Consider the following 57,671-nt stretch of genomic DNA (forward strand, 5'->3'; position numbering starts at 1 on the left):
GTTTCTTTTCAAACTCTACTTGCTGACTCTCTGATTCTAGCTGTTTATTTTTATAGAACAGCACGAATACTACAGCTAATAATAATAAAATCACACCTATTAGCACATAATCCATATTTTTACTCCTTCATTTCATTTTCATTTATTTTTATAAACATCCATTATATTATACTATGCTTTCAATATACACTTTGTAAAAATTACATATTTTTAATGAAGCGAGACTGTAATAAGCGATTTTTTCCATGCCCTATTGGATTGTTTCAGGTTGCTCGCAAATAGCTGAATAAAAGGCATCTCAGGCGAGATACCTTTTACGTGCATTTTATTGTACACCATACTGAATATAACTTGGATCATAGTATATCCAACCATTTCCACCTAAACCAAGCCATCCATCTTGCTTACACCATACTCTATAAGCCTCACCATGATGTAACTGTCTTATAACATTTCCATTTATTGATGGAGCATCCCGCAGATTCACATTATCACCAGTAATAGTCGCCACATAATGTTTATACTGAATGTAACTTGGATCATAGTATATCCACTCATTTCCACCTAATGCAAGCCAGCTACCTTGTTCGTTCAAAACTTCATACGATTCTCCTCTATTTAGCTGGCGGATTACACTAGATTGTAAAGATGGTCCACTCCGTAAGTTTACATTATCGCCATTAATTACGGCAACACCGTAGACTGCAGTAGCAGTACTAGGAGGGGAAACATTTCCACCACCATTTGTTCCGTTCCCTTGCAAAGCTTCTAATGAAACCGCTGCTGATACGTCACAATTTCCTACTACACCTGAAATTTTACCAGAATCTGTGTATTGCCATGCTGTCCACTCTGTCCATCCACCAGCATCAGCAGGCGGCGTACTAGAGTATTTAGAAATCCAAAGTGGAATATCACTTAATCCGTTAATTCCAAACTCATTAATATACCAAACTCCTGTATATAACATGACATCTTTTCCGGTAGCCTGTTTCACATAATTTATGAAACTTCTTGCCCAATTAGATATAGCAGTACCAGTTAAATTACTATTACTCGGATCTATCGGTGATTCTAAATCTAGAACTGGCATTAAGTCCGTCTGATTGCTTTGTAATATGCTCACAAAATGTTTCGCTTCTGAAATCGCATCATTTAGTTCTGGATGTGCAAAATGGTATGCACCGATTAATACATTCGCATTCCGCGCTGCTTGTACATTTTGAACCAAAGTAGGATCAAGAATATTCACACCTTCTGTCGCTTTTGCATACGCCGCCGAAATACCGGATCCTTTCACTGCATTCCAATCAATATTCCCTTCCCAATGAGACACATCAATAAACGTAATATTTGAACTAGATCTATCTTGCATATAAAAGCTCCTATCAATTTTTTTCATCTCGTATACATACAATATGTACAACTTTATTAAAGGGTCACGACGTTTATACTATAGACATAAAGAGCAAACATATTTTATAAACAAAATAAAAAAGCCTTGTAATTACAAGGCCTTTTGTAAACTTCCTTTATTTTGGAGTAAATACATATTATAATACAATCCTTGTTCACTCAGTAATTCTTGATGTGTACCTCTTTCTACTATTTCTCCATCATGCATAACAAAGATTTGATCCGCATCTTGAATTGTAGATAATCTGTGCGCAATGGCTATCGTCGTTCTTCCTTTTCTCATTTGCTGTAATGCTGTTTGAATCGCATCTTCTGTTTCTGTATCAATATTTGCTGTTGCTTCATCTAGTACTAATACTTTCGGATTCGTTGCTATCGTTCTAGCAAAAGCAATTAATTGGCGTTGACCACTAGAAAATGCAGCACCTCTTTCTACTACTTCTGTTTCATACTGCTCTGGTAATTTTTCAATAAACGTATTGGCTTGCACAAATTGTGCCGCTTCTTTTACTTCTTCATCTGTAATTTCTTCATTGTACATACGAATATTTTGTTTTACATTTCCCGCAAATAAAAATGCATCTTGCAATACGAGTCCTATTTTCTTTCTAATCTCTCGTTCTTCAAATCCCTCTAAATCCACACCATCTATTACAATATTTCCGGACTTAATATTATAAAATCGCATTAACAAATTCATAATGGTACTTTTTCCGCTACCAGTGTGCCCAACGAAAGCAACCGTTTGCCCTTGTTTCACGTGAAAAGATACATTTTTTAAAACATCACGTTTTCCATCATACGAAAAAGTAACATTTTTAAATTCAATTTCTCCATTAACGACTTGAGGATTTTCATCCCCTTTTTGAACTGGCGCTAAATCTTTTTCATCCATTAAATGAAATACACGTGATGATGAAACAAGTGCCTGTTGGAAAAATGATAATTTCATCATCATCTCATTTACAGGCTGGAAGAAACGATGTATATAGTTAACAAACGCGTATAGAACTCCTACTTCAACAGGACTCTTCAGCGCATCAATTCCAAATAAACCAAGTACTAACGCAATTGCTATAATATGAACTAAATCCGTTGCTGGGCGTAAAAGTAATGCGTCTAACTTTAACGTCCGTCGCCCTGCACTATAATGTTTATTATTCACTTCTTCAAACTCTTTTCTCATACGCTTTTCTTGTCTGAACACTTGAACAATATTCATTCCTTGAATAGACTCATTTAACTTTGCATTTAACACGCTCAATTGATTACGTACTTCTAAATAAAAAGCTGCACTTTTTCGGCGATATAGCACCATAATTGCAAACATGATCGGAATTAATATGAGAGAAAATAGAGCTAGTTTTACATTTAATAAAAACATTGCTACTAAAATACCTATTAAAAAGACTACATTTTTGACAAATGTGGATAATACACTGACATAAAAGTCTTTAATTGCTTCCGTATCATTCGTTATGCGCGATACGAGCGTACCAATCGGCGTACGATCAAAGAAACTTAATGACAACTTTTGAACATGATCATATACTTCAACACGCATATCTTGAACAATTTTAAAAGCGATATTTTGAAAATACAATAAGTCTAAATAAGTAAATAATACTTTTAATAAGTGAGCAATGAGATATACAACAAATAGAGTCACAAGTGCCGATTGATCAAAGTTTCGTGGTACTAAATGTTCATCAAGAAATTGTTTAATTAAAAAAGGACCCATCATTTCAGTTACTGTTGCACCAACTAAAAAGATAAATGCTAAAGATAGCAACCCCTTATATGGCTTCATATAAGAAAGCAATCTACTTAAATCACTCTGCTTCTTCTCAGTCATCATACGCCTCCTTTCTCAACTAATGCTTCTAACTGCTGGCTCTCATACATCTCTTTATACCAACCGTTTTCTTCCATTAATTGCTCATGTGTACCTCGTTGCACAATTCTACCTTCATCCACAACAAGTATAAGATTAGCATGTTGAATTGCACTTAAACGATGAGCAGTAATAATCGTCGTTTTCCCTGCTCTTTCCCTCTTTAATGCATTTAAAATCGTTTCTTCTGTTTTTGCATCTACTGCTGATAAACAATCATCTAAAATTAAAATTTCTGCATTTGTTAATAAAGCACGCGCAATAGAAATCCTCTGTTTTTGGCCTCCAGATAACGAAACACCTCTTTCTCCTACTACTGTTTCATACCCTTCTGAAAATTGGAGGATATCATCATGAATACAAGCGATCTCTGCAGCTCGGGTAATTTCATTATATGTAGCATCCGCCTTTCCGAAGGCAATATTCTCCCCAATACTCGCTGAAAATAAAAAGTGATCTTGCGGCACGTATGAAATGGCAGAACGGACACCGTAAAGTGTTACATCGCGAATATCCCGCTCCCCAACTTTTAATCCACCATTAAAATGATCATACTCCCGAATTAGACATTTTAATAAAGTCGTTTTCCCTGCACCTGTACGTCCGACAACTCCTAATGTTTCACCCTTTTTTAAATCAAAATGAACATCTACTAGCTGTAACAGTTCATTTTTCTTATAGGAAAATGAATCAACCGCAAATGTAACATCACCGCTCGCTATTGTATGCGCAGCATCTTCTCTATTTACTACATCTGATTTTTGAGAAAGAATTTTTTCTACACGGTCATACGAAGCACGCCCACGCTCCATAATATTAAACAACCATCCAAAGGCTAACATTGGCCAAACGAGGGTACCTAAATACGTTGTAAATGTAACGAGATCCCCTACAGTTAGTTCCCCTCTTACAACTAATACTGACCCGTAACATACTGCAATTAAAAAAGAAAATCCAACGATAAGTGAGATTGTCGGATCGAACAACGAATCAATACGTGCAACTAACATATTTTTATGTACAACATCTTCTGACTTTTTTCGGAATGCTTGTAAATCTTCTTTCTCTTGTCCAAGTGATCGAATTACCTTCATCCCACTCATACTCTCTTGCACTTTATCATTGATTTCCGAAAACGATTGCTGCGCTTTATGAAACCTTTTATGTAATAACGTTCCATAATAATTTGTCGAAATCGCTACAATCGGCATTGGAATTAAGCTTAACAATGTTAACTTCCAACTAATTGTAAAACCCATCGCTACGAGTACACATCCCCCAACCGCTAATGAGTCAACCAGTGTTAAAACGCCCGATCCAGCAGTTTGTTGAATCGCCTGAATATCATTGGTCGCATGCGCCATCAAATCACCCGTACGACGTGATTGATAAAAAGATGGGCTCATCTTTGTAAAATGTTCATATAAATTCTTTCGTAATTGACGAGCTAGTTTTAACGAAGATCCAAAAATCATAATACGCCATAAATAACGTAATATGTACATAGTAATCCCTACAACTACTAATAAAACAACCCACTTCAACAACTTCTCAGATGTTAATGTTCCATTATTAATTTCATCTACTACAATACCTAGTACTTTTGGGGCTACAAGTTCAAGAAGCGCGACACCAAATAACATAATAATTCCGATTATGTACGCTCGTTTTTCTTGTTTAAAAAACCAAGCTAAATTAATAAATACCTTCATTTTTATCCTCCTCCCTTAAAATGAGCGATGTTTTCAGTTTACCAAAAATGCAGAATTTTTAAAAGTTTTAAACACTTTAAAAATCCAATAAGAAAGGGCACTCTTATCGAGTGCCCTTTAGCGCTTATTTCGTTTGTTGCTTGCTCATCGCGCTCATCATTTGATTGATTTTCTTTTGGGAAGGTTTTTGTCCCATTTGCATCATCATCATTTTTAACATTTGTTCATTAATTGGTGGATTTTTTTCTAAGTAGTTCATCATGTATTTGCGGGCAATGAAAAATCCTAACGCCACGCCTGCTACTAGTGCTACTACGCCCACTAGAATACCTAACCAAATTGGCATATATTTTCCTCCTTCATGTTGTCTACCTTACAGTGTACTAAAACCTTTTCAATAAGACAAGATACAATTCGACATTTTTTACACATATGTTCGTACTTGTTTTAGAGGATTCAGCCATCCGTACTTTGTATTTTCATAATCCATAGCTAAAAATGTTAATTCACACTTTCTCAACACCTCAAAGAAAGTCGTTTCCATAGAAACATTTCCAGAGGTATTCATCCGAATATAGTGCGGTTTCACCATTATTTCGCCGTATTCCGCCCCTGTATAAAGTGTATGTGTATGGAGTGTTCGATCATATTTACCAAGAACACGCAAAGCTTGTTCTAATTTATGATGAATTTTCATTACTTGTAATGGCCTCGTTATATACATCATTTGTTTATATAACACTTTTTTCTCCGAAAGGGACCCAGATTCTGAAAATCGAGCAAATAAATCAAAAAACAAATATTCACGACCAAAGTAAGCTTTCGCAATATCCTCTTGAATTAAATACAATTCATACGTTTTCATCTTTTGCCTCCCAATCTGGACAACCTTTTCCCTTCATTATATAGAAGAAATTTTGCAATGATTGTCTGACTGCGGAGAGATAAAAAACTTTTTCTGTCGAAAAAACTCATTTACATAGAAAAACCTCTCCATGCCGGAGAGATTTTTCTAAAATCATTAAAGCATTTCTTTTACTTTACGAACAACGTTCTCTACAGTAAATCCATACTCTTCCATAATCTTCTCACCAGGAGCAGAAGCACCGAATGTATCGATACCTAACACATCTCCGTCAAGACCTACGTAACGGTGCCATCCGAATGTAGCACCCATTTCGATTGCGAAACGTTTTGTTACTGCTTTTGGTAATACAGATTCTTTGTACTCAGCAGTCTGAGCTTCAAAGCGATCCATAGATGGCATGCTGACAACAGCTGCATCAACGCCGTCTACTGCTAGAGCTTTTTGTGCTTCAACAGCTAGACTTACTTCAGATCCAGTTGCAAGTAAAATTACATCAGCTGTTTCTTTCTTGCTTGCAGAAACTACATATGCACCTTTTGCTACTTTTTCATACGTATCGTCTTTTGCACCTTCTAATGTTGGAAGGTCTTGACGAGTTAATACTAAAGCAGTTGGTTTGTTTGTAGATTCTAGAGCTAGTCTCCAAGCTGCAACAGATTCGTTACCATCAGCTGGACGAATAACAGATACATTTGGCATTGCACGTAGCGCTGCTAATTGCTCGACTGGTTCATGTGTTGGACCATCTTCACCAACAGCGATACTGTCGTGTGTGAATACATACGTTACTGGCAATTGCATTAATGCTGCAAGACGAATTGCTGGGCGTAAGTAGTCAGAGAATACGAAGAACGTACCACCGTAAGTTTTTAAACCGCCATGTAGTGCAATACCGTTCATTGCTGCACCCATTGCGAACTCACGTACACCGTACCAAATGTTTTTTCCGCTGTAATCATCTCTTGTAAAGTCTTTTTCGTTATTCATGTATGTTTTGTTAGAACCAGCAAGGTCAGCAGATCCACCGAAGAATGATGGTACAGACTCTGCAATTGCATTAATTACAGCACCTGAAGAATTACGAGTTGCTGCTTTTGATCCTAATTCATAAGTTGGTAAGTTTTGCTCCCAACCTTCTGGAAGAAGACCGTTCATTGCTGCTTGCAATTCGTTTGCTAATTCTGGGTATGCTTGTGCATACTCACCTAGCATAGTGTTCCACGCTGCTTGCGCAGTTTCACCAACATCTTGTACCGTTTTTCGGAAGTTGTCATATACTTCTTCTGCTACATGGAAGTCTTGCTCAGCAGTCCAAGCATATGCTTCTTTCGTTAATTTTGTTTCGTCTACACCAAGTGGAGAACCATGTGAAGCTGATTTTCCTGATTTGTTTGGAGAACCGAAACCAATTGTCGTTCTTACTTCAATTAGCGTTGGGCGTTTTTCGTCAGCTTTCGCTTCTTCAATTGCTTTCGCGATAGCTTCAATATCGTTTCCATCCTCAACACGGATTACTTGCCATCCGTATGCTTTGTAACGATCTTCTACACTTTCAGAGAATGAACGATTTAAATCGCCATCTAATGAAATATCATTTGAATCGTAAAGCACAACAAGACGACCTAATTGTAAATGAGCAGCTAATGAAGATGCTTCAGCAGAAACGCCTTCCATTAAATCTCCATCACCACAAATAGCGTATGTATAATGATCTACTACATTATACGCATCACGGTTGTATTTAGCAGCTAAATGTCTTTCAGCCATTGCCATACCTACAGCAGTTGCAATACCTTGTCCAAGTGGACCAGTTGTTGCGTCTACACCTGCTGTATGACCGTACTCAGGATGTCCTGGAGTTTTGCTTCCCCATTGACGGAAGTTCTTTAAGTCATCCATTGTTACATCATAACCAGATAGGTGAAGTAGGCTGTATAATAACATTGAACCATGACCTGCAGATAATACGAAACGATCACGGTTAAACCACGTTGGGTTATTTGGATTGTGTTTCATAAATTGAGTCCATAATGTATAAGCCATTGGTGCTGCACCCATTGGCATTCCTGGGTGACCAGAGTTTGCTTTTTCAATCGCATCGATGGATAATGTGCGAATCGTGTTGATAGAAAGTTGTTCGATTGAATGTGACATGCTATTCTTCCCTTCGCTTATATTAGTAAACGTTTTATACATTTATATGATAGCTTCCCACGCAAGATTATACAACATGTATCGACAAATATGTTGATATTTTTTTGGTTTTTCATAAAAAAATCAAGGTTTTCAGGAATGTATGGGCATTCAATATGACATACTTTTTCATTGTTTTTATTTTAAAAAGAAAGGGAATTATCTGTATATTTATTCATCATTTTCAAATTCCATAATGCAAAATATATCCTTCCCCATTTTTCACTCTACGAAGCAAATAAATAAACGACTGTAAATCTTGGCATAATTTATCTCGATTAAATACGTATCTTTCATATTCTCCATCCGTATTTTTATCATTTTCCCATTGAAACTGTCCTGTCAATTCAATTGTTTCTGGCGCTAAAGAAAACATGCTAACTAGCGAACAAAATAACTGTTCTGCTATCACTGCCCCTTGCTGTTCTATTTTCGTAATACCATAATAGTGAATTCCAAATCCTTCTGCTCTTTTCGCTGGATAGTAGGTCGGAATCCAATGAGTAAAATCTAATAGATATACGATTAGCTCATCACTTAATACAACATACTCATCTATCGTTGCCTCTTCTTTATATAGAAAACAACGTTCAATCCAATCTATATCTATAAAATCCAATCCTTTTTTTTCATTCGAAACAAATACAAACTCATGCTGTAAAGCCAAATTATCCCCCCTATTGCTCACATTTATTATTCTTATTATATAAAAAAGCACCTTTTATAGGTGCTTAAAATAAATTATACAATTTTCTTCCGTATCGAACTTGAAATAAAATCAATGATAATTACCATTAAAATGATGCCTAATAAAATAATACCCACACGAGACCAATTACGTGAACTCAGTGCAAAAATTAGAGGCGTACCAATCCCACCTGCTCCAATAACACCTAAAATAGCAGCGGATCGTACATTAATTTCGAACCTGTATAACGTATACGATAGAAAATCCGGTAATACTTGTGGTAATACCGCATACCAAAGTATTTGGAAGCGATTTGCGCCTGTTGCTATTAACGCTTCCGTCGGTCCCTTATCTATATTTTCAATTCCTTCTGAATATAGTTTTCCTAACATCCCAATAGAGTGTAACCCTAAAGCTAGAACTCCAGCAAAAGAGCCTGGTCCAACAGCTTTTATAAATAAAAGCGCCATAACTAATTCCGGAAATGTACGAACAAAACTAAGTACAAACTTCCCAGTTCCTGAAGTTAATTTTCCACTGCTCATATTCGTTGCAGCCCAAAAAGCAAATGGAACAGATAAAAAGGCAGAAATAAATGTACCTAATATCGCAATTGCCAACGTATCAATTAAACCATGTAATAAATCTTCACCATCTGACAAAGATACATACGACCAATCTGGATTCAATACACCTGTCATAATTGCTTTTGTAATTTCTCCTGCCGTATCTTTGATTCCCTCTAGCGGTACGCCTGAAAAAGCCCATACATAAACAAATGCAAGTGCTATAAAAATAAACCAGCGATACATACTCGGTTTCTTCGGTTTTGGTACGATTAACGTCGTTTTACTCATTATAATTTCTCCCGCAACAATGTACTTACATAATCAATTAACAATACAACAACAAGGGTATAGATAATAATAGATGCAGTTTGTTGATATTGTAAAAACCCAAGTGTACGGTCATAATATAGTCCAATACCACCTGCCCCTACTAAACCTAAAACAGCTGCTGCACGTACGTTCACCTCAAATGTATAAAGAACATAGGAGACAAAATGTGCTTTCACTTGCGGCATTACCCCATACACAATCCATTGCACTTTATTTGCTCCTACTGCAGTCATCGCTTCTAATGGACCTGGATCAATCGATTCAATTGACTCATACAACAATTTCGCCACGAGCCCAATTGAGAAAAAAGTAAGAGCCAAAATACCTGGAAGTGGTCCTATTCCAAAAATAGCTACAAAAATCGCCGCTAATAATAAATCTGGTATCGTTCGGATAAAATTTAAAATCAATCGAGCTGGACCGTATAAAAATGTACTAGTAAACACATTACTTGCCGCAAATAGTGCCAGTGGAATAGCTAAAATCGCTCCTAAAGTCGTCCCAATAATCGCCATACGTATTGTATCTAACATCGCTGTTGTAATAACTTGAAAATAACTCCAATCAGGCGGCACCATCTCTTTTAACAAATCAATCATATTAGGAAAACCAACTACTAGTTTTGAAAATGATGCGTCGACCTGTACACTACTTCCCCACAACAGTAAAATGACTAGAATAGCCGTTAACATATGTTTCAACTTACTCGGCGGCTTCGGTATCGATTTCGAATATATAGTCACGTCATTCATTTAACTGCCACCTCTAATAATTCACTTTTCTGCGCTACGTCTCCATAAATTTCAGCAAATTTTTCATCCGTTGCTTCTTCTACTGATCCATCAAAAACAATTTCGCCTGCATGTAATCCAATAATGCGTGTCGCATATTGCCTAGCTAAATCAATAGAATGTAAGTTTACAATTGTTGTAATCCCAAAATCTTCATTAATTTTTTTCAAATCATCTAACACTTGCTTTGTTGTTAGCGGATCTAACGACGCAACAGGTTCATCTGCCAATATGATTTTCGCTTCTTGCGCCAACGCTCTAGCAATCGATACACGTTGCTGTTGTCCTCCTGATAATTCATCAGCTCGCGCATATGCTTTTTCTAAAATATTCACCCTTTTTAACGATTGAAAGGCAAGCTCCAAATCTTCTTTTGGAAATAGCCCTAACGTTGTACGCAGTGTCGAATGATACCCAACACGCCCCGCTAATACATTCTTCAATACCGTTGATCGCTTTACAAGATTAAAATTTTGAAAGATCATACCAATATCTCGGCGCATGCGGCGTAATCCTTTTCCTTTCGCTGCAGTAATAGACTCACCTTCAATCATAATTTCGCCTTCTGTAATCTCATGAAGGCGGTTTACCGATCTTAGAAGTGTAGACTTTCCAGCCCCAGACAGCCCTACCATTACAACAAACTCGCCTTTTTGAATGTTCAAGTTTATATTATTCAATCCTTTTGTACCATTCGGATACACCTTGGAAACATTTCGAAACTCTATCACAAATCTTACCTACCTTCTATGTATTCAAAACGGCAAACTAACTGAAAATAAATCCTTCCAGTTAGCCGCCATTTCCATATGTATTATTGCGTTTTTACTTTCTTTCCATATTCACGAACGATATCAAATTTACTATCATCAGATTTAACATAGCCTTCATGTGAATATACTTCTTTAATGATTTTGTGACCTTCCTCATTCTTTCCTATTTCAATGAAAGCATCCTGTAATTTCTTGCTCCACTCTTCATCTAAATCAGAGCGTACCGAAATCGTATCGTTCGGAATTTTCTCTGTAAATTTCACTATTTTCGTTTGATCAAATATATTCGGATAATCTTTTTTCACAATATTACGAGCATCTTGGAATACAACCGCTGCATCTACATCACCATTTAAAAGTGCAATAAGCGACTGATCGTGACCTTTTAATGTAACAGGTTTCACATCCTTTAACGGATCAACACCCTCTTTTAACAATACAGCCGCAGGCCATACGTATCCCGCTGATGACGTTACATCTTGATAACCAATTTTTTTACCTTTTAAATCTTTTACACTATTAATATTTGAATCTTTCTTAACTACAAACTCAGATTTATAAAAGTCTACTAAATCCTTTGTAGGAGCTCCGGTTTCATCAGCCACCCCAAAACGTTGTGCTTGTAAAATTACGTTTGCAGCCTTTTTCTCATGTGCTAGCACATATGCTGTTGGTGGTAAAAAGCCTACATCTACTTGCTTAGATGCCATCGCTTCTACAATTGTATTGTAATTCGTTGAAATACTAACTTTTACCGGGATATTTAATTTATCACTTAATAGCTTTTCCAATGGTTTCGCCTTCGCCTCTAACGTATCTGCATTTTGAGAAGGAACAAATTGTACATTTAACGTCTTCGGTACATAACCTTTTTTCGTATCTTCAGTTTTACTTGCACTAGATTCCTTCGTTCCACAGCCACTTAATAATCCCGCCGCCAGTACAACTGTCGTGCTCATTGCAAAAACTTTTTTCAACATATTAAAGCCTCCATTTTTGTTGTTATAAATTACCTTCCGTAAACATGAAGAAATATATCACACATTTTTATTAATAATTGTTTATTTACAGAATCTTTACACATTCTATACATTCTCATTAAAATTCTCTTCATATATTTGATATGCTTAACTAGTAGATAACAATAGAAAAGGTGAATGATATTGAATCAAAATCAAACTGTAACTTTAAACATCTTATTAACAAGTGATATACACGGTACTGTGTATCCAATTCACTACCAAGATAACTCCAAAGCTGAAATTGGTTTAGCTAAAATCTCTACTCTTATAAAAAAAGAACGTTCCGAAAACAGAAACGTTCTTTTAATTGATAACGGTGACTTCATACAAGGTACACCCTTTACTTATCATTACGCTACATATGCAAAAGATAAGAAAAATCCAATGTCCTTATTAGCGAACTATTTACGTTATGATGCTGCAGTTATCGGGAATCATGAATTTAATTATGGAATGGACGTATTAAACCACGCTATTTCTACTGCGAACTTCCCGTATCTATCAGCAAATATTTTAGATACAAACAGAAAAGAACCTTATTTCGGGAAACCATATATAATAAAACATATTGAATCAAATATAAAAATCGCTATTTTAGGAATGACAACGCATTACATTCCTAATTGGGAACAACCTCATCACATTCAAGATTTACAATTTGAAGATGCATTAGAAACAACAAAAAAATGGGTTTCTTACATTCGCGAACAAGAGCAACCAGATTTACTAGTCGTAGCGTATCATGGAGGATTTGAACGCGATTTACAAACCGGGGTACCGACTGAAGTTTTAACAGGTGAAAACCAAGGTTATGCAATGTGCCATGAAATTGAAGGCATAGATATTTTACTAACAGGCCACCAACACCGGGAAATCGCTCACACCGTAATAAATGGTGTAACAGTTTTACAGACTGGATGCAATGGGCACTCCGTCGGAAAAATAACAGTAACATTCGAGAAAACAGAACAAAAATGGGTAAAAAAAGAGAGTTATTCACAATTATTGCCCGTGCGAGGAATTACAGCGGACCAACATATGCTTTCCTTGGTTACCGATTATGAAGAGAAAACACAAAATTGGCTCGATCAACCTATTGGACTAATCTATGGGGATATGCAAATTTCAGACGCTATGCAAACTCGTTTGCAAGAACATCCTTTTATTGAATTCATAAATAAGATACAGATGGATATAGCTGATGTTTCTATTTCTTGTACAAGCTTATTCCATAATACATCTCCAGGTTTCCCTGATCATGTAACAATGCGTGACATCGTTTCTAATTATATTTATCCAAATACATTAAAAGTAATTAGAATAACTGGAGCAGATATAAAAAATGCCCTTGAACTCTCTGCTTCTTATTTCACATTACATGCAGATGGAACTATCATCGTAAACCCTACCTTCATAGAACCGAAGCCACAGCACTATAATTACGATATGTGGGAAGGGATTTCGTACGTATTAAACATTTCCAAACCTATTGGCGAGAGAGTAGAATCTTTACAGTATAAAGGCGCTCCTCTTAATATGGATGAAGAATATGACGTCGTTATGAATAATTATCGCGCAAGCGGCGGAGGAAACTTCTTTATGTTTCAAAATAAGCCCGTAATAAAAGACATACCAACAGATATGTCTGAACTTATCGCTAACTATATATTGAAGCACAAAAAGATAGAGGCAACAGTCAATAATAACTGGAAAGTTATTAAATAACGGATATAATAAATAAAAAAGATGGGCTTCGCCCATCTTTTAGTTTAATTTTGCATTATCTTGCTTTTTTAAAGCCTTTAATTTCGCCGGTGTAACATCAGTACCTTCTTCGTTAACAACTTTAATTCCTTTAAGTTCGTTTAACATATTTTGACGAAATCCTTTTAAATATTGTTCACGTAGCGATTGGCGCTCACGTTGTTCTTCTTGAGTTAAGCCTTCAGCTTTTGCTTTTTTCGCTAAGAAGTTAATGCGTTCAATGAGTTCGTGACTTTGCATCTCGAATCCCCCTTTTACTCAAAACTGATTATTATCATACAATAGTTAGTCCTCTTTATCAAGCAATTGCTTTGTATATTCTACATATCTACGATGTACAGTCGCTTTTGAAACATTATGACCAAAGCCGCGAAGCGTTGCCGCAATTTCTTCGAAAGTAAGTTCACTCTTGCGCAAACGTACAATTTCCTCAATCGGCACTTCTTTCTTCTCTCGTCCTACGCTTAAATGACGATTCTTCAAATTATTTTCTGGACGATAACCTTTTTCTACTGCACGTTGCATACCACGTTTAATTTTCAAGTTATGAATCTTTCTTTGATACTCTTCAACAATACCAATAATATCTAATACCATCGAATCAGAATCCGATAATTGTAATTCTCCATTATGCGTATGCGTGTATACTTTTATTCCCTCTTTATGTAAACAGTGCATTAATGCAATCTTTGCATTCCCCCTACCAAGGCGCGTTTCATCTTGTATGAGTAGCACATCAATTTGTTCGTCTCGAATGGTATCTAGCACTTCTAATATACCGTCACGTTCAATCGTATACCCGCTAGCCTGTTCTTCAATTACCTTAGCAACATTCATTTGATAGCGCTCAGCTAAATGCAATAATTCATCTTTTTGACGTAATAATGACGTTTCTTGCGCTTCTTTCGTTGTACTCACACGTGCATAAATAATTGCATTCATTATGAACCCCTCTTTCTCACTATTATTTCCCTCCAGTGTAACATAAATTCGCCTTTTGTTCGAACTTATGTTTGTAGAATGTTTTTTCGCATGTTATACTTATTAATAAGAAAAACGAAAGAAAACGAGGTGTTAGAAAACATGGAAAAGTTAACGAAACGCCAGCAAGACATTCTCGACTTTATTAAGCTAAAAGTACAAGAAAAAGGATATCCACCTTCCGTACGTGAAATTGGTCAAGCAGTCGGCCTCGCTTCTAGTTCTACAGTGCACGGACATTTATCACGACTAGAAGAAAAAGGATATATTCGACGCGATCCAACAAAACCACGAGCAATTGAAATTTTAGGTGACGATCGAATGGATGCAGAAACACAATCTGTTATTCAAGTTCCAATTATCGGAAAAGTCACTGCTGGATTACCGATTACAGCAGTTGAAAGTGTAGAAGATCACTTCCCACTTCCAGCTAGCATTGTTGCTGGAGCAGACCAAGTGTTTATGTTACGTATTTCTGGAGATAGTATGATTGAAGCTGGTATTTTCGATGGAGATTTAGTTGTTGTTCGCCAACAACAGTCTGCATACAACGGTGAAATTGTAGTCGCTTTAACAGAAGATAACGAAGCAACTGTTAAACGTTTCTATAAAGAAAAAGACCATTTCCGTCTACAACCGGAAAACTCTTCATTAGAACCTATCATTTTAAAACAAGTGTCAGTTATCGGAAAAGTAATTGGCGTATATCGTGATTTACATTAAGCATAATAAAAGAAGATAATTACCTTATTTACATACGGTAATTATCTTCTTTTTTTTATTTTGATAGATTTTCATATATTCTATTTCTTATGAACGAGTTTCAATCGTCACATCGCCAGCAGCTGTTTTACCGCTAATCTTTTTACTACCATTACCAATCGTTATATTTTTATTTTCTTCATTAAAAATCATCACTTCACCAGCAGCACTTTGCCCCGTTATAACTGCATCTTGTGGTTTTTCCAATAAAGTTATATCTACATCACCAGCAGTTGAACTTGCCTCTACATCATATTTAGGATCATGATCCATAATGTGCACTTCCCCACTAGCCGACTTCGCTGTTACTTTCCCTATTACTTTTTTAAAGTTCACCTCACCAGCTTTTGTAGATCCCTCCACACTCTTAGCTGTGACATGTTTCAAATCTACTTCCCCAGCCATTGTTCCAACACTTACATGATCACTTTTCACATCACTTATTTCTATTTGTCCAGCGGATGAATTTACTTTTATCTCTTGGTAAGAACGTTCAGGTACAAGGAGAGTTATTGTAGACGTTTGAAACCTAAAATCGTAAAAAGAAAAATCAAATGAACCACCTTTTTCTCTTTCCCCAATAATTTTTAATGTGTCACCATCTTCTGCAATACGAACCTCTTGTTTACGTGCATCTCCTGTGTGCTTTACATAAAAAGAAGAGTCGGGAGATTTTTGGACAACAATATCCCCAGCGTCTAACTTAACTTCTATATTTTTTAATGTTTCGTTTTTAATAACGTCTTCTTTGTTTCCTTTTTCTGCAGTTTGTACTGCTTTTTCATACGTTTGTGAAATCCCTATTACTCCAATAATGATACAAGCGATTGCTACTAACAATATTTTTTTCATCATCTACTCCCCTTTTATCATTTTGAAGTTCCATATTACATAACGTACGCATAACTTTTTAAACCACTTCGTACTATAATAAGCGATAATACATAACAACAAACCTACTCCAACAAACGTTATACTAACGAATACATCCAACCATATAAAAGTACCCATAAATACTTTTCCAATAACGAAAAATGGTGTCACTACACTAGCAATCCCACCGACCCAAAAAGAAAATATAAAAGCGATAATTGCCACTAACGGGCCTAACACAATAATGAAATTAAACAAACTAAGTCCAATCGCTGCCATGACAGCCCTTGTTATATTCGAAGTAGATGGATCCTTTTTCATTTCATCAAAACGATACAAAGCAAGTAAGTCTTTCGCAATTACTTTCGGAGAGCCAAGGCCTTTTATTATTTCCGATTCAGTTTTCCCCTCTTCTTTCCCAAACTGAAAATGCTCTTCATAATCAAATAAAATATCTTTCCTCTCTTCTTCTGGTAACTTTCTAAGATGACTTGATAATTCTTTAAGGAACTGCTCTTTACTCATCCCATTCCACCCCTTCAATAATTTCTTGTACGCCTTTTGCAAAATCACGCCACTCTGTTACTAACAAATTCAATTGCGTTTCCCCTTGCTCAGTTAGTTGATAATATTTACGAGGCGGCCCCTCCGTAGATTCTTTCAAATACGTTTGAAAATACCCTTCTTTCGTTAAGCGACGTAATAAAGGATACACTGACCCTTCCGATATTAAAAATTTATTTGAGATTTGCTGAACAAGTTCATAGCCGTAACAATCTTTACGTTTCACAAGTGCCAAAACACACAGTTCTAACACACCTTTTTTAAACTGAACGTTCAAGGTCAATCCCCCTTTCTCATTTCAGTACTGTTCAATACACGGTACTTGTTATATCCATAATATACCACTTAGTATTATTCATTGCAAGGTACTCATTTATATTCACTCCAAAAATGTAGAAAACGCACAAATAAAAGCCTGAATAATGTCCTGTTATAACTGGCCATCACTCAGGCTTTTATTCGATTCGAACTGTATGAATACAAAAATTCATTCACTCTTTCCCCTCTAAGAACCAACTTCTACTTGTTTACCTAATAAATTACGAAACACACCTTTTCTTTCTCGAGCTAGTTGGCTAAACTCCCCTTGTTGAACAACCTCTCCTTTATCTAATACAATTACTTGATCAGCATTACGTATTGTTGATAAACGATGGGCAATTACGATAATAGTCATTTGACCCTTTAACTCCTCTAATGCACTTTGAATTAACGCTTCGTTTTCTGCATCTAACGCACTTGTTGCCTCATCTAAAACTAAAATGGAAGGTTTTCTCAAAATTGCTCGTGCCAAAACTAATCGCTGTCTTTCCCCACCCGAAAGCTTAACTCCTCTATCTCCAATAAAAGTATCAAGTCTATTTGGAAGCGCTTGTACAAATTCAGCAGCGGCAGCAAAATTTAATGCAGCCCAAATCTGATCTTCACTTGCATTTGGTTCAATCATCAATAAATTTTCTCTTATGCTTGCATTAAATAGGAAGGGGTCCTGCTGAACATAGCTAATAGATTTCCTTAAAGCCAATAAATTATCACTTGCAATAGTCGCATCATCTATTAATACTTGTCCTTTTTCCGGTTGAATCAGTCCCATCAAAATATCAATTAATGTACTTTTTCCAGCACCCGATCGCCCAACAATTGCTGTCATACAATTCGATGGAATTTGCAAATTAATATTTTGAAGAGCATATATAGGTTCGTTTTGGTTGTAACGAAAACTAACATTATTACATTTGATTCCTTCTTGTATAAGTAACGGTTTTATATTTTTAGATGATTGTCTTACATCTCCCAATTCAATTACTTCGTTGCATTCTCTCTCCAATTCTAATAAAGACTTAAAAGCAGGAATATTTGCAGCTAATTGCTCCAAATTAGATTGAATCCCAGTAAACCTAGGCCATAGTCTAGAAAAAATAAGAACAATGACTATTAATTGTCCTGGCTGAGCCTGAAATAATTTTATTGATGTAAAAATAAGTAACACAATTAGAATAGCAGATGCAAACTTATAAAAAAATTGCGATTGATTTTTCAACTTAATATATGCTAGTTGTTCCTTTTCCATTTTTTCACACCAAGTACTGAGCCATGTATACCTAGACTCTTCTAACATGTTACTCTTTATATCTTTAATACCGTTAAAGTGATCTGTTATACCACTAAGATAATCTCTTGCTATTTCAGATGTTTGGTTTCCTAATACCCTTGACTTTTTTATATAATGTTTAGAAAAATATGCAAGTATTAAGCCTGTACATAACACAAAAATTGTTATTTTTATTGAAAACCATAGAGCAATTCCAATTTGTATTATAGTAAAAATAAATGATGTTAAAAGTTGAAGAAATAAATTGGTTCCAACCATAACTCGTCCTAGTTCCTCAGTCAGTGAACTAATCAAATCTGACTTTCTCTTTTTCACAAAGAAACTCCAATTAACTCGTAATAGGGCATGATAAATTTGTAACCTTAAATAGTTTGTAAAGCGCATTATAATTTTCATATTTCGAAGAGCAAGATGTTGTTGTAAAAGCGATTGGACCACCACTAATATAATATAAATGCTTAGGATAAGTAACAACCTTACCGTTTCAGGGATTTCATGTAAAACTTCAATTATCGCTATACCCGGTATTGAACCCATATTTATTTCGATAACGCCACTAATATTAATCATAGGAAGTAATAAAAGAAGCCCTATCCCTTCCAATAAACTAACTAATGCCATCCCAAATAAATTTACATAAAGTATTTTCCCAGAAAAAGCATATAATTTATTCACAAAATACAAGAGATGTTTCACTTTTATTGCCTCCTATGTTAGCTCATGCTTCCTCACCCTTCTCCAGGTGCATAGAAAAGGTCGTAAGGGAAAATACAAAAAATGAAGGTATTTAGGTAACGGTAAAGTCTTTGCATCTATCGGATAAGGATACAAATGACTCAATAGAAATAAAAATCTTTGACGTTTTGACATTAATGAATATAAATGACGGCTGTGATACTTTGATACTTCTTCCGGGATTGGTGGCGTGTGTAGGTTTATCATTTGTTTTAAATAAAACAGTACATCCTGCGCTAATCTCCTAGCATGCTTTTTGTTTGTCCATGTTTTCATTTCTTCAATAACTGTTGAGTTTAGCAATTGATGTGACAGAATCAACGCCTGCCCCACTATATGTCCAGATTGATATTTATTTAATAGCTGATTAATTTCTAACCAATTCTGCTCTTGTTCTATCATTTTATTTACATCTACTAACCAACGTAACCTTGACCATCCATGACGTGCTCCATGAGAACAAAGAAATACAAATAAATCCTCTTTCCCTAATACATATACAGGATTACTTACTAATGTACTTTTTCTTTTCCTCTTCCATAATTCCACAAATTTCATTTCCTTCCCAGGACCTGGATTTAGCCGCCAATGAATTTCCAGTTTAATTTGCTTTTCAGGGTGAAAAAATGTTGTATGATGATGCCTCCATTTCCAATCATTTAATACCGTTTGAATATATTCATCTTTTATATACCCTTGTTCTAAAAGAATTCTTTCGGCTTTCTCCAACTGGTTAATCGGGATAAGAATATCCAAATCACAAGATGTTCTCAAGGAGACATCACCATAAAGATCATGCGCAAGTGCTGGTCCTTTTAAAAAAAGAGTATTAATCTCATTTTCAATAAACCATTTACTTACTTGCTCCATTTCAGCACTTAAAAAGAGCATTCGAAACATATTCTCTTTAAAGTTTTGACGCAATATATTCATAACATGAGATGGAATTAATCCTTTAGTTACTCCGTTCACCTTTGGATAAATATATGGATGCACCCGATGATGCATTGCCAATTCAAGAAACTTATTCCAATCAATATCTACAAGCCACTCACTTTGATTTCCAAGTACGCTATCATCATTACGCAACTTCAAAATTTCCAATAATAATTTTAACTCTTTAGACAGACATTCTACATTAAGATGAAAATCATTACTCATTTTATTCTCCTTTAGTTGTTTTTCAATCTATTTTCTTTGCAAACGTTCCAACTACAGTGAATTTCTCCATCCCTTCCGATCCAGTGATGTAAAAAGGACCACTTCGTAGCCACGCATGAGCAACCATTTTCCCATCTTCATCCTTTGCAGTTCCTAAATAAAGTGTACTCTCAATTTGGCGTCTCTCTAGCATTTTCATCCCAGCTATCGCTTTCACAAGACATTGACTGTCCCAAAGAGTATGGCGACTCGTAATTTGAATAACTTCAGCTATATTTTTAAGCATCCTAATATTAGATTCAACATAATTTAAAGATGTTTCATCCATATAAATACCTAATGTAGGGGCAGACTTAGAGAATGACATAAATTTGAGAATACGAGCCCATCCTAAATATATATATGCCTCCATAAATAAAAATCTTGTCTTCATATCTAGTGATAAAAAAGCAGTTAACTTTTTTACTATATTCATTTATCTCCCTACTTTTTTAAAAAAATAGAATACTAGATCAAATTACTTACTTAACTTCAACCAGCCCTTCTTCTAATAACATTTCTAAAAAGGAAAGAACTTGTCCCTCACATTGTAATTGTTCTACTTCATACTCTGATATTAAAGTAGTAACTAACTCAGTAACTGGTATTGGTTTTTCAATACGTTCCCATATTACTCCTCCCATTTTCCCTAAATTATAATATTTACCATTTTTTATACTTAACATGACTTTTTCCCCATCCATATCACTTACTACATTCCCTTTAACTTGTGCAACACATTGATTTAATAATATTGCCTGATTTTTAATCATAAATTATTCTCCTTTATTTATAGTTGTTAATATTAGAGAAACTAATTGTGGAGCACTATATCCTCTCTCTGGTCTACATAATTCAAATAAATCAACCTTAGTTAAAATAGCAGCAGAGATCGTAAAATGCCATTCCATTAATCCTAAACCTTGGATAAGGAAATTGCGAAATGTATGACGATATAGGGTATAAAACCGCTCAAGTTTTTCTATATGTCGAATTCCCACCTTGCCATCCTCTGTTTTCACTAATTCTACTATCCCTTCTAGTGGGACTGATTCAGCAATATATTCGGAAAAAACTGGAACATTGTATTTGGTTTCCCTACCATATATCGATCGATAGTTGTTTGTACCCATTCCTAAATTATCCAAACTATCTTGCCATAATTTTTGTTGTGGATAAGATGGGATGACTACTGGAGAATTTGTATCACTTGAAAATGCTATCGCTATGACATCATCACTTAAAAATTGATAGCCTTCTTGTATAAATGCTGACGCAAGCGTAGACTTTCCAGCACCTGAATCTCCTACAAATGCATATGCTTTTCCATTAATAATTACCGCACTTCCATGTAATGGATATACTTTTCTTTGCATCAATATGGCACCCATGCAAGTTCCTAAAATCCAAAGTCGAATCATATCCTCTTCATACTCTTTCATAGGTGAAACAAATATTTTATTTCCATCTTGAATAGCAAATATTGCAATATCGGGAACCTGAAACATTACTAAATCTTTTTTAATTACAAATTCGTCTTGTTTATCAGCTAAATCCATCCATAATTCCGACAAATCTTTAATCCTTACCTCAATGTCTATTGAATCCATTTTATTTTGCACATTAGGTAATTCTGGTAATGAAATATCACTAATAATAAATAGGCCAAACGCTTTATATACTATATTGGTTTTAGCTATTAACATTTTTTCACCCCAATATAACGATAGTAATATTAAATCTCCTTATACATTTTCACGTACAAGGAGATTTAGCATGCAAACAATCCATATCAAATATATAAAATCCATTTAACTTTAAACATTTGAGCAAAATGAGTTAAATACTTTATTTCTATTATCTAACTAAAAGTTATATCACCCTTTGGAGTATGGTCAGGAAAAGCAGCATCAGTATACTCTCCTTCTTTCCCCAACATTGTCATCTTCACATCCAACACCTCTAAAATAGGTTTCTCCCATTCTTTTTTCATATGATCACCTCCCTTCAAATAAACGTTTTAATGTACCGATAAACAATTAAACTACGCATTAAAACTTTATAATCGAAATTAATCGCATTTTCAGGGCTCACATCTTCTCTAACCTTGTATAGAGCTTCTTTTATGACCTGACCGTTTAAATACTCTAAAGCTGTTTCATCTACACTTAGTTGCTCTATTTCATCTATAAATGTCTTCCAATATGGCATCATTCGATGGACCCAATCCACACCTTGGACACCTCTAGTTTTTTGATTCAATCTAATCTTATCTGGCAGCATTTTTTCTGTAGATCTTCGGATTAAAGCTCGATCTAATCCATTTTGCACATACTGTTCTTCTGGTACCGATAAACAAAAACGAATTACACGTATATCATTAGTTGGATCACGCTTCCATAATCCATAGCGTAAAGATAGCTTTGCTGCAAGTGTACTACCAGCATTCCAATGAAAAACATCTTCAAAATGTTTTCGGCGTTCCTCATATATATTTGACTCAGAATACCATCCTGTTTGTTCTAACCCATATTCTTTAAATTTCTCGAAAATCCTTGTATTTTTTGCAAATTTCGGATTGATTAACATTGGCTTTTTATTTACTTTATTTTGTGAAAAAATTCGATTCACAGCCGGAAATCCAATCCTAAATATATCTGGTATTCTCCGTAATCTATCTCCACCTGTATTTTTACTATATTGATTTAGTTCTTTATAAAGACGAATCCATTTTAATTTTTTTAGTAGGATAGCATAGTACTCTAAGGCATATCCCCACGAAATGGTGAAATTCCCTCTATCACCATTTAATAACACGCCAACGCCTTCCTCATGAGCTTTTTCAAACATCCCTTTTAACCAAAATGAGTTTTCAAAGAACTTATATGGCGTCTCTAGTATTTCTAAAAAGCTATCTATCTCTGAATATGAATTTTTCCCCTTAAAATCTAAGTAATGCTCCCTAACTCCTCCTACATATTCTATAGTTGATTTGATATACACACTCTCATTAGGCACTAGCTGTTTAGGTGTAAAATCCACAAAATCATGTGGCGGAATATAACTGAAAGTATGTAACCGTTTATTTTCTTTCCTCATTGTATTTACCGCAAAACTCACAACAGCCCCTGAATCTAATCCACCACTTAACTGAGCACCTACATTAAGGTTTGTACGTAATCTATCATCTACCGCTTTTTGAAAAACCTCTTGAAATGCTTCTATGTACTCTTCGTTTGACTTTAATTCCAACCTCTCGTTTACAGTTAGAGTACAATATCTCATAAGCTTTATTTTATTTTTATCTATCACAATACTATGTGCTGGAGGTACTTGTTCTATGTGTTTATACGGTGTGATTGAAGTATCTACCGCATCTATCATTCCAGATACCGCCAAATACTCAGCTAACCATAGTTCATTTAATTCCTTACGTACATACGGTAATGATAATAACGGACTTATTATCGTACAAAAAGCAAATCGTTGATGGTCACGAAAATAATAAAGAGTTCGACTTCCTGAAAAATCCCTTGCACCAAATAGTTTTTGGTTACGTTCATCCCAAATCATAAAAGCAAAGTCGCCAACTAAATACTTCGGGGACTCCTCTCCCCATTTTTGATAAGCACGTAAAATCAATTCACTGTCAGCAATCCCTTTTCTTTCAACATTATCCACTTGCAACCTATCAAACAATTCCGTTCTATTATCAATGATTGCATCAGCAGTAATAATTAATTTCGATTTAACATCATAATAAGGTAATTGTTCACCGATTGATTCTGGTGTGATCCATTGGGCATGGCAACCAAAGAATATATGTTCTTTATGCCATATTCGAATATCATCAGCAGGGTACTTACTTAAACACCCCATTAGTCCTCTTCCATGTTCAATCGATACAGGCTCGTTATTAAAGTGAATAATGCCAGCTATAGCACTCATTTTTCCCTCCTATTGTGTAATAAGTTGCTATAAATTCTTATATATATCTATTTAATGCTTACACTCTTCGTAATAAATTCTTTTTAAAGAACAAATCAACATATACTCCCGTGGTTAAGTAAATAATCCAATTACGCCAAGGTATAGATATGCTAAAAATAGCATTATATTTATCGTGAGTCAATCAAAAAAACAGTAAATTCAAATAATTACTTCAGGATAACCATCCTTTATAAAGAACGATAATTCAGATATATGATTCCAATATTCTTTGCCCTTTCTCCAACTATCAAGAAGTATCTATATATCAAAAACATTCACTTCTTATTTCTCTTCAACATATTCCATTTTATATTAATTTAATTATAGCCTGAATAACTCTCCGCTGATCCTCATCCGTCATATTGGACCCAGAAGGAAGGCAAATCCCATTTTTAAATAACTTTTTCGATACATCCTTATCTTTCTGATGAAAATAAAATTTATTTTTTTTAAACAGCGGCTGTATATGCAATGGCTTCCATGTAGGGCGTGCTTCAATGTTTTCCTCAGCTAAATCTGTCAATAATTTTTTAATAGTGATACCAGATTCCTTTTCATCAATCAGCATAGTTGTCAGCCAACGATTCGAACGAGTGTTTTCTAATTCCGGCATAAAACAAAATCCCGGTATGTGAGATAACCCTTCATAGTACCGATTAAATATAGATCTTCTAGCACGCACCCTATCTTCTAATACTTCTAATTGTCCTCTCCCAACACCAGCTAATATATTACTCATTCTATAATTGTAACCTATTTGACTATGCTGATAGTGAGGTGCTGGATCTCTTGCTTGAGTTGCTAAAAACTTTGCTTTGTCTATCGCTTCCGTATCATTAGAAACTAGCATTCCACCACCTGAAGTTGTAATGATTTTATTTCCATTAAATGAATAAATCCCAAACCTCCCGAATGTACCACTTGCTTTTCCTTTATATGTAGAACCTAGAGATTCTGCTGCATCCTCAATTATAGGAACATCATAATGATTACAAAGCGAAAGAATTTCATCTAACTTAGCACTCTGACCATATAAATGAACAAGAATAACAGCCTTAGGTAATTTCCCTACTTTATTAGCATCATGCAACGCAAGTGCTAGAGCTTGTGGTGACATATTCCATGTTTCCGGTTCTGAGTCAATAAATACCGGTTCAGCTCCTAAATAAACAATCGGATTCGCACTTGCTACAAAAGTGAAACTTGAACAAAATACTGTATCTCCCTTTTGAACGTTTAATAATCGCAAAGCTAGATGAATGGCAGCAGTCCCTGAACTAACCGCAGCTCCACCTTTAACTCCTACAAAAGAAGCAAGCTCTCTTTCAAATTCATCTACATTTGGACCAAGAGGCGCAATCCAATTTGAATCAAAAGCATCTTTTATATATTTCTGTTCATTTCCACTCATGTGTGGAGAGGAAAGATAAATTTTCTCCTTATTTTTTATCATCATTCTTCATCTCCTCTCAATTTACTACATTAATAACTTTGGCTGGAATACCAGCAGCAGTACAATTAGATGGAAAATCGTTTATAACTACAGAACCAGCTCCAACAATAGACCACTTACCAATTTGAACACCTGGAATTATAGTAGCTGATGCTCCTATATGTGCCCCCTCTTCTATAGTGACAGAACCTGTAAGTGTAGCATGTGGTGAAATATGAACAAAATCATCAATTATATTATCATGTTCTATTATTGAGCCCGTATTTATTATAGTATGGTTACCGATGAAAGTATCCGCATTAACAACCACATTTGGCATAATTACCGTTCCGTTTCCTATATAAGCATTTGAACTTATAATGGCTGTTTTATGAATTAAAGTAGCATATATGCTACTTGGTTGATTTAATATTTCTGAAATTTCTCTTCTTATTTTATTATTTCCTATAGCAATCACGAGCTTTACATTATTAAAATTATTGATAATTTCCCTTGCATCTGCAATTGCTCCAAAATAAAGATTGTCTACAATATTTATATCTGTGTACAAATCATCTAAATAACCGACTATTTCATATCCTTCATTTGATAAGATTATATCCCTCACAACCTTGCTATGCCCACCACATCCTATTATTAAAATTTTCATTTTCCCTCCCCCTTTATTTCTATTTTCCCTCCAGTAAATCTCTCCATTGTCACATGCCCTACATGATTTATTCCCTCTGTTTTAAATACTTTTAATATTGTAAGTACAATTATTTTCAAGTCTAGTAAAAAAGAGTGATTCTCCACATACCATACATCCAATTCAAATTTTTCTTCCCAGGTAATCAAATTCCTACCATTTATTTGTGCCCATCCCGTAATTCCTGGTTTTACATTATGCCTTTTAGCCTGTTTACTAGAATATAGAGGTAAGTATTCCATCAATAATGGCCTTGGACCTACTAAACTTAAATCACCCCATAGAACATTCATCAGTTGGGGTAACTCATCTAAACTATATTTTCTAAGAATTGCCCCAAAAGTAGTCAATCTATTTTGATCTGGAAGTAATTCCCCATCACTCCCTTTCTTATCTAGCATAGTTCGAAACTTATAAACATTAAACGGTTTTCCATGCAGTCCTGGACGCTGTTGTTTAAATAGCACAGGAGATCCTAATTTAAGCCTAACTAAAATCGCTACAACAAGAATAGGAAGCAAACATACAAATAATAACAATAAAGAAATACATACATCAAAAATTCTTTTCATGTACTATCCTCCTTACTTATTTACGTTTAATACCCCTAACACGAAGAACCATTTAAAACTTTATATGCAATTAAACAAAACAAAAGACAACTACAGTTAGTTGCCCCTTGTTTTGTTTAATTACGTCATCTTTCATTAATTCTATCTCATCAAATAGTTTAAACATAGCTAGCCTATGTGAATATTCCCATGGGGTAGCACTGCTTATTTACAAAGGACCTGTTACTCCATTAGTTTCTATAACTTTACATGTACGGATCAAAGACGCCATTAATATAATTATCCTTTTTTATATGTTCATCCCTTAATTTGATAATTACTGTGTCAACAATATTATCTTTAAAAATTAAAGTGATTGAGGATGAAATCTGATTTGCATTCACGCCTATCATACTTTTATTTGACCTAAATATATTATTTTCTATTAACATAAACTCACTCGTAAATGTTTCATTCCAAAAATTAATTATACTGTCTGTCGATTCCGAATTAAGGTATTCAAATGCATTATTATTAAATTCTATTCTCCCACCAATGTCCCATAAAAAAAATGCGGAGCCCGATCTTCCTCCTCTAAAATTACTATTTTTCACTTTTAGCATTGCTATCCTTTGAGAAGACTCAACAGTAAAAAGATTATAAGCATCCCAACTAAATGAACATCCATTAAATTCATATTCTGCTTGAGGAGTTTTTGTAACAAATGATATTGTACCGCTGTTCTCAAATTTACATCCCGTATATACTCCTGGCGGTAAATTCGTAATGATTCCTTGCGGGTGTTTCGTATCTATAAAAGAAATATTATTTAATCTCCATCCATTTTTCATACCAGGTGATACGCCTGTCAAACTTGTACCCTCTACAGCGCCTCCTTTAATAACACAATCTGATATAGTTTGCGGTTCTGCTGAAAAACCAATTATTGAACCTAACTGTGAAAAAGAATGAAATAAATCTCGATCACTAAAAAATTCACATTGGTTCACTTGAATACAATAAGCTTTATCTCTTCCCATTAACAATGCGCTATTATGGAAAATACAGTTACCAATAAGTGCTTCTTTATCCCCTTGATCTATCGTGACTCGAGTAGCATACATTTGATTATTCGTAAAAGTTACTTCTCCGCTTAAAACACAACTTACTTCCCTTAAGTGATTATTGCTTACAATCACTTTCTCTACATTTTCGCCTACTACTAATGAATTATTAACTAATTTATTTTGAATGATATTAATATATCTACCACCGACTACAACAACGTTATATCCCTGATTATCATATATGTTATTACGCTCAATGTTTATATATTGATTTAATCGATATCCATCTTCAATATCTATTGCTCCCTGAGGCGCTGTACCTTTCATTTTGTAAATTTCACAATCTCTAATATAAATTTGTTTCGCGCCAGATACGCTTATCCCAAGCCTTCTACAATCATGTATTTTACATTTCTCAATAAATACATTTCGGGAAAATTCCGGAATTCTAACAGTTATTTTACAACCGTTTTCTGCAGGTATTGTACCTTGGTGAAGTACTATTTTCGCATAATCTGCTTCTTTTGGAACACTCACTTCTTCAAAAAACTTTACTCTCTTCGCAGCCGTTACAAAAGTATTATCAGTCTTATAAAATAACACATCATATAATTCTGTATATATTTCTGAACCAGTTCCACCATAGCCATCTCCATACAAACCGAAATATCCCCATTTTATAATGCTACTATGATGTAAATCTATTTTTAAATTCGATCTAATTTTATTATCATCTACTATTAGGGAACCATTGACATCACTAATCCCTCCTATTTCAAATGTACCAGCAAAATCATATTCTCCAATTTGTCCCCATGTACTTTCCATCGCTATCCCATCGCCAGTACAATTTAAGATTTCCATATTATCTATTGAAATGTAATTCATATTACTCCCCTCAACAGGAGTCGTATTTCCTACTTCAATCCCATATCCCCATTCATGAGTATGAGGAATCGTTGTATAATCATGTGTATCTTTATCCCCTTCAATCCTTCCATTCGTAACTCGAGAAAATTTTTGATTTCTTTGATATCGTACGATTGCATATTTTACTAATCCATTACTTCTTATTTTTAAAGTAGATCCACCTAAATTTAAAGTCATAAAGCTTTGTGGCTCAATTGGTGTATTTTCGTCAATTAAATATGTCCCCATGGGTAAAACAACTTCTATAAATCCTTGTTGAGATGCCCACAATAATGCATTATTAATCCCTTTAGAAGTATTATCCGCGTCCGTTCCATCATTTTTAACATTCCATCTCTCTAACTCAAGAAAATACGTGCCCGAAACCACATTAGCAGATTCTGTTTCTCCAACCAGTGATTTTCTGGACTTAAAACCTCCAAATGTATTGCTTTTAAGTTTACTTACTAACCTCTCAAATGTATTCTCTGTTGATACTTTTACATTCCCTTTTTTCGTCCCAATAAATAACTCATTAGTATCTATACAAAAACAAAATTCTCCCTCGCTTAACACAGGAAGATTACTTTTCAAAACACATGTCACCTGAAATTTTGCCATGATTTATATATAACCTCCAACTAAGATAGAAGTTGAACTTTCACAGAAAATTCAAACTCACATCAGTAGATTGGGATAAATATTTTATATTCCGCTTACATACGTATCCCTTTAATAGAATACTATGCATTATATAAATACGATGTTAGGGCTAATGCTTCATGCTTTCTAATTAAAATCAAGTTTCGTTTCATACTAATAGGCTTCAACAATACTATACTTCCTTAATAATTCAAATCGGTATAATGCCTATACTTTTTATACTTAAATAACGTTTTGTTTCTTTTTAATTTGTAAAAACATCATACTAAAAATATTCCTTATATATTGAAATTCTGTGCTTTTATAAAAAGTTAATACGTATATTACATTTGGTACTAATAAGCAAATCACACCTTTTCCGACTAACGAAATAAAAGTACTACCTTCTATGAAATAATTACATATACTTGTAGTAATGAAACCTGTTACGACAGTTAAAAATATATAAAATACGTATGTTGTAAAATAACTCCAAACTGATTTCTTAAAAAGATTTTTATATACAATATAAGGCTGAATCCAAAGTACAGTAGCAATTGTACTAATCGCCGTTCCTATGAATATACCTACCAATCCAAACATTTTGGCTAATAGAATAGATAAACTTAAATTGATTATCGCTTCAACTAGCGGAATATACTTATCTTGTACAAATAATCCTGCTTTATTTTTAAAAATAGCTATCGCAGTTCGCATCCCTGTTAAATAAAAGTTTATGAGTATCACTACAAAAACTATGTTATTTAATAAATACTTCTTATCAAGCCACCATCCTATAAATGGCTCTAACAGATTAAATAAAAATATGGTACAAAAAGAAAAAATCCAAAAATTCACTAAATAAGTCACTTTAAATATTGCATAATTTTTGTCATTATTCTCAGTTGCGATTAGATTTCCTACACTAGCCTCAATACCATTTAATATAGGATTTACTACAGCTGCTAATTGATTTATTATCATTGTATAGTTTGAATATATCCCTACCATAGCAAGGCCTACAAAAGATGAAATCAGTATATTATCAGTTCCAAATACAATATATCCTCCAATATTATGCAAAAACATCGCCTTTACATTTATAATTAATTTTTCTTTCGTATCATTATCTATAGAATATTTCTTTTTTGTCTTTATATAAGGATAGTTCTTATTAACAATCCTACCGTTTACCACATTTTGAATTACATATATACTCAACTCTATAATTAAATACAATATATAATCTTTCGTGTGCATTAGTATAAATATTTTGAATATTGTAGTTAGCACTTGAAATAAGAGATCCATCCTAGCCAATATGTATCCTCTTTGATCTGCTTGTATTAAAGACCTCTTATGAGCATTTAAATAGGTAACTACATTTTTTACCACGAATATCGAATAGATTATCGCAACATTCGATATAGACGCCCCATCTTTCATTAAATAACTTAAAAAGGGATATATCATAACACTTATTACTAGAATAATGATTGCTAAAATCTGATAAATTTTTTTATATAATTGAACTAGAGCTATAATTTTATACTGATTATTTTCTGCCAATGGTTTATACAAATTGTATACTATACTTGCCCCTATACCAGCTTCAATTAACACCAACATGGATAAAACATTAATTAACAAGCCATCTATCCCTAAATACTCTATTCCTAAGCTATCTAAAAAAACTTTCCTAGATATAAACCCTAGAATAACAATAACCATTTGAGAAAATATACTTATTGATATATTCTTGATTGAATGCATCGTTCGCATGATTAATCCCCTTCATAAGTTAAACTAAACTATCGATAGGTGAATATTAAAATTGTATTATTTTGGATAATACTCACTCCTATTTTTTAAAATCCCAGTTGTAGCTGCCACTTCTTCATACCTATCACCTTTTTGCAAAATTATTAATTAAAAATTTATACAATAATGGATGTAACTTGGTCGCCAATAATAAAAACTTTACACTTTTCCCATACTCTTTTAAACGCATTGTTTTATAAAAATAACGATTCAATATACCAATAACCTTATAATATTTACTCTTATGCTCATTAAGTTTTCCACTCACTGATATTAAATTTAAAACTACCATCGAACAATTTCCTAGTTTTAATATAACTAAGTTATATAACTCCTTATAATATCGCCCCATAAATTTACACATTTCATCATAGATTAAGACTGAATCAATTTTAATTTCTTTTACAGCCTGGTCCATCATACTATTATCACGCTTTATATAATGATATTTAGGTTCTCCTATGAAACATACTTTTTTACACTTATGAATAACTTTATACGTAAACGCTGTATCTTCATATGACATACCTACTGGAAATTTAATCCCCTCTAATAATTGTCTTTTGAAAAGTTTAGTCCAAACAACTTCATCATACAAATCCCCTTCTAGCATCGCTTTCATCGCGCTATATCTATTATGAATAACAAACGGATGATTGCTTGAAATTACTGTTTTATCCTTGTAATGAATTTCACTACTACAAATAGCTATATCACAATCCTGTTCTACACACATACCATATAACAATTCATACATATCCACTTCTATCCAATCATCACTATCAACAAATCCTATATAATCTCCCTGCGCTATTTCTAATCCAGCATTTCTTGCAGAAGATAATCCACCATTCTCCTTATGGATTACTTTAATTCGGCTATCTTGAGTCGCATACCCTTCACAAATCTCACCACAACTATCAGGAGATCCATCATCAACAAGTATCAACTCAAACTCTTTGAACGTTTGCTTTAATATAGAATCAATACATTTATGAATATATTGCTCAACTTTATAAACGGGAACAATAATACTAATTTTAGGATTCATAATTGCACCCTTTCATTTACAATTAACTTAGAAAACGATTTACCTTTTCTAAGTTGTTAAATTCCTCTTCTAACAAATTAGACGTTACCTCTTCGCGCACTCTTTGTTGATCCAAAAGATATTTAATCTTGTTATATAGACTTCCCTCATTACATTCAGCAACAAAACCATTATATCCATCTATTATTTGCTCATTTGCGCCTGTAAAATTAGTCGTTACAATAGGTCTTTTTAAACATTTCGCCTCAGCTAACGTGAGGCAATACCCTTCATGCCTAGAAGTTTGAACATATATATCTGATTGATTTACATATGGATACGGGTTTATTGCTGATCCTAATAATAGAAAATCCTGTTTCAAATTATACTTACATATTAGTGTCTCATAATACCCTCTATTCTCTCCTTCTCCGATACAGTACCATCGTACTTCGTATCCCTCCTTACGTAGCATTGATAAAACTTTAATTGCAAGGTCTTGACCTTTTTCTTTTGAAAGTCTACCTACTGTTACTATCTTCATACCTTTATATTCATTATCAAATTCTACTTTTTCTTTCGCCATTTCATTTATTACATCTGGAAGTACAATATTTAAAAAAACACTTGTCTTACTTTTTACTTTAGGAAACTTCTCTATTAAATGTTTTTGTGCTTCTTTAGAAACTACATATATATTATCCAGCTGATTATATAATTTCTCATATAATTTTGTATTAACTTGATGTTGAAAAACATCAAAATGGATCCAAGAAATTTTCTTTTCTGAAGTCACTCTATTAACTATATAATAATCAATTATGTCAGTAGGACCTTGATATGCTATTGCAATATCATAATTATTCTTATTATGTGGAATATCTTTAAAAATCTCTTTATAGAAAACATATCTATCCTTTAAATTTTTTGATACCACATAAGTGAGTAAAAAATTCAAACCCTTAATATACTTTGCATTTTCAAAGTACTCTTTAATCGTTTTCTTTGGTGGTTGCATAATTTTAGGCTTCAAGTTTTCAAACCAAGTAACTTCTTCTATCTTTACCCAACTTGGTAATTGTTTTAAAAACCCCCCTCGCTTCTCCAGCATCAATACTGTGACATCATACTTTTCTTTTGGTATTACAGATAACAAAGAAAGAAGTGATTTTTCTACACCACCTATATTCATACTACTTACCATAAATAGCACTCTCTTCATAACTATCTCCTTCTACCACCTAAAAGTTTTATATCAAAATAAAAAAACACCCTCGAAGATGTTTTCACAAAAAACATAATTTATAATAGCGAAACGTCCATATTTCTGTAATGCGATAATAATACCCTCTAAAACCAGTTACATATTAGAATTGGCTATTCTATATAACTTTTTTAACTCTTTTCTCGTATCTACCACTTCTTTTTCTATATTTTTTCTCAACCGTCCATCTAGCAATTTATCACTTAATATTTGTACAATAGAATCATACATTTGCTGCTCATCAAATTGAACGATTAATCCATTGTTGTTATGGATTATCTGTTCACTTGCTCCTGTAAAATCTGTACTAATAATTGGGTTATTAAAACATCTAGCTTCTGCAAGTGTTATGCAGTATCCCTCATATCGAGACGGTTGAACATATAAATCACATTGTTTCATAAATGGATAGGGATTCGAAACTGCTCCTAAAAAGATATAATCACCCTGGACATCGTAATTTTCCACAAGCTTTTCATACATTCCTCTTTCCTTTCCATCTCCTATACAATACCATCTAACATTGAAGCCAGCTTCTCTCAGCTTAGCTAACACAGATATTGTTAAATCCTGCCCCTTTTCTATACTCAATCTACCAACAGTAAGGATTCTTACGCCCTCAAAATCATCCGCAAACCCAATTCCTTCATTTGCCATCTTACATATCATTTCAGGTGAAATAATATTTAAAAAAGTTTCTGTCTTATTTATCAATTCCGGAACAGTTTGAGTAAGTTTCATCTTTCCTAAATCTGAAACTACAAAAACATGTTGAAATTTTTTATATACTTTATTAACAAAATGCTTATTAAAATATATCTTTTCAATATCGAAATGGATCCATTGAATCTTTCGTCTCGCCTCTACTTTATTTGCCACAAAGTAACTAATAAAATCCATTGGTCCAGCATAAGCGATAGCAATATCATAATTTTTATAAGCACCTTCATAATTCTGTAAACAATATTTAAAAATAACACTCCGTTCTTTCATAACCTTAGAGATTACGTACAACACTGCCAGTTGCAGCGCTTTTACAATTTTTCTTTGTTTTATAAAATCCGCTATAACTAACCGTGTTGGTTTATTCAAAATACATTGCATTTCTTCGTAATCCTTTACATACTCAATACGAACCCCCTTTGGAATAAAATTTAAAAATTCTCCTTTTTTCTCTAACATTAAAATTGTCACTTCATATTTTTCTTTTGGGATTTCTGCTACCATATTTAATAAGGCCTTCTCCGTACCACCTATATTCATATTTATAACCATAAAAAGTATTTTCTTTTTCATAGTTCTCCCATTCTTTCTATTTATAAAATCCTTTAATTGAAAAAAGCATATATCTTCTCAATTTCCTCTTCCGTTCCAACCTTTTCTTTCTTTAAATTTTCAAATAACCGTTTTTTTAGCAAATCGTTTTCTATAATTTCTTTCACCCCTTCATATATTGCTTCCGAATCCATCTTCACTATTAAACCATTCTCTCTATGTTTGATTTGATTATAAACTGTAACAAAGTCGGTTACCACTATAGGTTTTTGAAATATTCTAGCCTCTGCTATTGCCAAGCCAAATCCTTCATACCTAGAGGGTTGTACATATATATCACTGTGTTTTATAAAGGGATAGGGATTCTTGTATGTACCTAATAATATGAAAGTATCGTGTAAATTATATTTACTTATCCTATCCTCGAGTTCACTTTGAAGATTTCCTTCGCCGATTACATACCACTTAAATCTATAGCCTTTTTGCTTTAATTTATAACAAGCTTCTATGGCCAATTCATATCCTTTTTCATAGACTAACCTACCAATCGTTAATATTCGTAATCCCTCAAACTGATCACTAAATCCTTTACTCTCATTTGCCATCGATTTAATTAATGTCGGCGATATAATATCATAGACAACTTGAATTTTCGATTCTATTTTAGGAATTTCTTGAATCAATACTTCCTTACAACCATCGGAAACAGCTACTATTTCATTAAATTCCTCATAATAGTTCAAGTCAAAATCTTTATTATATGCAGCTAGCCTATAATCCGTATTCACCCAAGCGATTTTTTTGCACGCGTAAACCTTATTTGCCACAAAGTATGTTGGCATTCCTTGACTATAAGCTATGGCAACATCATATGTCCCCTTTAAACTATCCATTCCTTTAGACACCCATCTCCAAACTACTTGAGCTGCATGTAATTTTTTATTTATGTATGGATTTCTAAGAGATATAGAAGCCCCAACTCTAAGAAATAACTCTTTAAAGTATTTATGCTTGATTAAATAATTAAATTTCTCAGCCTGTCTTTTAATAATTGTCGGTACTTCTAAAACGTTTACCTGTTTTGGAAGTAATGGTAAATACAATCCACTAGCAGAGAACATTAACAAATCAACTTCATATTTCGTATAATCAAATGAAGAAAGTAAAGAAACTAAACTTTTTTCAGCTCCTCCACTTTGTAGCGAATCTATAACGAATAAAATTTTTTTCTTCATAACTATCACTACCCTAAAGTGTTTTTATTACACTCAAAATATTAAAAAACATTTACTTATTCTCCCTTTACGAAAATAATGCATATAATTTATTGATTTCATTACGATTTCCATATTCACCTTTCAGAGTATTTTCTACCAGTACTTCCCTTAACTCTTTATCTTCAATAAGTCTCTTTATTCCATTAACTATCCCGTTTATTCCCATCTCAGTTATTAATCCATCAATTCCATCCTGTACCTGACTTTTAGCAGTTGAAAAATTAGTAATAAGTACTGGCTTTCCAATGATTTGCGCTTCACGAACTGTTACAGCTTTCCCCTCATACCTCGATGGCTGCACATATATATCACATGCTTTTATATATGGATAGGGATTTGTCTTTTTACCCAATAAAAAAAAATGTTTTTCCAGTTTAAGTTCAGCTAATAACTTTCTAAGTTCAGCTTCTAGTGCTCCATACCCAACTACATACCATTCCATATCATATCCCTCATCTAATAACTTTCTTAAAGCATGCATAGCAACGTCTATTCCTTTTGCATATGATAACCGCCCTACAGTAACAAGCTTTATTTTTCCAGATTTCATCTGTAGTTCTTTCATAACATCTTCCCCTTGTGCTTGCTCACGTACGAACTCCGGAGATAATATATTTTCTATAATTTCAACATCCTTATTTACATTTGGTAAAATACTAAGAAATGAATCTCGACATCCTTCTGAAACTGCTACGATGTTATCCATTTTGCTCCACATTTTATACTCCATGTTTGCATTAAGGTTTATATTTGAATAATCTGTATGAATCCAACCAATCTTTTGTTTCGCTCGAACTTTATCTCCAACAAAATAATGGGGCCATAAAAAACTAATTGCTACATCATACTCCTCTTCCAGTTTTGGTATAAATGGTAAAGTTATTCTCCATCCATACTGAATAACGAAATATCCCACCTCTGCACTTTTCACATATCTCCCATGCACATCTCCAAAAATTTTCCCTAAAGTCCTTGCCATTCCAATTGTAATTTGCCCTTCTTGCAATATTTGTTTAATCGATTTTCTAAAAGTAGTATATTGTTTTACTTCCTTTAACAAATTAGGCAGTTTAGGTAATAAAAAAAGAAACTCTCCCTCATGTTTAAATAACATTAAATCTACATCATATTTGCTATAGTCGATTGTATTCAATAAACCAATTAAACTTCTTTCTACTCCTCCAATTGCCATATCAAATGATGTAATGAGAATTTTTTTCTTTTTCATTTCTTACTCCCTCATCCGATTTATTTTACTAGTTTTATTCTTATGAAAGTAATTACATGTAACTACGATTCCCTATACTCTAATCCATATAATAATAACCACTCTGGAATATTACTCTTTATATCAAAACCGAGCTTCGAGATCGTATCAGCTATTATTTCTGTATTTAATTTTTCTTTTTCCAAAACCCTTTGAATTTCTACAGACCATATTTTAAGATTTTCATCCAAACTAACAAATGATATTATCCCTAATCCCATATCAACATTTTTAGTTATAGTATTTGCCACTACACACGGAACACCTGCACACTGTGCTTCTAATGCAACAATTCCAAATCCCTCAAAAAGTGACGGAAAAAGAAAAACATCAAACATCCTTATAATTCTTGGAATGTCTTTTCTTACTCCTAAAAATCTAACTTTTTCATAGATACCTAGTCTTTTCGATTCTAGCTCAATAGAGTTCTTTAACGGTCCATCTCCTACTAAAACAAGCATAAAATTAGGATCATATTTTAATACCTCATTGAAAACTTTCAATATAAATATATGATTTTTAGATTCAGAAAAACGCCCAATATGACCAATCACTTTCTTTTCAACTGGTATATTGAATTCATCCCTTACTGTATTATCATCCTGTATATTTACATTAACAAATTGATTAATATCTATTGCGTTTTTCATTATCTTTACCTTTGAATTATCAATGTTTTTTTGAAATAAAAAACGTGCAGATTCTACACTGCACGCACAATAATTTGTTCCCACATAAGTAATAACTGTTCGTAAAAAACTCAATAAAACTTTCCCTTTTATCCCCGATCCCATCGGCCAATTATTACTATGTGAATGACAAATCCTTATTTTTATACCAGCTATTTTAGCAGCAATAGCCACGATCCCCCCCTGATAATCAGTATGTGCATGGGCCGCCACATATTGATTATCAGACATTACCTTAACAAGCTCTTTAATGTATGAGAGAGGGCCTAGCTGTCCTAAACTAGATATTCGGTGTATTTTTCCACCTAACGCGATGATTTCCTTATCATAATCACTTTCTTCACTTTTATGAGAAACAAAATCAAATTGCACTATTTCTCGATCTATATTCCTATATACATTCATTAATAAGGTCTCAGCGCCACCTCGGTCCATCGCACTAACGATATGTAACACTCTTTTTGGTCGTTCTTGTTTAAACATTGAAAATTACTCCCATCTAAGAACGATTTTCAAATATATATTTTATCCCCAGAAACTACTCTTATAAACTATTCCTAAAGTAATGATATGTTCATATACAAAGTAAACAAAGTAACATAATATTACTGCATAGTAAATTAACTTTTGATCCTTTTCTATAAACAACTTTATAACCCACGATATCAATATCAAGTGATATAACCCAAAATATATGGAGAATCTTGCAAAAATCCAATTTTGAGTTGAAATAATCATAAATACTAGACCTAACAATGCCATATTTACGATATAATCACTTTCTGGAAAAATCTCTCTTAATTTATGTCTTCCAACATAAGCTAAAATGAGCGGTATTGCATCCACAGCAACCCGAAGAATATTAGCTCCCCCTTCTTGAAAATCCTTATAGTGACCATATTGTGTATCCCCTATAGTCGCAAAGAAAATTTCTGCAAACTGATTAAACCCTATTACTATAAGTACTGCAATAAAGAGTAGTATAAATGTTATTGTCGACCATGCTTTTCTTCGGACTACAAAATAAATAGGAATTAATACAAGGGCGCTTTGATGAAAAGTAGAAGCAAATAGTACAATCAAAAAATATCTCTTCCAATTCCCATCTAAAATATATTTTGTAGCAGTAAAAATAATCGCTGCAGTTAAATACTGTCTTACTCCATTCATTGACACTAAATACATGCCGGATGCGATATACACATATAAACTTAATTCAATCATTCTTGAATATTTATATAGAACTGCTACTATTAATATATTTGTTATTAGAGCTGTTATCAAAATCAAAACTTGCGGATCATTCGTATATGCCTTTAAAATCATTTGCAAAATACTAAATCCAACATCCTTACTACTTTGAATATAATCCCAATTAAAATCAGTAACTGTAAAAGCATGCATATAAAAATACGTATCACCGATATTATTTCTAAAACCAGATACTAGTACAAGAGATGTCGTCGCCATTAAAATCAATAGTCGATTCGGTTTTAACATCACCATTTCTGAAGTTACTGGCATAGCAAAATACCGTGCGAAAAACGCTAGTATGAACACTATAAAGAAATTCATCCAAAGTATAGTCATTATTCTTCCCTCTTATCAATCCTAAGTAAATCCCTATATATTTACTTTTATTCTTGTCTTCAATGTAATGTAACTATATAGAATAACCCCTAATGGCACTGCGCAAAGGGTAAGCACTTTGCATGGTGACTCTTTTATAAATTTTTTATTTTTTGCTATAAAGCTACTTGAGACATAATGTACAGCTTGTCTATATTTAAATAGCCTATTTGCAAATGGTAGCTTCATCAGTTCCTTACGATAAAAAGCAAAACCTTTTGGATTTTTACGATACTGACTTAACATATTCATCGAAGAACCATCAGGTAGATATTCAACATAACAAAGAGCTTCATTCATCAGTAACATTTCATATTTCTGATCCAACATATAATATTTATATGCCAAACCTACATACTTCTCATTTTTAAAAATCGGATATGGATACTTCTTTGTTAGTTCTGTACGATATACCAATTTCTTATCTCCAGTTACACCATGTTTATTGTAAAGATTAAACAGTGTAGAACGGTTAAGATTTAATGGTAGCTTTGAACCAATTACTGTCCCATCTTTATATAAATCAAGAGCAATGATTCCACTTACTTGGTCACTTCCATTTTCATCCCAAAACGAAATGATTTTCTCTACAGCATCACTAGGCATTGAGTCATCTGAATCAATGCACACATTAAGTTCAGTATCAATCATCTCGTAAGCTGTATTATGAGCACCATGCATCCCTTGATTTACTTGCCAATAATACCTTATACTTATGCAATCTTCAGAAATCCAAGAATGCACTAACTCCTTTGTATAATCATCAGACCCATCATCTATAATTAACCATATAAAATCTTGACACGTTTGCTGCTTCAAACTTTCATAACACCCCTGAAGACAATATGCTCGATTATATGTAGGGGTAAAAATCGTTAGCTTTTTCAATATGCTCACCTCGATACTTCAACATAAAACTCTTGGGTAAACCCTGTAATATTTTTTATATCATATCCTTTTTCAGCTAATACATATTGTTTCACACTTCGCGATGCCTGCTTGTTTTCTATATTTTGTAATAGACCTACCCATTTTCTTATATGTAGCAAAGAACACTGTTCAACTAAATTCAACCCCAAATCCACATCTTGTGTAATAGTATCCGATATAATACATGGCAAACCCGACCCTTGTGCTTCAATAAGGGTAACTGGCAAACCTTCATAAATAGATGGAAATACAAATGCATCAAATGCTTGTAATAAACGATTAATATCACTACGTATTCCTAAAAATTTCACTTTATCTGTTAGATTCAGTTTCTCTACTTTGTTCTCCATTTCTAATCGAAGCGGTCCATCTCCAACTAATAGAAGAATAGAGTTCGGCCTATATTCTATTAATTGAGCAAAAATATCAATTAAAAAAGTATGATTTTTTGGATATGCAAATCTTCCCACATGTCCAATCACAAAAACATCCCCATGAAGTTTCAGTTCTTTTCTTACCTGCTCTCTAATGTCTGGATTAAATGTAAATTCATCACATTCAATTCCATTTTTTAATATTTTTGTTGTACTTTCTCTATTCGCAAACAACCATTGCGCTGCAGCTACTGAACATGCTAAAAAATGTGTAGCGCACGACATAATAAATGCTCCTGCATACCATTTATATATGTTTGCTATAGCGCCACCCTCACTGCTTGTACTATGACTATGCGCAATCCTAATTGGAACTCTTGCCTTTTTAGCTGAACGAAGTACAAAACCGCTCATTTTATCCATATGTGAATGAACGATTTTATAATGCGGATGAGTGCTAAAGAAAGTATCTAGTGCCTTTATATAACCTCTATGACCAACATCTGTAACGTATGGAATTCTATGAACTTTCCCGCCTAACTTTACTATCTCTTCATCAAATACCCCCTCTTTACAAGTTAAAAAATCAAATTGTACTTTTGAGCGGTCTATATTACGATACAAATTCATAATTAAAGTTTCGGCTCCGCCTCTATTCATATTTACGACTACATGTAATACTCTTAATGGAGCGCCCAATTTAAATCCTCCATTTCATCCATATAACTTGTATAAATTTCTTTTTTCTCTTTCAATACTTCATTAACTGAATATTCATTTGTGATAATAGTACGTCCATACTGTCCATACTGCGCTTGTAATTCAGTATTTTTAGAAATAGAATTGATTCTTTCAGCCATCGTCTTTATGTCATCGCGTTCTATAGTCCAACCATTTTTATTATTAATAATTAACTCCCTATGCCCTCTGTTACTTGTAGCGATAACCGGAAGCCCACAAGCCATAGCTTCCATAATATTAACTGGTAAACCTTCCCGATAACTCGAAGCAAGAGCTAGATTACACATCTGTAGCAAAGAGGCTATATCATTTCTATAACCAAGAAAGTGAACCATACTACTCACGCCTAGTTGCGTCGCTATTTTTTTGCACTCTTCCATTAAGGGCCCTTCACCAGCAAGTAGTAGCTTCGCATGAGGAATTTCATTTTTCAATTTTGCTAATACACGAATTAAAAAACTTTGGTTTTTATTCTTATTAAATTCAGCAGCATAAAACATTAAAAAATCTTGTGGATTATAGTTAAATTTTAGCTTTAATGCTTGTTTTTCCGTTTCAGTTACTGGGGTAAATCTTTCTATATCTACCCCTACACCATGAACTAGTTTAATATCTTTTGCTTGAAAACGATGTTTAACTGCTAAATTGTAATCTTCTTGGTTAATTGTTATAAGACAATCTGTATTAATTGCCAAACTTCTTTCAATTGGATAATATAAAAGCCAATTTATAAACGATGATCCTTTACAAAAGTGAAATCCATGTGCTGTATATATGACCTTCGTCCCTTCCCTCCTTGCTTCCCGAGCAGCTAGACGAGCAATTACGCCTCCCATAGGCGTATGACAGTGAATGATATTATATTTATTTTGATGAATAATTGATTTGAGTTTTTTATATGCATGAAGATTTTGTATGCTAAGAGGTGATCTTTGAATAGGAATATTATATTTTTCAGTTACATACGGAAGGTGTATATCCCCATTTGCTGCAACGTGTACTTCCCAACCTTGATCTGCAAACCATTTCAAATACGGTAAATGAAAAGCTTTAAAATGATAATCCACAGTTGCACAAAACAGAACTTTTTTAGACACCATCCCACGCACCCGTCTTATTATGAATTTTTGCCATTAACCTGATACTGGTATTAATAGTTTTAAAGTTTTACGTTGATTCACTAAATTTAACAATCGCTTTCTTAATTCAAACTTATCTAATTCTGTATATTCAGAAATCAATCCCTCTATTTCTTCTATACGAACATTCATTTCTTGTCCTACATAAATTCTTGGGTAGACTTGCTGCTCATTCATTTCATCTTCTTTTAGTAATTCTTCAAAAAGTTTCTCTCCTGGGCGTATACCCGTAAATTCTATTCCGATTTCATCCACGGAGTTTCCTGACAATCGAATGAGGTTTTTAGCAAGATCCACTATTTTTACTGGTTCTCCCATATCGAGCACAAAAATTTCTCCCCCTTTTGCTAACGCACCAGCTTGTACTACAAGTCTAGACGCCTCCGGAATAGTCATAAAATAACGAACCATATCTGGGTGAGTAACTGTAACTGGTCCTCCCTTTTGAATCTGCTTCTTAAATAACGGGATAACACTCCCTCTACTCCCTAAGACATTTCCAAATCGTACAGTAACAAACTTTGTATGACTTATTTTATCTTTATGTTGTATTACCATCTCAGCTAATTTCTTTGTTGCCCCCATAACACTCGTTGGGTTCACTGCTTTATCTGACGAAATCATAACAAACGTTCCTACTCCATGCGTTCTTGCCGCCTCTGCTATATTCATAGTCCCAATCAAATTATTTTTAACAGCCTCTTCAGGATTGTTTTCCATCAATGGTACATGTTTATGTGCAGCAGCATGATATACAACATGAGGAAGATGTTTTTTCATTATTACATGCATCTTCTTTTCATCTTGGATATCTGCAATTTCTGGAATAAACACGCCTTTCCTATCATTATGTTTTTCATTTAATTCCATTTCTATTGAATATATACTATTTTCTCCATGCCCTAATAAAATCAATTTTTTGGGCTTAAATTTCGCAACTTGTCTACAAATTTCTGAGCCTATCGATCCACCTGCACCAGTAACTAAAATGACTTTATCAGTTATATAATCTGAAATGATATCCACATCTAGCTCTACAGGATCACGCCCTAATAAATCTTCTACTTGAACATCTCTGAATTCATTCACTGAAACTTTACCTGTTACTAAGTCTTCTAACATTGGAAGAATTTGCGTTTTAACATTTGTTTTTAAACAATTTTTTAAAATAATATTTCTTTCTTTTTTGTTTAACGAAGGAATTGCTAAAATTATCATTTCGATATTCATTTTTTTAATAACGTAATCAATTTGGTTCATACCACCAATTACCGGAATCCCCCAAATATCTAGATTATGTTTTTTGATATTATCATCAATAAATGCGACTGGCATTAATTCCGTAGCACTGTTCTTCAACAACTGTCTTGCAACCATTGTCCCAGCAGATCCAGCACCAACAATTAACGTTCTTTTCTTATCGCCTTTTTTTACATAATAAATATCTCTGTACATTCTCCAAATAAAGCGAGAACCACCTATTAATAAAATATGAATCATCCAAGTAACAACTAACAATCGAAAATACATTTTTCCGATGACTAGTTGCTGCACAGCCGCTGTAGTAAGTATAGAAAATGTAACAACCTTGCATATAATTAGCAATTCTCCTATACTTGCATATTCCAAAGCCTTTTTATATAACTTATAAATAAAAGCAAACAAATGATGACTAACTAATAAAGTGATAGAGCTAATAACTGATGATAAAGTGATAACACTGAAGCTAGCATTTACAAAAAAATAACTAAAAAAAATAGCAGTTAATACTATCAGTGAATCCATTAAAAGCAATAACGATATCCTCCGGCGATACGTCATATAACTTCCTCCTTTAATCAATTCCTTACTTAACTCTTTCAAACTTAAAGTTTCTAACTATATTCTCTTTATTAAAAACACATAGTTAGAAACTTTAATAAAACATGGGCATCTAACCCTCCCTCACATTACACTTTTGACGACTGGCATCTAAGGTTATTTTCACAACCCACAGCATAATCGAGTGCCTCCATTGATAGCGGTTAGGAGACATCACCACATCACAATTCTATTGTTTTTTCTTTATAACGAACAATTTCACGTACGAATGTTTAATTTAATAATATCTTCTAGACTTTCCCATTCAAAATCGCACCCAATATTCTACTCTTCGTAAAGCTTAGTGCTCTTTTCGTTTCAAGCGCATCTTCGTTCACAGTGCGATCATACCGGATCACCAAAAGTACTCCTTCACACTTATCAGCTAATACACTCGTATCTGTTACTTCTAATACAGGGGAAGAGTCAAATAATATGATGTCATACCGTTCCATCGCCTTTTGAATCAACATATCCATTGCCTCTGAACTAAGTACTTCTGACGGATTGAATGGCACTGGACCGCTAGTTAATACATCTAAACTTTCCATCTTTGTTTTTTTTACAGCACCCACCAAATTTGTTTTTCCGTTCAATATGTCAGTTAATCCAATTGTATTTTCCACTCCAAACATTTCATGAATCGTTGGTGTTCGTAAATTCGCATCTATTACCAATACTTTTTCGCCTTTTTGCGCTATTGAAACCGCTAAATTAACTGTAATTGTTGATTTTCCTTCACCGTACCTCGGAGAAGTAATCACTATCGTTCTACTTTTATGAATCGACGAAGATAATTGAATGTTAGTTCGTAGCGAACGATACTGCTCCGAAATTTTCGATCTTGGGGCGGTATACGCAATCATACTTTCTCCTTTAACTTTATTTGTTTTCCATCTATTTTTGTATGCCACTCTGTTCCCTCCCCCAATAACACTGTATTTTTCCCACTAAATTTATCTTTCATATTCTTCTTATTCATTTTAGAAATTCCACCTAAAACAGGGATATCTAACAATTGTTCAATTCGTCGTTCTGATTTGATTCTCTCATCCAATGAATCCAATAAAAAAATAAAACCGATACTGAGCACCATACCTAACGTGAATGCGATTAGTATCGTCTTAAAGTGATTTATATTTATAGGCATAGAATATTTTTGAACTGGATCTTCTGGTAATATGCTCACATTATTAAAATTCAGTATATTAGCTACTTCTTGTTTATAAACAGCCGCTGTAGTATTTGCAATTTTATGTGCAAGCACAGGATCCATATCCACTACATTTATCCTCATAATTTGAGAGCCTTGTACACTTTCCGTACTTATTTGTCCACTTAATGCACCTGCTGATCTGTTTATATTCAATTCAGCAGCTACTTTTTCTAATATTACAGGCTCATTCACCATCGCTTTCAATGTATTCATCGTTTCAGCGTTAGCTTGAACAATTACCCTTGCTGAGGAAGCATACAGAGGCGTTTTCATATACACACTATACAAAGCTCCTCCTACCGTTGTAAGAGTCGTAAACAATAGCAGTATCCACATCCTTTTCCATATTACAGTGAATAGATTTTTCAAATTTATTTCCTTATTCATTACTTCTCCCCCTCATTTAATACCAATGAGATTTCAGTTGAACATTCCATAAAAAAATAAAAATAAAATTATTATTTTTATTTTTCGAATATACAAAACTCCCTAATTACTGTCATTTTAGTTCTTTATATAGAACGAGTCAATACAATTTATTTTTGTTTAGCCACTTCTTAATTCCCGCTCAAAAATTACGACAACATTCTTCATAATTCACTGTAGATAAATGACGAACCCCCCCTATTACTGCAGTATCAGGGGGTTTTTCTTTGTATTGAAACGTAATTGATCCAGGCTTTTTAACCCATTTAAATAACTCCATTTTTAAAATGATATTCATTTCACATAGGTATTAGCAAATACATTTTTGAATTTGTTTCCCCTTTATCTTCCTCCTATAAAATTCCTTATAATTAAAAAACCCTCAACACATTATGTGTCAAGGGTTTAAGCCTCTTAGTATAGAGACATATATTGATCGCGTTCCCATTGGTGAACTTGCGTGCGGAAGATATCCCACTCAATCTCTTTTGCTTCGATGAAATGCTCAAGTAAATGGTCACCTAGTGCACCACATACTACTTCATTCGACTGTAATGTAACTAAAGCTTGCGCTAATGTTGCTGGTAAATCAACGATGCCAGCTTCTTCGCGCTCTTCTTTTGTCATTACGTAGATGTTACGGTCTACTGCAGCTGGTGGAGTTAATTTATTTTTAATTCCGTCAAGACCTGCTGCTAATAATGTAGCCATTACTAAATATGGGTTTGCAGCTGGGTCAACACTACGTACTTCTACGCGTGTACTAATACCACGAGATGCAGGGATACGTACTAATGGACTACGGTTTTGTGCAGACCATGCTACGTAACAAGGAGCTTCGTATCCAGGTACTAAACGCTTGTAAGAGTTTACAGTTGGATTTGCTACCGCTGTAAATGCTGGTGCGTGTTTTAAAATACCTGCGATGAAATGACGAGCATCATCACTTAATTGTAAGTCACCGTTTTGATCGAAGAATACGTTCTCACCATTTTTGAATAGTGATAAGTTACAGTGCATACCTGAACCGTTCACACCGTATAATGGTTTTGGCATAAATGTTGCGTGTAAACCGTGTTTACGAGCAATTGTTTTTACAACAAGTTTGAATGTTTGAATATCATCACATGAGCGAATTGCACTTGCATATTTAAAGTCAATTTCGTGTTGCCCTGGAGCAACTTCATGGTGAGACGCTTCAATTTCAAAGCCCATCTCTTCTAGTTCAAGAACGATATCACGACGACAGTTTTCCCCTAGATCCATCGGCGCAAGGTCGAAGTATCCACCGTTATCGTTTAATTCTAATGTTGGATTTCCTTTTTCATCTACTTTAAATAGGAAGAATTCTGGCTCTGGTCCAAGATTGAAATCTGAGAATCCTAAAGCTTCCATTTCTTTTAACACACGTTTTAAGTTGTTACGTGGGTCTCCATCAAATGGAGTGCCATCTGCATTGTAAATGTCACAAATTAGACGAGCAACTTTACCTTTTTCAGCAGTCCATGGGAAAATTACCCAAGTATCTAAGTCAGGATATAAATACATATCAGATTCTTCAATACGTACGAAACCTTCAATCGAAGATCCATCAAACATCATTTTGTTATCAAGAGCTTTCGTTAATTGTCTCACTGGAATCTCTACGTTTTTAATTACGCCTAAAAGGTCTGTAAATTGTAAACGGATATACTTTACATTCTCTTCTTCCGCCAAACGGAAAATATCTTCTTTTGTGTACCTAGCCATTATAAATTCCTCCTTAGTCCCTCTAAACACCTTCAGAATCAGTTCTCTTTAGTGAAAAAACCTTGAAATGTCACCTTGTCGCAATGAAGTCCGATTAAATCTACCTGTATGTTGTAGTTCATCTCGAAGTATTTTGCGAAGCTCAGTTTTTGAAATTTCTTTCGTTTCTTCTTTTACTTTCACTGTTTCTGTTTGATTTTCTTTCATTAGTAACACTTGTTTAATACCAGCCATATTCAAGCCTTGATCTAATAAATCTTTAATCTCTAACAACTTATCTACATCGTTAAATGAAAATAATCTACGATTCCCCTTTGTACGGGTTGGAGAAACAAGATTATGCTCTTCATAGTAGCGAATTTGACGTGCAGATAATTGTGTTAAATCCATAACAATACCAATAGGAAACAGCGGGGCAGAACGTCTATCTTCTTTCATTGTTTCAGTTCCTCCTTCGCCTTAACTGCTTCTCATTTTATACCATGTTATGTTTAGTGTCAATAGATGTTAGCTTTTCTTACATGATTTTTTTATAAATTTTTTCATTCTTTTTTCTAATGAAATAAATCATTACTTTCACAAGAAAAAAGCTGTCGAAATCGACAGCTTCCCCTTAAGAAATCGTTAATAATTCTTTTTCAATTAATGCATCAATTGCAGAACAAATCGCAATCTTCACATGTGAATAAGTTAACCCACCTTGCACGTAAGCAACATAAGGGGGACGAATTGGACCATCAGCTGACAATTCAATACTTGCACCTTGAATAAACGTTCCCGCAGCCATAATTACATCATCTTCATATCCCGGCATATAGTTGGCATATGGAGTGAAGTGAGAATTAATCGGAGATGCATATTGAATTGCTTGGCAGAATGCAATCATACGATCTTTATCATCAAATTGAACAGACTGAATTAAATCTGTTCTTGGTGCGTTCCATGCTGGTGATGTATTCATTCCTAACTTCTCTAAAAATGCAGCTGTAAAAATCGCACCTTTTAGCGCTTGTCCCGCTACATGCGGCGCTAAGAAGAAACCTTGATACATTTCTTGTAGACTGTATAAAGATGCCCCTGCTTCCGCACCGATTCCCGGAGATGTTAAACGATATGCACACGCTTCAACATACTGCTCTTTACCAACGATATAACCACCAGTTTTAACAATCCCACCACCAGGGTTCTTAATAAGCGAACCTGCCATTAAATCTGCACCAACATGACATGGCTCTTGCTCTTCGATAAACTCGCCATAACAATTATCTACAAATACAATAACATCAGGTTTAATTTCTTTAACAAACGCTATCATTTCTTTAATTTGAGAAATAGTAAATGACGGACGAGTAGCATAGCCCTTTGAACGCTGAATACCAATCATCTTCGTATTACTATGAATTGCAGCCGCAACAGCTCCAAAATCAACAAGCCCCTCTTCAGTAAGCGGAACTGCATTATAACCAATATTATATTCTTTAAATGAACCCACACCTTTTCCGCGTACACCAACGATTTCTTCTAACGTATCATACGGCTTGCCAGTGATGTACAATAACTCATCTCCTGGACGTAAAATACCGAATAACGCTGTAGAAATAGCGTGCGTACCTGAAATAATTTGTGGACGAACAAGACCAGCTTCCGCTCCAAATACATCCGCATACACTTTTTCTAACGTATCACGGCCAATATCATCATAACCGTAACCTGTTGTCGGAATAAAATGCGAATCGCTAATTTTATGTTTACGAAAACTTTCTAATACACGAAACTGATTACTTTCAATTACTTCATCCGCACGTTTATGTACTTCTGTAATTTGGCTCTCTACTTCTTTTACGATTGGAGCAATTTTTTCTCCATTTTTCAAACGATCAAACATTTTTATTTTCTCCTTCTTCCACTAAAAATCTCTTTAATTGCACATTAAGCGATGAATGAGCAAAAATATACCCTACGCAATCATATACAAATTTACCTTCTAAAAACTCCATCTTTGTTAAAAGTGTTTCCGTTTTTAATAACGTTAACAACTTACCTTCACTCGGAGGAATTTCCACTTGATAACAATTCATTTCTTCCTTCATTTTCGTTTCTATCGCTTCTTTTATATGTAATAAATCATCTTCTTCAAAAGCACTAGTCATTAAGAAGTCACTTTTCGGAAACGGAATAAAGTTTTGATGTAATTCATCTTTTTTATTATATAACGTAATAATAGGAATATGATTAATTTCAAGTTCTGACAATAATTGTTTTACTGTTTTTTCATGCCCTACATAATTAGGATCTGCAGAATCAACTACATGTAAAATAACATCCGCTTCACCAGCTTCTTCTAATGTCGAACGAAAAGCCGCAATTAATGACGTAGGTAAATCCTGTATAAAACCAACCGTATCAGTTAGTAATACTGTATAACCAGAAGGTAACGGCATTTTCCTTGTCGTCGGGTCTAACGTTGCAAACAACAAGTTTTCTTCAAATGTATCAGCTTCCGTCAACCTATTAAACAGCGTAGATTTCCCCGCATTCGTATATCCTATTAATGAAACTTGAAATACTTTATTATCTTTTCTTCTCTCACGATATCTTTTTCGATGTTCCACTACAACTGCAAGTTGCTTCTTTATTTCATCAATGCGTGATCGAATATGACGACGATCCGTCTCCAGTTTCGTCTCACCGGGCCCCCTTGTCCCAATACCACCACCAAGACGTGATAAAGACAATCCTTGCCCCATAAGACGCGGCATTGTATATTGCAACTGAGCTAATTCTACTTGAAGCTTACCTTCCCTCGACTTCGCACGTTGCGCAAAAATATCTAATATGAGTTGCGTTCGATCAATTACCCTCGCATCTAATACTGAGGATAAATTCCGAATTTGACTCGGAGTTAATTCGTTATTAAATACGATAACATCCGGTTCTAATTCTTCAGTTAACATTGTAAGCTCTTCTAATTTACCTTTACCTATATACGTCGCCGGATGAAACTTCGGTCGTTTTTGCGTTGTAGACACTAACAATTCTGCTCGCGCAGTCTTCGCTAGCGATGCAAGCTCTTTCATGGAATGCATAAATTTTTCATCATCTTCTTGCGGCAATTGACAGCCCACTAATATGACTTTTTCTTTTTCTTCCATCAAATATGTTCACTCATCCTTTTCGAAATTTAAACCTTCTAATATAATAGCAGAGGAAGCACATTTCATCTAGTTAGCGGGGGAGAAAATTCATGGCATGGGAGATTTTTAGCATCATAGGCACAATTGCTTTCGCACTAAGCGGAGCCATTGTTGCAATGGAAGAGGATTATGATATTTTCGGGGTGTATATTTTAGGAATGGCAACCGCATTTGGGGGAGGTGCCCTTCGTAATTTATTAATTGGTTATCCGATTGTCGCGTTTTGGCAACAAGACATGTTATTCCAAATCGCACTTTTATCAATGACAATTATTTTTCTTTTTCCAAATAAATTAATTAGACACTGGAAAAAGTGGGAAAATATCACTGATGCTATCGGCTTATCAGCATTTGCCGTACAAGGAGCATTATACGCTCAGAAATTAAATTTACCAATTAGCGCTACAATCGTAGCAGCTGTTTTAACCGGCATTGGTGGTGGTATCATCCGCGATCTTTTAGCCCGCAGAAAACCTCTCGTTCTTCGAGCTGAAGTATATGCTTTTTGGACAATTCTAGCAGGTTTCTTAATCGGTGCTCAAATTATTGTTAGTGATTGGGCTTTATACACCTTATTCATTTTAATTGTTTGCTTCCGCATGGTTTCTATTCACTACAAATGGCATTTACCGCATAGACGTATAGACACAAACGAACGTTCAGTGCATAAATAGCAATCCAACCTCTTTACAGAACGTAAAGAGGTTTTTCTTTTCTAACGAGTTTTTCTTTACATAATGTTTATACTAATCCTCAAAGCGAGGTGAATACAAATGACAAACCATGTTAAGAAAGGTGCTCAAAAAAGCTCAGTAGGTCAAATTGGACATGACCCTAATTCTGCACACGAAAAAAGTGCTAAAATGGAACGTTTCCATAAATCTTATCAAGACAAAGCAAAAAAAGAGTAACAGCACTTATACAAAAAACAGACGCACAGTTTACGTACTGTGCGTCTCCTCTTCAAGCATCAAATCACTACTTGATATCCCAATTAAATCATATTTATCATACGTATCCTCTTGCAACAAGCGCATAGCCTGTGTACGAATCGATTTTTCAACAATATTCCGTACATATCTTCCATTACTAAACGATGTAATTTGCGATGAGTACTTTACAGCATGTAAATGATCTCTAAATTTCCATTCAGCCTCTTTCGATAACTGGTATTCACGTTCTTCATACATCCTCTTCCCTATTTCTAACAGCTGATTTACCGAGTAATCCGCAAATTCAATTATAAATGGAAAACGGGATTGCAGACCTGGATTTAATGAAAGAAAGTGATTCATCTCTCTTGAATATCCAGCTAAAATTAATACAAAACCGTGTTGTTTATCTTCCATATGTTTCACGAGCGTATCAATTGCTTCTTTTCCAAAATCTTTTTCTCCCCCTCGGGCTAATGAATACGCCTCATCAATAAACAAAATACCTCCCATTGCTTTTTTTATTAAATCTCTTGTTTTTTGAGCTGTATGACCGATATATTCTCCTACAAGATCCGCACGTTCAGCTTCAACTAAGTGCCCTTTTGATAGAATATTCATCTCAAACAACAATTTCCCTATCATTCTAGCAACAGTTGTCTTCCCTGTACCTGGATTCCCTTTAAACAACATGTGGAGTACTTGCTTCTCAGACTTCAACCCTATTTCTTGTCTTTTTTTGTTTACATAAATCCAAGCATATATTTCTTTTATTATCTTTTTTATATCATCCATCCCAACGAGCTTTCCCATCTCTTCTTCAATTCTTTGCAGCATCTCATGTTTCGTAGTAGTTTCACTTGAAATTACCGTTTTATTTTCCGCGGCCGGTAAAGAAATTTTCTTTCGATGATTTAACACAATGTTAATTTGATTATTATTTTTCTTTCGCATCGATTGTTCCATACACTCACCTCATTTTATCCTGCATGAACAAGCAGTAAGACTCCCACCTCAAAATTCAGCAAACGCGAGGAAGTTAGACGAGAGATAGCTACCCGTAAATGCCCGATTGGTTCAACTAATAATCAAGGGAGATGAACAAATACCCCACTGATTAAAGTTTCACTTTATCCACTCACCAAATATTATTATTCCTGTCTCCCTTGCAAATGACTATTTTCAGAAAAGTTTGCTATAATATAAGAAATAATGAAGGTGGTGGGACTATGGAGACAACGGAATTCCATGATACAATACAAGCCTTTTCTATTTTTTTATTGAATAAAGGCCGAAAACCTTCAACCATTAAACGTTATGTTTATGACATTGAAGATTTCGGACATTGGTTAGAAAAAAACAAAAAGCTCCCTTCCAGTAATATATGGGCTACACTTTGTACAAAAGACTATGAAGATTACTTTTCCGACTTAAAAAAGAATCGACATTACTCAGAGAAAACGATGCACCGTGTATTTATTGTATTAAATAGAATGCATCACTTTCTAAACATCCCTAATCCATTAAAGAACATGGAAATTTCTATTCAACCAGACCGCACACTTCGTAATGAGGATTTCATTTCATCTGATGAAGAAAAAAGATTAAAACATATAGTCACTTCATTAGAAGGACTTTCAGAAAAACAGCGTCCTGTGCGCCCTTTATTAATGGATCGTAATATCACTATTTTAAATTTATTAATCGACTACGGATTATCCTTACAAGATCTTACAGCATTAACTATGCAGCACGTCCACTTTGAGACGAACACATTATCTATCCCAGCAACCGCAGGGATAGAAAGAACAATTACATTAACTAGCGAAGACAAAAAACAACTATATACTTATTACAAAAGCATCCCAGAGCCCGTTCGTCCAAAATACCATAGTAATGATCCATTATTTATTGCCTTTGATTTTAATCGCGGAACATACAGATGGGTATACGAAAATGATGCACCAAAGGGATTAACAGAAATCGCTATCCAAAAAATGATTCGCCTTGAAGTATCTAGAGCTAATTTACGTAAAGGAATCTCAGGACAACACTTTCGTAACACCTATATTTTAAACTTAATAAAAAAAGAAACTCCAGAATCAGAAATTATAAAACTAGTTGGATTTAAATCAAAAGTTTCACTCAAACGATATTATCAATACGCAGAAAATAGAAAAAACGCCTTATCCTAAGGCGTTTTTTCTATTTTTTCTTTAAACAAACGATTTTACTATGACCATTTAACTAATTTTTGCATCTACTATGATGAGTTTCGTTCATATCCTCATGAGAAAGGAGAGATTTAATGTCTCATTTTAACGACAGTCAGAACAAATTCTCCAAACCATGCTTTCCAAGTAGCGCCGGACGAATCCCAAATACTCCATCCATCCCAGTTACTAAGGCACAACTTAGAACATTCCGCGCAATCATTATCGATCTAACAAAAATAATTCCAAAACTTTTCGCAAATCCATCTCCTCAAAATATTGAAGATCTAATCGATACATTGAACTTACTAAGTAAATTTATTTGTTCACTAGACGCTACTTCCTCCCTGAAAGCACAAGGGTTAGCTATTATTAAAAATTTAATAACTATATTAAAAAACCCAACCTTCGTAGCAAGCGCTGTATTTATTGAGCTTCAAAATCTAATTAATTATTTACTATACATTACAAAACTATTCCGAATTGACCCTTGCACACTTCAAGAGCTTCTTAAATTAATAGCAGCATTACAAATCGCTCTAGTTAATTCTGCTTCATTTATTCAAGGACCTACAGGGCCAACAGGCGCTACTGGTGCCACCGGACCTCGAGGTAACACGGGCGCTACTGGTGCCACTGGACCTCGAGGTAGCACAGGCGCTACTGGTGCCACTGGACCTCAAGGTAACACGGGCGCTACTGGACCTCAAGGGCCTCAAGGTAACACAGGCGCTACTGGTGCCACTGGACCTCGAGGTAGCACAGGTGCTACTGGTGCCACTGGACCTCAAGGTAACACGGGCGCTACTGGACCTCAAGGGCCTCAAGGTAACACGGGTGCTACTGGTGCCACTGGACCTCGAGGTAACACAGGCGCTACTGGTGCCACTGGACCTCAAGGTAACACGGGCGCTACTGGACCTCGAGGTAACACAGGCGCTACCGGTGCCACTGGGCCTCAGGGTGTTCAAGGTAACACGGGTGCTACTGGACCTCAAGGACCTCAAGGTAATACAGGTGCTACTGGACCTCAGGGCGTTCAAGGTAACACAGGTGCTACCGGTGCTACTGGTGCCACTGGACCTCAAGGTAACACGGGTGCTACCGGTGCCACTGGTATAGGAGTTACTGGACCTACCGGACCTTCTGGCGGGCCTCCTGGACCTACTGGACCTCAAGGCGTTCAAGGTAACACAGGTGCTACCGGCGCTACTGGACCTCAGGGCGTTCAAGGTAACACAGGTGCTACCGGTGCTACTGGGCCTCAAGGCGTTCAAGGTAACACGGGTGCTACTGGACCTCAAGGCGTTCAAGGTAACACAGGTGCTACCGGTGCTACTGGGCCTCAAGGCGTTCAAGGTAACACGGGTGCTACCGGTGCTACTGGGCCTCAAGGTATAGGGTGCTACTGGACCAAGGCGTTCAAGGTAACACAGGACCTGCTACTGGCCTCAAGGCGTTCAAGGTAACACGGGTGCTACCTGGACCTCAAGGCGTTCAAGGTAACACAGGTGCTACCGGTGCTACTGGACCTCAAGGCGTTCAAGGTAACACAGGTGCTACCGGTGCTACTGGGCCTCAAGGCGTTCAAGGTAACACGGGTGCTACCGGCGCTACTGGACCTCAGGGCGTTCAAGGTAACACAGGTGCTACCGGTGCTACTGGACCTCAAGGCGTTCAAGGTAACACGGGTGCTACTGGACCTCACTGGACCTCAGGGTGCTCAAGGTAACACAGGTGCTACTGGTGCTACTGGGTAACACTCAAGGCGTTCAAGGTACGGGTGCTACACCTCAAGGGGTGCTACACGGTGCTACTGGGCCTCAAGGTGTTCAAGGTAACACAGGTGCTACTGGTGCTACTGGACCTCAAGGTGTTCAAGGTAACACGGGTGCTACTGGGCCTCAAGGGTGTTCAAGGTAACACGGGTGCTACCGGTGCGCTACTGGACCTCAGGGTGCTCAAGGTAACACGGGTGCTACTGGGCGGCAAGGTAACACAGGTGCTACTGGACCTCAAGGTGTTCAAGGTAACACAGGTGCTACTGGACCTCAGGGCGTTCAAGGTAACACGGGTGCTACTGGGCCTCAAGGTGTTCAAGGTAACACAGGTGCTACTGGTGCCACTGGACCTCAAGGTGTTCAAGGTAACACAGGTGCTACTGGACCTCAGGGTGCTCAAGGTAACACGGGTGCTACTGGGCCTCAAGGCGTTCAAGGTAACACAGGTGCTACTGGTGCTACTGGACCTCAAGGTGCTCAACCTGCGGGTGCTACTGGTGCCACTGGACCTCAAGGTGCTCAAGGTAACACAGGTGCTACTGGTGCCACTGGACCTCAAGGCGTTCAAGGTAACACGGGTGCTACTGGACCTCAAGGTGTTCAAGGTAACACAGGTGCTACTGGTGCCACTGGATCTCAAGGTGTTCAAGGTAACACAGGTGCTACTGGTGCTACTGGACCTCAAGGTGTTCAAGGTAACACAGGTGCTACTGGACTACTGGACCTCAAGGTGCTCAAGGACCACGGGCTACCGGTGCCACTGGACCTCAAGGTGTTCAAGGTAACACAGGTGGTGCTACTTGCTCAAGGTCAGCAA

The 57,671-nt window shown here is 34.9% G+C and carries 54 protein-coding genes and 1 pseudogene (2 of these 55 only partly in view); 8 read left to right on the plus strand and 47 right to left on the minus strand.

Translation table 11 applies throughout. The features are described 5' to 3' along the window. The 12 genes from MHB74_RS17780 to MHB74_RS17835 form a co-directional block, all read right to left on the minus strand. Window positions 1-115: the start of a nuclease-related domain-containing protein gene (locus MHB74_RS17780; protein WP_061677983.1), read on the minus strand. The gene continues 905 nt to the left of window position 1, outside the view; the window shows 115 of its 1,020 coding nt (coding positions 1-115); its start codon is at window positions 113-115; its stop codon lies off the left edge, out of view. A 210-nt stretch (window positions 116-325) separates the two neighbouring features. Next, entirely contained in the window at window positions 326-1,375 is a 1,050-nt protein-coding gene (locus MHB74_RS17785; RefSeq protein ID WP_061677982.1) for a GH25 family lysozyme, read from the minus strand. Between the two features lie 132 nt (window positions 1,376-1,507). After that, complete coding sequence (locus MHB74_RS17790; protein WP_061677981.1) at window positions 1,508-3,271, minus strand: ABC transporter ATP-binding protein; 1,764 nt, start codon at window positions 3,269-3,271, stop codon at window positions 1,508-1,510. Beyond that, window positions 3,271-5,022, minus strand: coding sequence for an ABC transporter ATP-binding protein (locus MHB74_RS17795; RefSeq protein ID WP_061677980.1), 1,752 nt, complete (start codon window positions 5,020-5,022; stop codon window positions 3,271-3,273). Before MHB74_RS17795 ends, MHB74_RS17790 begins: the two co-directional genes overlap by 1 nt. A 124-nt stretch (window positions 5,023-5,146) precedes the next feature. Further along, the gene (locus MHB74_RS17800; RefSeq protein WP_001123316.1) at window positions 5,147-5,368 is read right to left on the minus strand and encodes a YneF family protein; all 222 of its coding nucleotides are present in this window, start codon (window positions 5,366-5,368) and stop codon (window positions 5,147-5,149) included. Window positions 5,369-5,446: 78 nt separating this feature from the next. Next, complete coding sequence (sirA, locus tag MHB74_RS17805; protein ID WP_061677979.1) at window positions 5,447-5,887, minus strand: sporulation inhibitor of replication protein SirA; 441 nt, start codon at window positions 5,885-5,887, stop codon at window positions 5,447-5,449. Between the two features lie 156 nt (window positions 5,888-6,043). Then, window positions 6,044-8,044, minus strand: coding sequence for a transketolase (gene tkt, locus MHB74_RS17810; protein WP_061677978.1), 2,001 nt, complete (start codon window positions 8,042-8,044; stop codon window positions 6,044-6,046). A 223-nt stretch (window positions 8,045-8,267) separates the two neighbouring features. After that, on the minus strand, window positions 8,268-8,750 hold the full coding sequence (locus tag MHB74_RS17815) for a hypothetical protein (RefSeq protein ID WP_061677977.1): 483 nt from the start codon (window positions 8,748-8,750) through the stop codon (window positions 8,268-8,270). Window positions 8,751-8,824: 74 nt separating this feature from the next. Beyond that, window positions 8,825-9,628 carry a phosphonate ABC transporter, permease protein PhnE gene (gene phnE, locus MHB74_RS17820; RefSeq protein WP_061677976.1) on the minus strand — a complete coding sequence of 268 codons (804 nt, stop codon included), beginning with the start codon at window positions 9,626-9,628 and terminating at the stop codon, window positions 8,825-8,827. After that, entirely contained in the window at window positions 9,628-10,422 is a 795-nt protein-coding gene (gene phnE, locus MHB74_RS17825; protein WP_061677975.1) for a phosphonate ABC transporter, permease protein PhnE, read from the minus strand. The genes phnE (MHB74_RS17820) and phnE (MHB74_RS17825) overlap by 1 nt, the downstream gene beginning before the upstream one ends. Then, window positions 10,419-11,192: a phosphonate ABC transporter ATP-binding protein gene (gene phnC, locus MHB74_RS17830; RefSeq protein WP_061677974.1), complete on the minus strand. Its 774-nt coding sequence runs from the start codon at window positions 11,190-11,192 to the stop codon at window positions 10,419-10,421. Before phnC ends, phnE (MHB74_RS17825) begins: the two co-directional genes overlap by 4 nt. A gap of 83 nt (window positions 11,193-11,275) precedes the next feature. Continuing rightward, window positions 11,276-12,214, minus strand: coding sequence for a phosphate/phosphite/phosphonate ABC transporter substrate-binding protein (locus MHB74_RS17835; protein WP_061677973.1), 939 nt, complete (start codon window positions 12,212-12,214; stop codon window positions 11,276-11,278). 183 nt (window positions 12,215-12,397) lie between these two features. Between MHB74_RS17835 and MHB74_RS17840 the strand changes: the two genes are divergently transcribed. Further along, complete coding sequence (locus MHB74_RS17840; protein WP_061677972.1) at window positions 12,398-13,981, plus strand: bifunctional metallophosphatase/5'-nucleotidase; 1,584 nt, start codon at window positions 12,398-12,400, stop codon at window positions 13,979-13,981. 39 nt (window positions 13,982-14,020) lie between these two features. On the opposite strand, the gene MHB74_RS17845 is transcribed toward MHB74_RS17840, so the two are convergent. Next, window positions 14,021-14,260 carry a DUF896 domain-containing protein gene (locus tag MHB74_RS17845; protein WP_061677971.1) on the minus strand — a complete coding sequence of 80 codons (240 nt, stop codon included), beginning with the start codon at window positions 14,258-14,260 and terminating at the stop codon, window positions 14,021-14,023. 45 nt (window positions 14,261-14,305) lie between these two features. After that, window positions 14,306-14,962 (minus strand): YneB family resolvase-like protein, encoded by a 657-nt coding sequence (locus MHB74_RS17850; RefSeq protein WP_061677970.1) that lies wholly within the window; start codon window positions 14,960-14,962, stop codon window positions 14,306-14,308. A gap of 141 nt (window positions 14,963-15,103) precedes the next feature. On the opposite strand from MHB74_RS17850, the gene lexA reads away from it, so the two are divergent. Next, entirely contained in the window at window positions 15,104-15,724 is a 621-nt protein-coding gene (gene lexA, locus MHB74_RS17855; protein ID WP_016086752.1) for a transcriptional repressor LexA, read from the plus strand. An 87-nt stretch (window positions 15,725-15,811) separates the two neighbouring features. Here the strand turns inward: lexA and MHB74_RS17860 are convergent, their stop codons facing one another. The 32 genes from MHB74_RS17860 to hflX all read right to left on the minus strand — a co-directional run bounded on the left by MHB74_RS17860 (window position 15,812) and on the right by hflX (window position 51,886). Continuing rightward, entirely contained in the window at window positions 15,812-16,618 is an 807-nt protein-coding gene (locus MHB74_RS17860; protein WP_061677969.1) for a DUF4097 family beta strand repeat-containing protein, read from the minus strand. Continuing rightward, on the minus strand, window positions 16,619-17,161 hold the full coding sequence (locus tag MHB74_RS17865; RefSeq protein ID WP_000032406.1) for a DUF1700 domain-containing protein: 543 nt from the start codon (window positions 17,159-17,161) through the stop codon (window positions 16,619-16,621). It lies immediately after the preceding gene. Beyond that, complete coding sequence (locus MHB74_RS17870; RefSeq protein ID WP_001102620.1) at window positions 17,154-17,477, minus strand: PadR family transcriptional regulator; 324 nt, start codon at window positions 17,475-17,477, stop codon at window positions 17,154-17,156. Before MHB74_RS17870 ends, MHB74_RS17865 begins: the two co-directional genes overlap by 8 nt. A gap of 228 nt (window positions 17,478-17,705) precedes the next feature. Beyond that, entirely contained in the window at window positions 17,706-19,508 is a 1,803-nt protein-coding gene (locus tag MHB74_RS17875; RefSeq protein WP_061677968.1) for an ABC transporter ATP-binding protein, read from the minus strand. 12 nt (window positions 19,509-19,520) lie between these two features. Next, window positions 19,521-20,708 carry a nucleotidyltransferase domain-containing protein gene (locus MHB74_RS17880; RefSeq protein ID WP_061677967.1) on the minus strand — a complete coding sequence of 396 codons (1,188 nt, stop codon included), beginning with the start codon at window positions 20,706-20,708 and terminating at the stop codon, window positions 19,521-19,523. A gap of 22 nt (window positions 20,709-20,730) precedes the next feature. Then, window positions 20,731-21,183: a lasso peptide biosynthesis B2 protein gene (locus MHB74_RS17885; protein ID WP_061677966.1), complete on the minus strand. Its 453-nt coding sequence runs from the start codon at window positions 21,181-21,183 to the stop codon at window positions 20,731-20,733. 46 nt (window positions 21,184-21,229) lie between these two features. Further along, entirely contained in the window at window positions 21,230-21,520 is a 291-nt protein-coding gene (locus tag MHB74_RS17890; protein ID WP_061677965.1) for a lasso peptide biosynthesis PqqD family chaperone, read from the minus strand. A gap of 3 nt (window positions 21,521-21,523) precedes the next feature. After that, window positions 21,524-22,453, minus strand: a complete 930-nt coding sequence (locus tag MHB74_RS17895; protein ID WP_061677964.1) for an aldolase — start codon at window positions 22,451-22,453, stop codon at window positions 21,524-21,526. A gap of 155 nt (window positions 22,454-22,608) precedes the next feature. Further along, window positions 22,609-22,740, minus strand: a complete 132-nt coding sequence (locus MHB74_RS17900) for a paeninodin family lasso peptide (RefSeq protein WP_116758355.1) — start codon at window positions 22,738-22,740, stop codon at window positions 22,609-22,611. A 14-nt stretch (window positions 22,741-22,754) separates the two neighbouring features. Continuing rightward, a complete protein-coding gene (locus tag MHB74_RS17905; RefSeq protein WP_061677963.1) occupies window positions 22,755-24,695 on the minus strand; it encodes a lasso peptide isopeptide bond-forming cyclase in 1,941 nt (646 codons plus the stop codon). Between the two features lie 349 nt (window positions 24,696-25,044). After that, entirely contained in the window at window positions 25,045-26,190 is a 1,146-nt protein-coding gene (locus MHB74_RS17910; RefSeq protein WP_061677992.1) for a DegT/DnrJ/EryC1/StrS family aminotransferase, read from the minus strand. A gap of 16 nt (window positions 26,191-26,206) precedes the next feature. Continuing rightward, complete coding sequence (locus MHB74_RS17915) at window positions 26,207-26,839, minus strand: acetyltransferase (protein WP_061677962.1); 633 nt, start codon at window positions 26,837-26,839, stop codon at window positions 26,207-26,209. Continuing rightward, entirely contained in the window at window positions 26,836-27,450 is a 615-nt protein-coding gene (locus tag MHB74_RS17920) for a sugar transferase (protein WP_000821041.1), read from the minus strand. Before MHB74_RS17920 ends, MHB74_RS17915 begins: the two co-directional genes overlap by 4 nt. Window positions 27,451-27,695: 245 nt before the next feature. Next, window positions 27,696-30,026 carry a right-handed parallel beta-helix repeat-containing protein gene (locus MHB74_RS17925; protein WP_061677961.1) on the minus strand — a complete coding sequence of 777 codons (2,331 nt, stop codon included), beginning with the start codon at window positions 30,024-30,026 and terminating at the stop codon, window positions 27,696-27,698. A gap of 264 nt (window positions 30,027-30,290) precedes the next feature. After that, window positions 30,291-31,829: a lipopolysaccharide biosynthesis protein gene (locus MHB74_RS17930; protein ID WP_061677960.1), complete on the minus strand. Its 1,539-nt coding sequence runs from the start codon at window positions 31,827-31,829 to the stop codon at window positions 30,291-30,293. 124 nt (window positions 31,830-31,953) lie between these two features. Then, window positions 31,954-32,919: a glycosyltransferase family 2 protein gene (locus MHB74_RS17935; protein ID WP_061677959.1), complete on the minus strand. Its 966-nt coding sequence runs from the start codon at window positions 32,917-32,919 to the stop codon at window positions 31,954-31,956. A gap of 22 nt (window positions 32,920-32,941) precedes the next feature. Continuing rightward, window positions 32,942-34,120, minus strand: a complete 1,179-nt coding sequence (locus MHB74_RS17940; RefSeq protein ID WP_061677958.1) for a glycosyltransferase — start codon at window positions 34,118-34,120, stop codon at window positions 32,942-32,944. 138 nt (window positions 34,121-34,258) lie between these two features. Next, window positions 34,259-35,458, minus strand: a complete 1,200-nt coding sequence (locus MHB74_RS17945; protein WP_061677957.1) for a glycosyltransferase — start codon at window positions 35,456-35,458, stop codon at window positions 34,259-34,261. Window positions 35,459-35,490: 32 nt separating this feature from the next. Then, window positions 35,491-36,672 carry a glycosyltransferase gene (locus tag MHB74_RS17950; protein WP_061677956.1) on the minus strand — a complete coding sequence of 394 codons (1,182 nt, stop codon included), beginning with the start codon at window positions 36,670-36,672 and terminating at the stop codon, window positions 35,491-35,493. Window positions 36,673-36,739: 67 nt separating this feature from the next. After that, complete coding sequence (locus tag MHB74_RS17955; RefSeq protein WP_061677955.1) at window positions 36,740-37,942, minus strand: glycosyltransferase; 1,203 nt, start codon at window positions 37,940-37,942, stop codon at window positions 36,740-36,742. Window positions 37,943-38,004: 62 nt separating this feature from the next. Next, window positions 38,005-39,153, minus strand: coding sequence for a glycosyltransferase family 1 protein (locus tag MHB74_RS17960; RefSeq protein WP_061677954.1), 1,149 nt, complete (start codon window positions 39,151-39,153; stop codon window positions 38,005-38,007). A 42-nt stretch (window positions 39,154-39,195) separates the two neighbouring features. Then, complete coding sequence (locus MHB74_RS17965; RefSeq protein WP_061677953.1) at window positions 39,196-40,260, minus strand: EpsG family protein; 1,065 nt, start codon at window positions 40,258-40,260, stop codon at window positions 39,196-39,198. 33 nt (window positions 40,261-40,293) lie between these two features. Further along, complete coding sequence (locus MHB74_RS17970; RefSeq protein WP_061677952.1) at window positions 40,294-41,187, minus strand: glycosyltransferase family 2 protein; 894 nt, start codon at window positions 41,185-41,187, stop codon at window positions 40,294-40,296. 5 nt (window positions 41,188-41,192) lie between these two features. After that, the gene (locus tag MHB74_RS17975; RefSeq protein ID WP_061677951.1) at window positions 41,193-42,302 is read right to left on the minus strand and encodes a glycosyltransferase family 1 protein; all 1,110 of its coding nucleotides are present in this window, start codon (window positions 42,300-42,302) and stop codon (window positions 41,193-41,195) included. Beyond that, window positions 42,287-43,444, minus strand: a complete 1,158-nt coding sequence (locus tag MHB74_RS17980; RefSeq protein WP_061677950.1) for a glycosyltransferase family 4 protein — start codon at window positions 43,442-43,444, stop codon at window positions 42,287-42,289. Before MHB74_RS17980 ends, MHB74_RS17975 begins: the two co-directional genes overlap by 16 nt. 33 nt (window positions 43,445-43,477) lie before the next feature. Continuing rightward, the gene (locus MHB74_RS17985; protein ID WP_061677949.1) at window positions 43,478-45,304 is read right to left on the minus strand and encodes a polysaccharide biosynthesis protein; all 1,827 of its coding nucleotides are present in this window, start codon (window positions 45,302-45,304) and stop codon (window positions 43,478-43,480) included. Window positions 45,305-45,594: 290 nt separating this feature from the next. Then, window positions 45,595-46,257 (minus strand): CpsD/CapB family tyrosine-protein kinase, encoded by a 663-nt coding sequence (locus MHB74_RS17990; RefSeq protein ID WP_061677948.1) that lies wholly within the window; start codon window positions 46,255-46,257, stop codon window positions 45,595-45,597. Beyond that, window positions 46,206-46,946 (minus strand): YveK family protein, encoded by a 741-nt coding sequence (locus MHB74_RS17995; protein WP_061677947.1) that lies wholly within the window; start codon window positions 46,944-46,946, stop codon window positions 46,206-46,208. Before MHB74_RS17995 ends, MHB74_RS17990 begins: the two co-directional genes overlap by 52 nt. Window positions 46,947-47,399: 453 nt before the next feature. After that, the gene (gene glnA / locus MHB74_RS18000; RefSeq protein ID WP_061677946.1) at window positions 47,400-48,734 is read right to left on the minus strand and encodes a type I glutamate--ammonia ligase; all 1,335 of its coding nucleotides are present in this window, start codon (window positions 48,732-48,734) and stop codon (window positions 47,400-47,402) included. Window positions 48,735-48,782: 48 nt separating this feature from the next. Continuing rightward, window positions 48,783-49,172, minus strand: coding sequence for a transcriptional repressor GlnR (glnR, locus tag MHB74_RS18005; RefSeq protein ID WP_000656784.1), 390 nt, complete (start codon window positions 49,170-49,172; stop codon window positions 48,783-48,785). Between the two features lie 175 nt (window positions 49,173-49,347). Beyond that, a complete protein-coding gene (locus tag MHB74_RS18010; protein ID WP_061677945.1) occupies window positions 49,348-50,619 on the minus strand; it encodes a methionine gamma-lyase family protein in 1,272 nt (423 codons plus the stop codon). After that, on the minus strand, window positions 50,612-51,886 hold the full coding sequence (gene hflX / locus MHB74_RS18015) for a GTPase HflX (protein WP_061677944.1): 1,275 nt from the start codon (window positions 51,884-51,886) through the stop codon (window positions 50,612-50,614). The genes MHB74_RS18010 and hflX overlap by 8 nt, the downstream gene beginning before the upstream one ends. A gap of 92 nt (window positions 51,887-51,978) precedes the next feature. On the opposite strand from hflX, the gene MHB74_RS18020 reads away from it, so the two are divergent. Together MHB74_RS18020 and MHB74_RS18025 are read left to right on the plus strand one after the other, a co-directional pair. After that, window positions 51,979-52,602 (plus strand): trimeric intracellular cation channel family protein, encoded by a 624-nt coding sequence (locus MHB74_RS18020; RefSeq protein WP_048544241.1) that lies wholly within the window; start codon window positions 51,979-51,981, stop codon window positions 52,600-52,602. A 99-nt stretch (window positions 52,603-52,701) separates the two neighbouring features. Further along, window positions 52,702-52,839 (plus strand): hypothetical protein, encoded by a 138-nt coding sequence (locus MHB74_RS18025; RefSeq protein ID WP_061677943.1) that lies wholly within the window; start codon window positions 52,702-52,704, stop codon window positions 52,837-52,839. A gap of 30 nt (window positions 52,840-52,869) precedes the next feature. Here MHB74_RS18025 and spoVK read toward each other — a convergent pair whose 3' ends face one another. Continuing rightward, the gene (gene spoVK, locus MHB74_RS18030) at window positions 52,870-53,826 is read right to left on the minus strand and encodes a stage V sporulation protein K (RefSeq protein ID WP_061677942.1); all 957 of its coding nucleotides are present in this window, start codon (window positions 53,824-53,826) and stop codon (window positions 52,870-52,872) included. A 263-nt stretch (window positions 53,827-54,089) separates the two neighbouring features. Between spoVK and MHB74_RS18035 the strand changes: the two genes are divergently transcribed. The 4 genes and pseudogenes from MHB74_RS18035 to MHB74_RS18050 form a co-directional block, all read left to right on the plus strand. Further along, complete coding sequence (locus MHB74_RS18035; protein WP_061677941.1) at window positions 54,090-55,055, plus strand: tyrosine-type recombinase/integrase; 966 nt, start codon at window positions 54,090-54,092, stop codon at window positions 55,053-55,055. 113 nt (window positions 55,056-55,168) lie between these two features. Then, window positions 55,169-56,542, plus strand: coding sequence for a collagen-like repeat preface domain-containing protein (locus tag MHB74_RS18040; RefSeq protein WP_340844336.1), 1,374 nt, complete (start codon window positions 55,169-55,171; stop codon window positions 56,540-56,542). Window positions 56,543-56,547: 5 nt separating this feature from the next. Continuing rightward, window positions 56,548-56,805 (plus strand): hypothetical protein, encoded by a 258-nt coding sequence (locus MHB74_RS18045; RefSeq protein WP_340844337.1) that lies wholly within the window; start codon window positions 56,548-56,550, stop codon window positions 56,803-56,805. A 212-nt stretch (window positions 56,806-57,017) separates the two neighbouring features. After that, window positions 57,018-57,671: pseudogene (locus MHB74_RS18050) on the plus strand (Gly-Xaa-Xaa repeat protein); its annotated part runs 227 nt beyond the window's last position; the annotation flags it as partial.

The sequence above is a fragment of the Bacillus sp. FSL K6-0069 genome (assembly GCF_038007785.1).
Classification (GTDB): Bacteria; Bacillota; Bacilli; order Bacillales; family Bacillaceae_G; genus Bacillus_A; species Bacillus_A mobilis.

Bases quoted from the DNA above. Each gene is read 5' to 3' on its own strand.
- MHB74_RS17880 (WP_061677967.1), bottom strand. From the start codon at position 20,708: ATGAGTAATGATTTTCATCTTAATGTAGAATGTCTGTCTAAAGAGTTA.
- sirA (WP_061677979.1), bottom strand. From the start codon at position 5,887: ATGAAAACGTATGAATTGTATTTAATTCAAGAGGATATTGCGAAAGCT.
- MHB74_RS17900 (WP_116758355.1), bottom strand. From the start codon at position 22,740: ATGAAAAAAGAATGGGAGAAACCTATTTTAGAGGTGTTGGATGTGAAG.
- MHB74_RS17960 (WP_061677954.1), bottom strand. From the start codon at position 39,153: ATGTTTAAACAAGAACGACCAAAAAGAGTGTTACATATCGTTAGTGCG.
- MHB74_RS17935 (WP_061677959.1), bottom strand. From the start codon at position 32,919: ATGAATCCTAAAATTAGTATTATTGTTCCCGTTTATAAAGTTGAGCAA.
- MHB74_RS17850 (WP_061677970.1), bottom strand. From the start codon at position 14,962: ATGAATGCAATTATTTATGCACGTGTGAGTACAACGAAAGAAGCGCAA.
- MHB74_RS17950 (WP_061677956.1), bottom strand. From the start codon at position 36,672: ATGAAGAAAAAAATTTTATTCGTTATAGATTCGCTACAAAGTGGAGGA.
- hflX (WP_061677944.1), bottom strand. From the start codon at position 51,886: ATGGAAGAAAAAGAAAAAGTCATATTAGTGGGCTGTCAATTGCCGCAA.
- MHB74_RS17940 (WP_061677958.1), bottom strand. From the start codon at position 34,120: ATGAAGAGAGTGCTATTTATGGTAAGTAGTATGAATATAGGTGGTGTA.
- MHB74_RS17860 (WP_061677969.1), bottom strand. From the start codon at position 16,618: ATGATGAAAAAAATATTGTTAGTAGCAATCGCTTGTATCATTATTGGA.
- MHB74_RS18035 (WP_061677941.1), top strand. From the start codon at position 54,090: ATGGAGACAACGGAATTCCATGATACAATACAAGCCTTTTCTATTTTT.
- phnE (WP_061677975.1), bottom strand. From the start codon at position 10,422: ATGAATGACGTGACTATATATTCGAAATCGATACCGAAGCCGCCGAGT.
- MHB74_RS17930 (WP_061677960.1), bottom strand. From the start codon at position 31,829: ATGCGAACGATGCATTCAATCAAGAATATATCAATAAGTATATTTTCT.
- MHB74_RS17785 (WP_061677982.1), bottom strand. From the start codon at position 1,375: ATGCAAGATAGATCTAGTTCAAATATTACGTTTATTGATGTGTCTCAT.
- glnR (WP_000656784.1), bottom strand. From the start codon at position 49,172: ATGAAAGAAGATAGACGTTCTGCCCCGCTGTTTCCTATTGGTATTGTT.
- MHB74_RS17985 (WP_061677949.1), bottom strand. From the start codon at position 45,304: ATGACGTATCGCCGGAGGATATCGTTATTGCTTTTAATGGATTCACTG.
- MHB74_RS17910 (WP_061677992.1), bottom strand. From the start codon at position 26,190: ATGATAAAAAATAAGGAGAAAATTTATCTTTCCTCTCCACACATGAGT.
- MHB74_RS17865 (WP_000032406.1), bottom strand. From the start codon at position 17,161: ATGAGTAAAGAGCAGTTCCTTAAAGAATTATCAAGTCATCTTAGAAAG.
- MHB74_RS17835 (WP_061677973.1), bottom strand. From the start codon at position 12,214: ATGTTGAAAAAAGTTTTTGCAATGAGCACGACAGTTGTACTGGCGGCG.
- MHB74_RS17915 (WP_061677962.1), bottom strand. From the start codon at position 26,839: ATGAAAATTTTAATAATAGGATGTGGTGGGCATAGCAAGGTTGTGAGG.
- MHB74_RS17965 (WP_061677953.1), bottom strand. From the start codon at position 40,260: ATGACTATACTTTGGATGAATTTCTTTATAGTGTTCATACTAGCGTTT.
- MHB74_RS17800 (WP_001123316.1), bottom strand. From the start codon at position 5,368: ATGCCAATTTGGTTAGGTATTCTAGTGGGCGTAGTAGCACTAGTAGCA.
- tkt (WP_061677978.1), bottom strand. From the start codon at position 8,044: ATGTCACATTCAATCGAACAACTTTCTATCAACACGATTCGCACATTA.
- MHB74_RS17845 (WP_061677971.1), bottom strand. From the start codon at position 14,260: ATGCAAAGTCACGAACTCATTGAACGCATTAACTTCTTAGCGAAAAAA.
- MHB74_RS17920 (WP_000821041.1), bottom strand. From the start codon at position 27,450: ATGAAAAGAATTTTTGATGTATGTATTTCTTTATTGTTATTATTTGTA.
- MHB74_RS18040 (WP_340844336.1), top strand. From the start codon at position 55,169: ATGTCTCATTTTAACGACAGTCAGAACAAATTCTCCAAACCATGCTTT.
- lexA (WP_016086752.1), top strand. From the start codon at position 15,104: ATGGAAAAGTTAACGAAACGCCAGCAAGACATTCTCGACTTTATTAAG.
- MHB74_RS17790 (WP_061677981.1), bottom strand. From the start codon at position 3,271: ATGACTGAGAAGAAGCAGAGTGATTTAAGTAGATTGCTTTCTTATATG.
- MHB74_RS17955 (WP_061677955.1), bottom strand. From the start codon at position 37,942: ATGAAAAAGAAAAAAATTCTCATTACATCATTTGATATGGCAATTGGA.
- MHB74_RS17895 (WP_061677964.1), bottom strand. From the start codon at position 22,453: ATGTTAATAGCTAAAACCAATATAGTATATAAAGCGTTTGGCCTATTT.
- MHB74_RS17995 (WP_061677947.1), bottom strand. From the start codon at position 46,946: ATGAATAAGGAAATAAATTTGAAAAATCTATTCACTGTAATATGGAAA.
- MHB74_RS17885 (WP_061677966.1), bottom strand. From the start codon at position 21,183: ATGAATATAGTAAAAAAGTTAACTGCTTTTTTATCACTAGATATGAAG.
- spoVK (WP_061677942.1), bottom strand. From the start codon at position 53,826: ATGGAACAATCGATGCGAAAGAAAAATAATAATCAAATTAACATTGTG.
- MHB74_RS17980 (WP_061677950.1), bottom strand. From the start codon at position 43,444: ATGGTGTCTAAAAAAGTTCTGTTTTGTGCAACTGTGGATTATCATTTT.
- MHB74_RS17905 (WP_061677963.1), bottom strand. From the start codon at position 24,695: ATGAGTGCTATAGCTGGCATTATTCACTTTAATAACGAGCCTGTATCG.
- MHB74_RS17945 (WP_061677957.1), bottom strand. From the start codon at position 35,458: ATGAAAAAGAAAATACTTTTTATGGTTATAAATATGAATATAGGTGGT.
- glnA (WP_061677946.1), bottom strand. From the start codon at position 48,734: ATGGCTAGGTACACAAAAGAAGATATTTTCCGTTTGGCGGAAGAAGAG.
- MHB74_RS17890 (WP_061677965.1), bottom strand. From the start codon at position 21,520: ATGATTAAAAATCAGGCAATATTATTAAATCAATGTGTTGCACAAGTT.
- MHB74_RS18010 (WP_061677945.1), bottom strand. From the start codon at position 50,619: ATGTTTGATCGTTTGAAAAATGGAGAAAAAATTGCTCCAATCGTAAAA.
- MHB74_RS17925 (WP_061677961.1), bottom strand. From the start codon at position 30,026: ATGGCAAAATTTCAGGTGACATGTGTTTTGAAAAGTAATCTTCCTGTG.
- phnE (WP_061677976.1), bottom strand. From the start codon at position 9,628: ATGAGTAAAACGACGTTAATCGTACCAAAACCGAAGAAACCGAGTATG.
- MHB74_RS18025 (WP_061677943.1), top strand. From the start codon at position 52,702: ATGACAAACCATGTTAAGAAAGGTGCTCAAAAAAGCTCAGTAGGTCAA.
- MHB74_RS17795 (WP_061677980.1), bottom strand. From the start codon at position 5,022: ATGAAGGTATTTATTAATTTAGCTTGGTTTTTTAAACAAGAAAAACGA.
- MHB74_RS18020 (WP_048544241.1), top strand. From the start codon at position 51,979: ATGGCATGGGAGATTTTTAGCATCATAGGCACAATTGCTTTCGCACTA.